At 40.0% G+C, this 57,671-nt stretch carries 50 protein-coding genes (1 of these 50 cut by a window edge); 23 read left to right on the top strand and 27 right to left on the bottom strand.

Going from position 1 to position 57,671, the window contains the following annotated elements:
• Positions 1 to 1,025, bottom strand: the 5' portion of a protein-coding gene (gene coaBC, locus PMAN_RS12515) for a bifunctional phosphopantothenoylcysteine decarboxylase/phosphopantothenate--cysteine ligase CoaBC (RefSeq protein ID WP_010556610.1). Its footprint begins 169 nt before the window's first position; the window shows 1,025 of its 1,194 coding nt (coding positions 1-1,025); the start codon lies at positions 1,023 to 1,025; its stop codon lies beyond the left edge, outside the window.
• Between the two features lie 143 nt (positions 1,026 to 1,168).
• Between coaBC and radC the strand changes: the two genes are divergently transcribed.
• From radC to rpmG, 3 genes are all read left to right on the top strand, one after another.
• Positions 1,169 to 1,843, top strand: coding sequence for a RadC family protein (radC, locus tag PMAN_RS12510; protein WP_006793237.1), 675 nt, complete (start codon positions 1,169 to 1,171; stop codon positions 1,841 to 1,843).
• A 270-nt stretch (positions 1,844 to 2,113) separates the two neighbouring features.
• Complete coding sequence (gene rpmB / locus PMAN_RS12505; protein ID WP_006793236.1) at positions 2,114 to 2,350, top strand: 50S ribosomal protein L28; 237 nt, start codon at positions 2,114 to 2,116, stop codon at positions 2,348 to 2,350.
• An 11-nt stretch (positions 2,351 to 2,361) separates the two neighbouring features.
• Positions 2,362 to 2,517, top strand: a complete 156-nt coding sequence (rpmG, locus tag PMAN_RS12500; protein WP_004587947.1) for a 50S ribosomal protein L33 — start codon at positions 2,362 to 2,364, stop codon at positions 2,515 to 2,517.
• A 322-nt stretch (positions 2,518 to 2,839) separates the two neighbouring features.
• Here rpmG and PMAN_RS12495 read toward each other — a convergent pair whose 3' ends face one another.
• Positions 2,840 to 4,975 carry a S8 family peptidase gene (locus PMAN_RS12495; protein WP_010556609.1) on the bottom strand — a complete coding sequence of 712 codons (2,136 nt, stop codon included), beginning with the start codon at positions 4,973 to 4,975 and terminating at the stop codon, positions 2,840 to 2,842.
• Between the two features lie 330 nt (positions 4,976 to 5,305).
• On the opposite strand from PMAN_RS12495, the gene PMAN_RS12490 reads away from it, so the two are divergent.
• Together PMAN_RS12490 and PMAN_RS12485 are read left to right on the top strand one after the other, a co-directional pair.
• Positions 5,306 to 6,490, top strand: coding sequence for a BaiN/RdsA family NAD(P)/FAD-dependent oxidoreductase (locus PMAN_RS12490; protein ID WP_010556608.1), 1,185 nt, complete (start codon positions 5,306 to 5,308; stop codon positions 6,488 to 6,490).
• Positions 6,491 to 6,563: 73 nt separating this feature from the next.
• Positions 6,564 to 7,469, top strand: a complete 906-nt coding sequence (locus tag PMAN_RS12485; RefSeq protein ID WP_006793233.1) for a tetratricopeptide repeat protein — start codon at positions 6,564 to 6,566, stop codon at positions 7,467 to 7,469.
• 85 nt (positions 7,470 to 7,554) lie between these two features.
• On the opposite strand, the gene PMAN_RS12480 is transcribed toward PMAN_RS12485, so the two are convergent.
• A complete protein-coding gene (locus PMAN_RS12480) occupies positions 7,555 to 8,481 on the bottom strand; it encodes a manganese-dependent inorganic pyrophosphatase (protein WP_010556607.1) in 927 nt (308 codons plus the stop codon).
• A gap of 118 nt (positions 8,482 to 8,599) precedes the next feature.
• Between PMAN_RS12480 and PMAN_RS12475 the strand changes: the two genes are divergently transcribed.
• Entirely contained in the window at positions 8,600 to 9,115 is a 516-nt protein-coding gene (locus PMAN_RS12475) for a hypothetical protein (protein WP_033035096.1), read from the top strand.
• A complete protein-coding gene (mutM, locus tag PMAN_RS12470) occupies positions 9,115 to 9,924 on the top strand; it encodes a bifunctional DNA-formamidopyrimidine glycosylase/DNA-(apurinic or apyrimidinic site) lyase (RefSeq protein ID WP_010556605.1) in 810 nt (269 codons plus the stop codon). The genes PMAN_RS12475 and mutM overlap by 1 nt, the downstream gene beginning before the upstream one ends.
• An 80-nt stretch (positions 9,925 to 10,004) precedes the next feature.
• Here the strand turns inward: mutM and PMAN_RS12465 are convergent, their stop codons facing one another.
• The 7 genes from PMAN_RS12465 to lptD all read right to left on the bottom strand — a co-directional run bounded on the left by PMAN_RS12465 (position 10,005) and on the right by lptD (position 18,741).
• A complete protein-coding gene (locus PMAN_RS12465; RefSeq protein ID WP_010556604.1) occupies positions 10,005 to 12,020 on the bottom strand; it encodes a methyl-accepting chemotaxis protein in 2,016 nt (671 codons plus the stop codon).
• 155 nt (positions 12,021 to 12,175) lie between these two features.
• Positions 12,176 to 12,976: a symmetrical bis(5'-nucleosyl)-tetraphosphatase gene (locus PMAN_RS12460; protein WP_010556603.1), complete on the bottom strand. Its 801-nt coding sequence runs from the start codon at positions 12,974 to 12,976 to the stop codon at positions 12,176 to 12,178.
• Positions 12,977 to 12,988: 12 nt separating this feature from the next.
• The gene (gene apaG, locus PMAN_RS12455) at positions 12,989 to 13,378 is read right to left on the bottom strand and encodes a Co2+/Mg2+ efflux protein ApaG (protein ID WP_006793227.1); all 390 of its coding nucleotides are present in this window, start codon (positions 13,376 to 13,378) and stop codon (positions 12,989 to 12,991) included.
• Positions 13,362 to 14,168: a 16S rRNA (adenine(1518)-N(6)/adenine(1519)-N(6))-dimethyltransferase RsmA gene (gene rsmA / locus PMAN_RS12450; protein ID WP_010556602.1), complete on the bottom strand. Its 807-nt coding sequence runs from the start codon at positions 14,166 to 14,168 to the stop codon at positions 13,362 to 13,364. Before rsmA ends, apaG begins: the two co-directional genes overlap by 17 nt.
• A complete protein-coding gene (gene pdxA / locus PMAN_RS12445) occupies positions 14,165 to 15,157 on the bottom strand; it encodes a 4-hydroxythreonine-4-phosphate dehydrogenase PdxA (protein WP_010556601.1) in 993 nt (330 codons plus the stop codon). Before pdxA ends, rsmA begins: the two co-directional genes overlap by 4 nt.
• A 2-nt stretch (positions 15,158 to 15,159) precedes the next feature.
• Positions 15,160 to 16,455, bottom strand: coding sequence for a peptidylprolyl isomerase SurA (gene surA / locus PMAN_RS12440; RefSeq protein WP_008131826.1), 1,296 nt, complete (start codon positions 16,453 to 16,455; stop codon positions 15,160 to 15,162).
• Between the two features lie 39 nt (positions 16,456 to 16,494).
• Positions 16,495 to 18,741, bottom strand: coding sequence for an LPS assembly protein LptD (gene lptD, locus PMAN_RS12435; RefSeq protein WP_010556600.1), 2,247 nt, complete (start codon positions 18,739 to 18,741; stop codon positions 16,495 to 16,497).
• Between the two features lie 112 nt (positions 18,742 to 18,853).
• Between lptD and PMAN_RS12430 the strand changes: the two genes are divergently transcribed.
• From PMAN_RS12430 to djlA, 3 genes are read left to right on the top strand one after another with little or no spacing between them, the layout of a single operon-like run.
• The gene (locus PMAN_RS12430) at positions 18,854 to 19,855 is read left to right on the top strand and encodes an aminoglycoside phosphotransferase family protein (protein WP_010556599.1); all 1,002 of its coding nucleotides are present in this window, start codon (positions 18,854 to 18,856) and stop codon (positions 19,853 to 19,855) included.
• Positions 19,852 to 20,505 carry an N-acetylmuramate alpha-1-phosphate uridylyltransferase MurU gene (gene murU, locus PMAN_RS12425; RefSeq protein WP_010556598.1) on the top strand — a complete coding sequence of 218 codons (654 nt, stop codon included), beginning with the start codon at positions 19,852 to 19,854 and terminating at the stop codon, positions 20,503 to 20,505. The genes PMAN_RS12430 and murU overlap by 4 nt, the downstream gene beginning before the upstream one ends.
• Positions 20,506 to 20,538: 33 nt before the next feature.
• Positions 20,539 to 21,396, top strand: coding sequence for a co-chaperone DjlA (gene djlA, locus PMAN_RS12420; RefSeq protein WP_010556597.1), 858 nt, complete (start codon positions 20,539 to 20,541; stop codon positions 21,394 to 21,396).
• Here the strand turns inward: djlA and PMAN_RS12415 are convergent.
• The 3 genes from PMAN_RS12415 to rapA all read right to left on the bottom strand — a co-directional run bounded on the left by PMAN_RS12415 (position 21,379) and on the right by rapA (position 26,145).
• Positions 21,379 to 22,284, bottom strand: coding sequence for a DUF3530 family protein (locus tag PMAN_RS12415; protein WP_010556596.1), 906 nt, complete (start codon positions 22,282 to 22,284; stop codon positions 21,379 to 21,381). The genes djlA and PMAN_RS12415 overlap by 18 nt on opposite strands.
• A gap of 119 nt (positions 22,285 to 22,403) precedes the next feature.
• Positions 22,404 to 23,057: a bifunctional tRNA pseudouridine(32) synthase/23S rRNA pseudouridine(746) synthase RluA gene (gene rluA, locus PMAN_RS12410; protein WP_010556595.1), complete on the bottom strand. Its 654-nt coding sequence runs from the start codon at positions 23,055 to 23,057 to the stop codon at positions 22,404 to 22,406.
• Between the two features lie 193 nt (positions 23,058 to 23,250).
• A complete protein-coding gene (gene rapA, locus PMAN_RS12405; protein WP_006793217.1) occupies positions 23,251 to 26,145 on the bottom strand; it encodes an RNA polymerase-associated protein RapA in 2,895 nt (964 codons plus the stop codon).
• 307 nt (positions 26,146 to 26,452) lie between these two features.
• Here rapA and PMAN_RS12400 point away from each other — a divergent pair, with 307 nt between their 5' ends.
• From PMAN_RS12400 to PMAN_RS12390, 3 genes are all read left to right on the top strand, one after another.
• The gene (locus tag PMAN_RS12400; RefSeq protein ID WP_010556594.1) at positions 26,453 to 27,850 is read left to right on the top strand and encodes a PhoH family protein; all 1,398 of its coding nucleotides are present in this window, start codon (positions 26,453 to 26,455) and stop codon (positions 27,848 to 27,850) included.
• A 66-nt stretch (positions 27,851 to 27,916) separates the two neighbouring features.
• Positions 27,917 to 31,708: a PAS domain-containing hybrid sensor histidine kinase/response regulator gene (locus PMAN_RS12395; protein ID WP_010556593.1), complete on the top strand. Its 3,792-nt coding sequence runs from the start codon at positions 27,917 to 27,919 to the stop codon at positions 31,706 to 31,708.
• The gene (locus PMAN_RS12390) at positions 31,692 to 32,591 is read left to right on the top strand and encodes a diguanylate cyclase (protein ID WP_010556592.1); all 900 of its coding nucleotides are present in this window, start codon (positions 31,692 to 31,694) and stop codon (positions 32,589 to 32,591) included. The genes PMAN_RS12395 and PMAN_RS12390 overlap by 17 nt, the downstream gene beginning before the upstream one ends.
• Before the next feature lie 37 nt (positions 32,592 to 32,628).
• Here the strand turns inward: PMAN_RS12390 and PMAN_RS12385 are convergent, their stop codons facing one another.
• Positions 32,629 to 33,009 carry a DUF3192 domain-containing protein gene (locus PMAN_RS12385; protein WP_006793212.1) on the bottom strand — a complete coding sequence of 127 codons (381 nt, stop codon included), beginning with the start codon at positions 33,007 to 33,009 and terminating at the stop codon, positions 32,629 to 32,631.
• 228 nt (positions 33,010 to 33,237) lie between these two features.
• A complete protein-coding gene (locus tag PMAN_RS12380; RefSeq protein WP_010556591.1) occupies positions 33,238 to 34,182 on the bottom strand; it encodes a D-2-hydroxyacid dehydrogenase in 945 nt (314 codons plus the stop codon).
• Positions 34,183 to 34,285: 103 nt separating this feature from the next.
• Between PMAN_RS12380 and zntR the strand changes: the two genes are divergently transcribed.
• From zntR to PMAN_RS12360, 4 genes are all read left to right on the top strand, one after another.
• Positions 34,286 to 34,696, top strand: a complete 411-nt coding sequence (zntR, locus tag PMAN_RS12375; protein ID WP_006793210.1) for a Zn(2+)-responsive transcriptional regulator — start codon at positions 34,286 to 34,288, stop codon at positions 34,694 to 34,696.
• The gene (locus PMAN_RS12370; RefSeq protein WP_010556590.1) at positions 34,683 to 35,774 is read left to right on the top strand and encodes an SO_0444 family Cu/Zn efflux transporter; all 1,092 of its coding nucleotides are present in this window, start codon (positions 34,683 to 34,685) and stop codon (positions 35,772 to 35,774) included. The genes zntR and PMAN_RS12370 overlap by 14 nt, the downstream gene beginning before the upstream one ends.
• A 159-nt stretch (positions 35,775 to 35,933) precedes the next feature.
• Positions 35,934 to 37,070, top strand: a complete 1,137-nt coding sequence (locus PMAN_RS12365; RefSeq protein ID WP_033019396.1) for a 1-acyl-sn-glycerol-3-phosphate acyltransferase — start codon at positions 35,934 to 35,936, stop codon at positions 37,068 to 37,070.
• A gap of 103 nt (positions 37,071 to 37,173) precedes the next feature.
• Complete coding sequence (locus PMAN_RS12360; RefSeq protein WP_010556589.1) at positions 37,174 to 37,419, top strand: DUF1289 domain-containing protein; 246 nt, start codon at positions 37,174 to 37,176, stop codon at positions 37,417 to 37,419.
• On the opposite strand, the gene PMAN_RS12355 is transcribed toward PMAN_RS12360, so the two are convergent.
• Positions 37,416 to 38,114 carry a transporter substrate-binding domain-containing protein gene (locus tag PMAN_RS12355; RefSeq protein ID WP_010556588.1) on the bottom strand — a complete coding sequence of 233 codons (699 nt, stop codon included), beginning with the start codon at positions 38,112 to 38,114 and terminating at the stop codon, positions 37,416 to 37,418. The two genes, PMAN_RS12360 and PMAN_RS12355, sit on opposite strands and share 4 nt — an antisense overlap.
• Positions 38,115 to 38,238: 124 nt before the next feature.
• Here PMAN_RS12355 and PMAN_RS12350 point away from each other — a divergent pair, with 124 nt between their 5' ends.
• From PMAN_RS12350 to PMAN_RS12340, 3 genes are read left to right on the top strand one after another with little or no spacing between them, the layout of a single operon-like run.
• Positions 38,239 to 38,442, top strand: a complete 204-nt coding sequence (locus tag PMAN_RS12350; protein WP_010556587.1) for a DUF3283 family protein — start codon at positions 38,239 to 38,241, stop codon at positions 38,440 to 38,442.
• A 2-nt stretch (positions 38,443 to 38,444) separates the two neighbouring features.
• Positions 38,445 to 38,846, top strand: coding sequence for a GNAT family N-acetyltransferase (locus PMAN_RS12345; protein WP_008132419.1), 402 nt, complete (start codon positions 38,445 to 38,447; stop codon positions 38,844 to 38,846).
• Positions 38,847 to 38,871: 25 nt separating this feature from the next.
• A complete protein-coding gene (locus PMAN_RS12340) occupies positions 38,872 to 43,398 on the top strand; it encodes an EAL domain-containing protein (protein ID WP_010556586.1) in 4,527 nt (1,508 codons plus the stop codon).
• A gap of 130 nt (positions 43,399 to 43,528) precedes the next feature.
• On the opposite strand, the gene PMAN_RS12335 is transcribed toward PMAN_RS12340, so the two are convergent.
• Entirely contained in the window at positions 43,529 to 46,198 is a 2,670-nt protein-coding gene (locus PMAN_RS12335; protein WP_010556585.1) for a bifunctional acetate--CoA ligase family protein/GNAT family N-acetyltransferase, read from the bottom strand.
• Positions 46,199 to 46,311: 113 nt separating this feature from the next.
• On the opposite strand from PMAN_RS12335, the gene PMAN_RS12330 reads away from it, so the two are divergent.
• Positions 46,312 to 47,028, top strand: coding sequence for an SIMPL domain-containing protein (locus tag PMAN_RS12330; RefSeq protein WP_010556584.1), 717 nt, complete (start codon positions 46,312 to 46,314; stop codon positions 47,026 to 47,028).
• A gap of 135 nt (positions 47,029 to 47,163) precedes the next feature.
• Here the strand turns inward: PMAN_RS12330 and PMAN_RS12325 are convergent, their stop codons facing one another.
• The 8 genes from PMAN_RS12325 to PMAN_RS12290 form a co-directional block, all read right to left on the bottom strand.
• Positions 47,164 to 47,832 carry a hypothetical protein gene (locus PMAN_RS12325; RefSeq protein ID WP_010556583.1) on the bottom strand — a complete coding sequence of 223 codons (669 nt, stop codon included), beginning with the start codon at positions 47,830 to 47,832 and terminating at the stop codon, positions 47,164 to 47,166.
• A 114-nt stretch (positions 47,833 to 47,946) separates the two neighbouring features.
• The gene (locus tag PMAN_RS12320; RefSeq protein ID WP_006793198.1) at positions 47,947 to 49,779 is read right to left on the bottom strand and encodes a DUF885 domain-containing protein; all 1,833 of its coding nucleotides are present in this window, start codon (positions 49,777 to 49,779) and stop codon (positions 47,947 to 47,949) included.
• Between the two features lie 85 nt (positions 49,780 to 49,864).
• Positions 49,865 to 51,001 (bottom strand): radical SAM family heme chaperone HemW, encoded by a 1,137-nt coding sequence (gene hemW / locus PMAN_RS12315; RefSeq protein WP_010556582.1) that lies wholly within the window; start codon positions 50,999 to 51,001, stop codon positions 49,865 to 49,867.
• Positions 50,998 to 51,597 (bottom strand): XTP/dITP diphosphatase, encoded by a 600-nt coding sequence (locus PMAN_RS12310; RefSeq protein ID WP_010556581.1) that lies wholly within the window; start codon positions 51,595 to 51,597, stop codon positions 50,998 to 51,000. Before PMAN_RS12310 ends, hemW begins: the two co-directional genes overlap by 4 nt.
• A gap of 4 nt (positions 51,598 to 51,601) precedes the next feature.
• On the bottom strand, positions 51,602 to 52,048 hold the full coding sequence (locus PMAN_RS12305; RefSeq protein ID WP_010556580.1) for a DUF4426 domain-containing protein: 447 nt from the start codon (positions 52,046 to 52,048) through the stop codon (positions 51,602 to 51,604).
• 60 nt (positions 52,049 to 52,108) lie between these two features.
• On the bottom strand, positions 52,109 to 52,642 hold the full coding sequence (locus tag PMAN_RS12300) for a YggT family protein (protein ID WP_006793194.1): 534 nt from the start codon (positions 52,640 to 52,642) through the stop codon (positions 52,109 to 52,111).
• Positions 52,643 to 52,669: 27 nt separating this feature from the next.
• Positions 52,670 to 53,491, bottom strand: coding sequence for a pyrroline-5-carboxylate reductase (proC, locus tag PMAN_RS12295; protein ID WP_006793193.1), 822 nt, complete (start codon positions 53,489 to 53,491; stop codon positions 52,670 to 52,672).
• 17 nt (positions 53,492 to 53,508) lie between these two features.
• Entirely contained in the window at positions 53,509 to 54,222 is a 714-nt protein-coding gene (locus PMAN_RS12290) for a YggS family pyridoxal phosphate-dependent enzyme (protein WP_010556579.1), read from the bottom strand.
• A gap of 2 nt (positions 54,223 to 54,224) precedes the next feature.
• On the opposite strand from PMAN_RS12290, the gene PMAN_RS12285 reads away from it, so the two are divergent.
• Both PMAN_RS12285 and PMAN_RS12280 read left to right on the top strand, forming a co-directional pair.
• Complete coding sequence (locus tag PMAN_RS12285; protein ID WP_006793191.1) at positions 54,225 to 55,265, top strand: type IV pilus twitching motility protein PilT; 1,041 nt, start codon at positions 54,225 to 54,227, stop codon at positions 55,263 to 55,265.
• A gap of 9 nt (positions 55,266 to 55,274) precedes the next feature.
• Entirely contained in the window at positions 55,275 to 56,405 is a 1,131-nt protein-coding gene (locus PMAN_RS12280) for a PilT/PilU family type 4a pilus ATPase (protein WP_010556578.1), read from the top strand.
• A gap of 73 nt (positions 56,406 to 56,478) precedes the next feature.
• Here the strand turns inward: PMAN_RS12280 and ruvX are convergent, their stop codons facing one another.
• Together ruvX and PMAN_RS12270 are read right to left on the bottom strand one after the other, a co-directional pair.
• The gene (gene ruvX, locus PMAN_RS12275; protein ID WP_010556577.1) at positions 56,479 to 56,928 is read right to left on the bottom strand and encodes a Holliday junction resolvase RuvX; all 450 of its coding nucleotides are present in this window, start codon (positions 56,926 to 56,928) and stop codon (positions 56,479 to 56,481) included.
• 127 nt (positions 56,929 to 57,055) lie between these two features.
• Positions 57,056 to 57,613, bottom strand: coding sequence for a YqgE/AlgH family protein (locus PMAN_RS12270; RefSeq protein ID WP_008132397.1), 558 nt, complete (start codon positions 57,611 to 57,613; stop codon positions 57,056 to 57,058).
• Between the last annotated feature and the right edge of the window lie 58 nt (positions 57,614 to 57,671).

Genomic DNA, 57,671 nt, shown 5'->3' with positions numbered 1-57,671 from the left:
TTATTAACTAATTTACCTTTAGCATAACTCTCAACGTTTTGCGTTTCAGCGGCAAAACCCACAGTGTAAGGGCGGTTTTTTTCTATATTAGCAACCGCTGCAATTACATCTGGGTTTTTAACTAACGTTAGTGTTAGCTCGTCGCCTTGCTTTTTCATTTTTTGAGTTGCTACTTCGCCAGCTCTGTAATCGGCAACAGCTGCGCAGCCAATAAACGCATCCGACTGCGGTGCATATACTAGTGCTTCATTTAATAGTTGCTCTGCGCTTTCTATATTTATTAGGTTTGCACCAATAGGTGCTTTAATAGTTACAGGGCCAGAAATTAAATTAACGTTAGCACCGAGTAACAACGCGGCTTCTGCAAGTGCGTAACCCATTTTTCCAGAGCTATGGTTTGATATAAACCTAACAGGGTCAAGCGGCTCACGGGTTGGGCCTGCGGTGATCGTAATTGTTTTACCAGCTAAAATTTGAGGAGGTTGGTTTTCAACACATAACGCTACAAGCTCATGTGGTTCAAGCATACGTCCTGAGCCGACATCTCCACACGCTTGCTCTCCTTTACCCGGGCCCCAAATAAGTACGTTACGCGCTTTCAAGGTGGCTAGGTTTGCTTGCGTTGCAGCATGTGCATACATTTGCTGGTTCATAGCTGGGGCTACTGCAACTTTTGCTGGGGTCGCAAGTAGTAAAGTCGTCAGTAAGTCGTCTGCAATGCCGGTCGCCATTTTTGCAATGATATTACATGTTGCAGGAGCGACTAAAATAAGATCAGCCCACTTGGCAAACTCAATGTGTCCCATCGCCGCTTCGGCGGCAGGGTCGAGCAATGAATCCGATACTATCTCGCCGCTAACGGCTTGCATTGTGAGTGGCGTAATAAAATGCTTAGCTGACTCAGTCATGACAACTTTTACTTCACAACCATGCTCTTTTAATCGTCTTACGAGCTCAGCGCATTTATAGGCTGCAATTCCACCGCTAATACCCAGTACAATTTTTTTGTTTGTTAACGTCATCATGGTTGTCTGTCAATCTTATTAAATATGGCGCCTAAAATAACAAATCTTTACTCGTTCAGCTAAGTTTTTAATTTAAAATTACAAGCTAAATTTTTATTTTGCATTACATTTATAAGACACATGAGTTATTCAAGGATGAAAAAATGCAACTAACCTCACTGCCCAATGCTCAACGCCCACGAGAAAAGCTTATCGAAAAAGGCGCTAAAGCGCTAAGTGATGCAGAGCTCCTCGCCATATTTTTACGTACCGGGTTGCCGGGGATGAACGTAATAGAGTTGGCTCAGCACTTACTGAACGAAAATAAAACATTACATAACTTGTTTAATGCCAGCATGGACGAATTTTGTTCGCAAAAAGGGTTGGGAACGGCGAAGTATGTTCAATTACAAGCGGTACTTGAATTAAGTCAGCGTTATATGCAGGAGCGCTGCCAACGAGATGCCGTGTTTAACTCCCCTAGTTCAGTGTACGATTACCTAACCATTCAAATGCGGGGTCTACAGCAAGAGGTATTTATGGTGCTTTATCTTGATAGTCAAAACCGCTTAGTAAAAGATGAGATTCTTTTTTACGGCACAATAAATGCCGCAAGTGTATATCCGCGGGAGGTTGTTAAAGCGGCACTTAAAAATAATGCAGCGGCTGTTATCTTTGCCCATAACCATCCAAGTGGGATTGCTGAACCAAGCCAAGCAGATAAGCTTATTACCAATAAATTGCAGCAAGCACTGCAATTAGTAGACATAAATGTGCTTGACCATATCATTGTGGGAGGTGAAACGTGTGTTTCGTTTGCCGAGCGTGGCCTTATTTAACTCTCTTTGATATAGAAATGTGCTAAAAATGAGCGGTTTAATACATTTTAGCAAATTAGTTTAATTTAAATGCAGTTTTTACTTTCCCTAAGGGCATTCGATCTTTATAATTGGCCGCTATCAAATTTACATATGAGCTGGTTGGATAGATCAGTATTTGATCTTTGCCTGTAAAAGCTGTATAAAGAGCGCCCTTCGATTTATCTAGGGCAGAAATACACGGCCTTAGATTAAATTAAGCTCGAGCGAAGTTATTGGAGATATATAGACATGTCTAAAGTATGTCAAGTTACAGGTAAGCGTCCAGCGGTTGGTAACCACCGTTCACACGCGAGAAACGCGACTAGACGTCGTTTCCTACCTAACCTACAAACACACCGTTTTTGGGTTGAAAGTGAAAAACGTTTTGTAACATTACGCACTACTACTAAAGGTATGCGTATTATCGATAAAAAAGGCATCGACGCGGTTCTTACAGAAATCCGTGCTCGCGGCGAAAAAGTTTAAGGAACTGAATCATGCGCGATAAAATCCGTTTAGTTTCAACTGCCGGTACTGGTTTTTTCTACACTACTGACAAAAACAAACGTAACATGCCTGAAAAGATGGAAATCAAAAAGTTCGATCCTAAGGCTCGTAAACACGTGATTTTCAAAGAAGCTAAAATCAAGTAATTTTAGTTTTTTAGAATTTAAAAACCCAGCTTAGGCTGGGTTTTTTGTTTTCTGGTGATAAGTTAGCAATATATTTGAACTAATACGTATGTTCATTAGCAACTATACCTAACTAGTTTTAGGGAATAAAACCGATATTTTTCGTTTAATCTTTATATAAAACAGGTATATAAAAAAGCTTCCTCTAGTAATTGACGAGGCTTAGTTGTCTAAAAATAGCTCGTTAGTATTAAGCCTCATTAAACTAAAAAATTATCTTATTCACAAAAAAGGCCAAACAGTCAGTTTGGCCTTTGCTATCCCAAAGATTATGAAATTACTATTATGGTTGGTATTGTCCGCTAATAGTTAAACCAGAGAAAGTTCTGTAAGCATTTACACTTAAATGCCATGTACCGGCTTGTGGATTATTAAAGGTACATGTTTCAGCATTACCATTTTTATATGGACGACAATCGTAGCTAGACGATGTTGGCTGACTACCAAACTTCACAAATAAATCAGCATCACCTGTACCACCAGAAGTAGTTACAGTAAATGTAGACATACCAGCAGGCACATCTAGTGTGTAGTGTTTCCACTGACCAGCACTGGCACTTACGTCACTAACAGTACCACCACCAGCTTCAGGTGTGCCTGAACCGCCACCAGAAGATGCACCTGTGATATTACCTACCAAACTCACACCAGAGTAAGCAGAGTAACCACGAAGCATTACATGGTATGTACCTGCCGTTGGATTATCGATAGAACATTCTTCGCTGTTGCCGCCTTTGTACGGACGACAGTCGTAGCTTGATGTAGTTGGTTGGCTGCCAGCACGAACGTATAAATCGGCATCACCTGTACCACCGCTCATTGTAAACGTCACATTGGTTGCTCCGCTTGGTACGGTCATGGTGTAAAAGTCTTGTGCGTTAGCACCACCACTTAAGCCTGTTTTAGCTTCGCCATCAACAAGTTCACTATCACCTGTTGTAGGTGGTGTTGTACCGCCACTTGCTGCGGCAACAGCAGCTGCAGCATCAACAATACCTGTACCACAGTTGTTACATGTTGCAGGGAATGAGCGAGTAGACGATTTTAAAATACTCTCAATTTCATCAGGCGTAGCATTTGGTTTTGCTTGCTTGATAAGTGCAGCTACACCCGCTACGTGCGGAGCGGCCATAGATGTACCTTGAGAGAATGAATAGCTATCGGTTGATGGAGAAGACGATCCTGAGTTATACGTAGACAGAACACCTTCAGAATCGTTAGCAAAGCTTTGTGCACCACCGGGTGCAGCAACATCAATGTTACTACCGTAGTTTGAGTAATAAGCACGGCCACCATTTCGACCAACTGATGCTACATTAACAACACCGTTACAGTTACCTGGGTTGTAGTTTGCTGAGTTATCGTTATCGTTACCAGCAGCAATAACAACAACAGCGCCATTGTTGCGAGCTGTATTGATTGCATTTTGTGTTGTAGAACTACAAGAGCCACTTCCGCCTAAGCTCATGTTAATAACATCAGCTGGGTTAGGGTTTCCAGGGATGCCCGATACGTTACCGCCAGATGCCCAAATAATGCCGTCGGCAATATCAGACGTTAAACCACCACATTTACCAAGTACACGCACTGGAACTACTTTTGCGTCATAAGCAACACCGGCAACGCCTTCACCATTATTTGTAACGGCTGCAACAGTACCCGCAACGTGCGTACCATGCCAGCTAGACCCTTGCGCACCATTATTACCACATTCGCCGGCTGCTACTGCATCGCCCGGATCACGTGCATCGCTATCACGGCCGCCGCCATCGTTAGCAACCGATAGGTTAGAAATCATATCGTAACCTGGCAAAATATTAGCGTTTAAGTCGGCATGAGGGCGGTAACCTGTATCAAGAACAGCTACTACTACACCACTACCTGTTGCGGTGTCCCAAGCTGTTGGTAAGTTTAAACCGCCAGCTTGCTCATAGTAGTGCCACTGGTCGCCATAGCGCGGATCGTTAGGTGTCGCAAAAGGTTTTAACATTTGGTCAACTTCAATGTACTCAACGTTGCCTGAATCAACCATTTCTTGCATAAACTCTTGTGCTTCTGCTGCGCTAAGTTTTTTATCTGCTCGCATAACATGGTGGTTATTTAGTGCCATTGCGCGAATGTACTTTGCTTTAACTTTTCCTTTTTTAGAGGCAAAGTTTTTAACAAAGTTTTTTGCACGCGCTTTCATGTTTACAGGGCTTTCATCTGCAGTAGAGTAACTCAGTGCATCAACGTTGTTATTTTTATATTTAATGATGAATTGCGTTTCAAAGCCACTTTGATTTTGAAGTTTAGCTGTTGTATCTGCCACTGAAGGGCCGATTGCTTGTGCTGGGTTAGCCATGCTTGATGCAGTAGCAAAAAGCGTACTAATGGTAAGTGCAATTGCACACTTATTAAATGTTTTACTTGTTGTCATAATTTTCCCTAGATTTTTTATTAGTTATATCGTGATGAATTGTCACAATGCAGGTACAAAGGTAAATTATGTGTTAATAAAGTTAAAATACTAAATCATTATGTCCCTATTTCATTTAGTTATAACGAGTGTTTTAAAGGGGTTTGTCATTGTTTTGTATTTGTCATATAAAATAAAAATGATATAAAGGTATTGCTTTTTAATTTGTATTTTTAATACTTTTAAAAAGTAGAAAATATATTTGTTGTGTTATTTGTAATAATGAATTCTGTACATTGCTGGCGATTAAATTTTGCTATAATCGAGCAAATTGTTAAGTGAGATAAATAGATGACCCAGGTAGATGTAATTGTAATTGGCGCGGGAGCGGCTGGATTAATGTGTGCGGCGCAAGCTGGATACCGAGGCCGACGTGTTACAGTGCTAGACATGGGTAAAAAGCCGGGTCGTAAAATTTTAATTAGTGGTGGCGGGCGCTGTAATTTTACAAACGAAAACGCCGCACCAGAAAACTATTTATGCGGTAATCCACATTTTGTTAAATCATGTTTGAGCCGTTATACGCAACATGACTTTATCGAGCTGGTGGACCGCCACGGTTTGGCATACCATCATAAAACGTTAGGCCAGCTGTTTTGTGATAATAGTGCGCAAGATATTGTGAATATACTTCTTACTGAATGCGAGTGGGCAGGTGTAAATATAGCCTTGCGCAGTGAAGTGATTAATGTACAAAAAACAGAGTCGGGTTATAGCGTTACCACAGAGCAAGAGACTTTGCATTGTGAGTCGTTAGTGGTTGCGTCGGGGGGGCTTACTATGCCCAAGCTTGGTGCTACACCTATTGGTTATAAAATTGCTGAGCAGTTTGGTTTAAACGTACTACCTACTATGGCCGCGCTTGTACCATTTACCCTTCACCAACACGACAAAGAACGCTTTGAAGGATTATCAGGCGTTAGCATACCGTGCGAAGTAACAAGTGAAGACGGTACCACATTTAAAGAAAATATATTATTTACGCACCGTGGTTTATCTGGCCCCGCTATATTACAAATAAGTTCATTTTGGCGTGCAGGGCAGGCTGTTACTATTAACCTACTTCCTGAGCTAGATTTAAAACAGCGGCTTGCAGACTGGCGAGAAACGCAACCTCAAAAATCACTAAAAAATAGCCTAACGACAATATTGCCAAAACGGTTCATTGAAATACTACATGAAAGCAATGCAATACCTGATTGCAATATTAATCAGCTTACCCATAGTCAAATTGAAGACCTTGCTAACTACATTCATGCGTGGCAAATAAAACCCAACGGAACCGAAGGTTATAGAACTGCAGAAGTAACCCTGGGTGGTGTAAATACTGACGAACTAAGCTCTAAAACGTTTGAAGCCAAAAAATCACAAGGCTTGTACTTTATAGGGGAAGTAACGGATGTAACCGGTTGGCTTGGAGGGTATAACTTTCAGTACGCTTGGAGCTGTGGATTTGCAGCCGGGCAATACGCGTAGTTATTTTATCCATTGTTAAATAGAGCACACTCATATTACACTTAAAGCTTATGTGGCTAATATGAGTGTTCTAATGCTGAAGCATGTTTTAATTGTTTTTTTACTTTTATATGTAAGCATGGGTGCAAAAGCCTCTGAAAACTTAAGTGATCATGAAGTGTTTTGTATGAAAACAGACCAAGATTGCTTAACCTATATTCAATCTCGCCTTTTAAATACACAAAAGAACTCCTCTAATTGGTATAAATTGAAAACTTACGAGTTTGACTATTATTTTGATTATCAAAAATTCGATAATCTTCATAGCGCATTAAGCCCCTTTGTTGACCAAGAAGAATTACCAGGGGCATTTAAAATACAAGTTTATTTTTATTATGCTAAATCGCTTAATTACTTGGGTGATAAGCAACAAGCGAAAGCCTATGCGGCAAAAGCATTTGCTCAACTTGATGAAATTTATAATGTATTTGGTGATCCTTTAAGGCTTGTTGAGCTGGCTAATTTACAGCACATATTTGGTGATAAAAAAAAGGCACTAAGGGTATTGCTTGATGCTGAAAAGCGTTATGCAAAAAGTAGTGATGCTATTTTTCACTTTGAGCTGCACATCAATAAAGGGCACATTTATTACAATTGGCAACAGTACCCTCAAGCGATAGAAAGTAATTTAAAAGCCTACAACGCTATAAAAAGAACAAAACATCATGCTAAAACTGTAATTGCGCTAGGTAACTTAGCTTTTTCATATTTTAAGCATAATGATTTTAATAACGCAGTAAAATATTATAAAACTGCGTTCGACTACATCGAACCGGATAGCATTTACCAAGCAACCTATAGTTTACGTTTAGCGCAATCGTATTGGGAGTTGGGTAACAAAACACAAGCGGCTTTGTGGTTAAATAAAATAGATAGAACTAATGTGGAATTCTCAAAAAGCCATGCAAAAGTTTATGATGAAATAAAAAGTAAAATCTAATGCTAGTTTGCTCTTTAAATTTAAAAACAAAAAAGCCGATAATGCATATGCAATATCGGCTTTTTAGTGTTATTTATTAAAGCTATTAGGCTTTAGCAAAGGCATCTTGTAGTGGGGGTACTACTTGCTTTTTACGGCTTAATACACCATCTAACCATACTTTATCATTTTCTGGTTTTACGCCGTAAGCCTGCTCAACTAAGTTTGCATCGTCAGATACGATGAGCATTTGTGAGCCTTCTTTCATAATATCGGTAAGCAGCAAAAATACTGAGTGACGATTACCTTCGGCTTTAAGCTTTGCAATATCAGCTTCAAGGTCAGCTTTAATATCGTCAAACACAGCAAGGTCGATTACTTCTAGTTGGCCAATACCTACTAGGTTACCGTTCATGTTGAAATCTTTAAAGTCACGCATAACTAAGTCACGTGCAGGTGTATCTTCTACTGCAGACTTAACGCGGAACATATCCATGCCTAGTTCTTTAAAGTCTTCAACACCCGCAATTTCAGCAAGTGCTTCAACACATTTAATATCGGCAGTGGTACATGTCGGTGATTTAAATATTACGGTGTCGCTTAAAATTGCACACATCATAATACCTGCGATGTCTTTAGGGATTTCTACGCTGTAAAAATCGTACATCATTTTAATAATGGTATTTGAGCAGCCAACAGGACGGATCCAACATTCAAGCGGAGTAGATGATGTTAAGTCACCTAATTTATGGTGATCTACCACGCCAACAACACGGGCTTGGTCGATATCATCAGGGGCTTGTGTTTTTTCTGTGTGATCGACAATATACACATCTTCACCCGCGTAGCTTAGTTTAAGCTCAGGTGCTTCGAAGCCAAACTTATCAAGGATAAATTGAGTTTCTGGTGAAACTTCACCAAGACGAGTTGGTATTGCAGGCTCATCGATTTGGTTTTTTAAATAAGCCAGTGCAATTGCACCACAAATAGAATCTGAATCTGGGATTTTATGGCCCACTACATACATAGACATTGACGGAACTCCTTTAAATTTGCCGATATTCTAACAAAGTCTGCGCCCTTTAACATATAGACAGTGCAATTAAGTTTTAGTTACACTTTAAAATCTTGAATTTACTAGGTGTATAAATATGCGACTGGGCCGTAAGGGGTGGAATAACGTTATAATCTTCTCGATGCTGATTATGATTTTCTTTTTAAATGGTTGGCATAAGCAGTTTTTAAGTGGTGAACCAGAGCCCACATTGCAAGCGGTGTTACCTGCACAAAGCTTTGTTTTAACCCTTAGTTTTGTTGATCAAAAAATTGAGCGTATTGGTACTAGTTGGCGTACAACTGCAATAAAGAAAGATGTGCCTGTTTTTTGGCAACCGTCAGAGCAACAACTACAAGAACTTGTCAATATTTGGCAAGGAATACAGTTGCCTGTAGTTAATGAGTCTGTGGTTTTTAACCCAAATGCGCCTTTGTTTGTTGCCACATTTGAATTAGCTGGAGAAAGTTTGCCTTGGGTATATTTACTTTACAAAGGAAATAATCAGTATTATTTACTCGAAAAAAGTACTCAGCGCGTGTTTGCACTTGATATAACTATAGCTACACAGTTGTTTCCTAGTTTTGATTTTTCACAAAGTGGGTCTAATTAATGCCTGAATTACCAGAGGTAGAAGTGAGCCGAATGGGCATTACTCCTCATATAAAAAACCAAGTTGTAACCAAGGTTAATATTTATAATGCGAGTATGCGCTGGCCAGTACCTGACGATGTTTACCAGCTAGAGGGGTTAACTGTTACCAATATTGAGCGCCGTGCAAAATATTTATTGCTGCATTGTGAGCTTGGTAGCACTATTTTACATTTAGGTATGTCGGGCAACTTACGAGTTGTAGATAAGAGTGAGCCTTTAAAAAAGCACGACCATGTTGAATTTGTATTTGCTAATGATAAAGCGCTGCGCTTAAACGATCCTCGCCGCTTTGGGTGTTGCTTATGGCAAGAGCCAGGTGAGGTGCATAAGTTACTCTCAAAGCTTGGCCCAGAGCCCTTAACGGATAACTTTTTCGCAAAGCGCGTATACGAGCAGTCACGCAATAAAAAAGTACCTGTAAAACAGTTTATTATGGATAACGCTGTGGTAGTAGGGGTTGGGAATATTTACGCTAACGAGTCATTGTTTAAAGCTGGGATTCATCCAAAGCGCGAAGCGGGGAAGGTGTCACTTAAGCGCTATCAAGCACTTATCCCTATAATAAAAGACACGCTTGCTGCCGCTATAACTCAAGGTGGTACCACGCTTAAAGACTTTGCACAAAGTGATGGTAAGCCGGGTTATTTTGCTCAAGAGCTATTGGTATATGGGCGAAAAGGAAAGCCCTGTTTAACGTGTGATAATGAGCTGGAAGAAATAAGGCTGGGGCAGCGTAGTACCGTTTTTTGTGCACATTGCCAAAAGTAACTACCTTTACTTTCTAATGCTATAAAGAAAACCCCGTTAACACATGGTGCTAACGGGGTTTTTAGTATATACAAAGCGTTTTAAACTTTAAACTCGTCTACCGATAAACGCAGCTCTTCGGCTAGTTTTGCTACTTCAGAGCTTGAGATATTAGTTTGGCTTGCGCCTTCAGCTGTTTGTTCTGCAATAGCAACAATAGACTCTAATCGTTCACTAATTTCTTCAGCCACTTGTTGTTGCTCAAGTGCTGCTGTAGATATTTCTTCACTCACGTCATGGGCCTGTGATACCGCAAAGGTGATTGAGTCAAGCGCTGTACTTGCTAAGTCAGTTTGCTCTACACACGATACAGCACGCTGCTTACCTTTGGTCATTGCTGTTACAGCCGCTTCTGCGCCCGTTTGTAGCGATTCAATCATTGATTGGATCTCTTGTGTCGACTCTTGAGTTTTACTTGCCAGTGAGCGTACTTCGTCTGCTACAACGGCAAAGCCACGGCCGTATTCACCTGCACGGGCGGCTTCGATTGCGGCGTTAAGCGCGAGTAAGTTAGTTTGATCTGCAATGCCACGAATAACATCAAGTATGCTGCCAATCGATGCGCTATCTTGGTGAAGCTTATTAATAACTTGAGAGGCATCATCAACCTCGCGAGCTAATTGCTCAATAGTTGATTTGTTATTGTTGGAAATACCTTTAACACGTTCAGCTTCTTTATCTGCGTTTTTAATTTCGCTTAATGCTTGCTGTGCACTATTGCTTACTGTTTGCGATGTGCTGCTCATTTCAGTCGTTGCTGTTGCTGCCTGCTGTACTTGTGCCTGCTGGTTACTGATAGCTTGGCTTGATTCTGCAGTAATTGCCGAAGTCTCTTCTGATGCAGCTGCTAATTGAGTCGAGCGAGAAATAATACCTTTAATTAAGCTGCGTAAGCTGTCTATTAAAGTATTACAGCTTTTTGATAGCTCGCCAAATTCGTCTTTAGCGCTGTCATCCAAGCGTTGAGTCATATCACCACTGGCTACAATATCTAAAATTCTGTTTACTTCGGCAAGTGGCTTGGTAATACGGCTTACGGTTATATATGCAATAGCGATGGCGAGTAGAGTTGCGATAACCATACCAACCCATGTCCATAAATTTGCTGAGTCTACGTCATTACGAACGCCTTTTTGAAGCTCAAAGGCAACATTACTTGCTTGCGAAACTAACTCGTCAATTTGATTAAGTGCTATTTTTGTTGCGGCTTCTGAGTCGGCTAGCTCTTTTTCAGTGAGCGCAATTGAATCAATTAAACGTTTTTTATTGGCGGCTAAACTGTTATTACCTTTTACGTTACTTTCAAGTGCTTCAACATGCTCTTTGAGGTCATTAAACAAGTCGCTATGGCTTTGCTCAATAGCCGGTTTAATTAGAGCAACAGTGCGTGTTACTTCTTCAAGGTAGTAAGTTTGCTCGCTTTTAACGATATCTAATGTGGTTAATGTTTTTACTGTTAACATGTCGGTACTGTTGGTAACCACCGACATAAAGTTATTTTCCAAGTTATTTGCAGCTTGAAAAGCACGAGGGTGGTCTTGTTCAAAACCATCTATATCAATTATGTCTAAAACTACTGAGTTAGCATCTTCTGCGCTAAGCTCAATGGCTTCAATTTGTGCAGTGAGTGTTTTATTTAATGCCAGTTGTTTATTTTTATCTTCGAGTAAGTTTTCAACAATACTTAAAAAGTTTTCATAGGTTTGCTCAACACTTTGACTACTTTTACTTAGTTCAGGGTCGTTTTTAACAACGCTCTGAAGCTGTGCATGGAGTTCGTTGAATGATTTTTTTTGTTCGAATACTCTTTTTTTAATGGGTTCAAGCTCACTTGCAGATGAAGTATAAAAACTTGCTTGTGCTGCCTTACTCATTAATATGAATTCAGCTTGTAGCTCTGAACTTTTGTTTAATGCCGGTAATGATAGCTGGTTCACCTGTTGAGTAGAACGGTCTATATTCGCTATTTTAATTAACGAATTGCCGCCAATAATTAAAAGTAATAGCGTGATAAATATAAAACCACCCCAAATACGTTGGCTCACTGTTAGATTCATATGGATTTCCACTCAAAGATACTTTAATTAAAACTTATCGGCTTTTATTCGGATAAGTTAAGTAATTAAAATCAATTACTTTAATTAATTTTAACTATTAGTTTATAAATCTAACAGATGTATTGGAATTTTTCAGGTTATTTAGGTAAAAAGAGTCATTTTTCTATAAATAGATTTTTTGTTTTAAGTTCCATTAACGTCATCCCGTTACCCCATACACAGCCTGTGTCTAAAGCATGAACATGGTTAACCCCTGTTTTACCCTCAAGTGATGCCCAGTGACCAAAAACAATCTCATTCTTAAGTATGGAAATGTTAGGGTGCATAAACCAAGGTGTTAACATTTTGCTATCTGCTATTGCGCCTTTTGCATTAAGGTCAAGCATATTATTGCGGGTTAAAAAACGCATTCGGGTAAAGTAATTGACTATGTATCTAAATTTTTCATAGTCATTAAGTGTTGTTGACCACGTTTTAGGGTGAGGAGAGTACATATGCTCAAAAAAGTTTTTTGCATTCTTTGATTGATAGCAATCTTGAGCAAATTGTGCGTGTTGCAATGCCTCTTCAATTGACCAATCAGGGTTTAAGCCTGCATGGGAGATAAAGCAATTATGTGTTTTTAAATATAAAGCGAGTGGTTGGGTTTGTAAAAAAGAGATATAACGCTTAAGTAAGCTGCTTTTAAAAATAGGGGCTAATTTATCTTTTGGGTTAGTCGTCTTATTTAAAAAGTAGCAAGCAATCATGTGTAAGTCATGATTACCCAGTGTGATGGTCATGCTATCTTGATGTTGATAGATGAAATCAAGACAAGCAAGTGAATCTGGACCACGGGCAACAATGTCACCCACTAAATATAGGTGATCTTTACTTGGATTAAAATCAACCCGTTGTAACAAGGTGCTGAATTCTTTGAAGCACCCTTGTAAATCACCTATTGCATAATCGGCCATGTAGCGTTTTTACTAATGCAAAATATTAGGGCAAGCTAAACGAAATACATTAATAGGCGCTTCAAACTCTGCACCAAACTCGTTGCGTAGCGTGTAGTGGCCTTGCATTGTACCTACTGGAGTGTCGAGGATAGCACCACTGGTGTATTTGTAACTTTCACCTGGGCCAATTGTTGGGGTTTCGCCAACAACGCCTTCGCCTTCAACTTCAACTTCTTTGCCGTTTGCGTCTGTAATTAACCAATAACGGTGCAATAGCTTAGCACTGCATAAGCTATGATTTTTTATTGTTACAGAGTAAGCAAATACGTACTTTTCGATTTCAGGCTGCGATTGACCTTCAACATAAAATGTTTCTACAGACACCTTTACAGGCGACCCAATGTTACTGCTCTTTGTCATAAATCCAGTTAGCTATATCGATAAATTGTTGTAGAGACAAGCTTTCAGCGCGTAATGTAGCATCAATACCTATGCTTGCCATTTCATCAGCTGTTAGTAAGTTGCCAAGACTGTTTCGTAATGTTTTACGACGTTGATTAAACGCTTCTAAACAGACGGTGTTGAGTATTTTTACGCTTTTGGCTGTACGTTGCTCTGGCTTTTTTGGTATTAAGCGAATAACTGCAGAGTCAACCTTCGGGGCAGGCTTAAAGCACTCTGGTGGCACTTCAATTACAGGCATTGCATTACAGTAGTACTGAGTCATTACACTTAAACGACCAAATGTTTTACTGCCAGGACCTGCAACCATGCGCTTTACAACTTCTTTTTGAAGCATAAAGTGCATGTGCTCAATGTTATCGGCAAACTCAAAAAGATGAAATAACAATGGCGTGGAGATGTTGTAAGGTAAATTACCAAACACTTTTAACTTTTTGTCGTCTTTAACTAAGCTTGCAAAGTCGTACTTCATTGCATCGCCTTGGTTTACCGTTAATTTTGGCCCTAAAAATGGGTGTTCAATTAAGCGTTTCGCAAGGTCTTTATCTAGCTCTACAACTGTTAGGTGTCCGCTAAGTTCAGCCACAGGTTCGGTGATCGCACCTAGGCCTGGGCCTATTTCTACTAAATTATCTTCTGGTTTAGGATCGATTGCTGAAACTATTTTATCGATGATCATTTCATCAAATAGAAAGTTTTGTCCAAAACGTTTTCGGGCGCGGTGTCCTAAGTGTACTTTATCGGTCATTGATTCTGTGCTTTTTCATGGGCGAGCTTGATTGCTTCGCGGATCGCTAATTCAAAACTTCCAACATCGGCGGTACCTGTACCAGCTAAATCTAGCGCTGTACCGTGGTCAACTGAAGTGCGAATAAAAGGTAAACCCAGCGTGATATTCACCGATTTACCAAATCCTTTGTATTTTAGCACAGGTAAACCCTGATCGTGATACATAGCAAGTACGGCATCGGCTTCTGAAAGGTATTTATCCTGAAATAATGTATCGGCAGGTAGTGGACCAATTAAATTCATCCCTTGGCTTCTTAAAATATCAAGGGTAGGGGTAATTGTGTCTATTTCCTCACGGCCCAAGTGACCATCTTCACCAGCGTGCGGATTTAACCCACAGACTAATATACGTGGCTTTTCAATACCAAACTTAGTTCGTAAGTCGTGATCTAATATAGTGGCAACCTTGGTAAGGCGGTCTTCGGTGATTGCACGCGATACATAAGCCAGCGGGATATGTGTTGTCACAAGTGCAACACGAAGTCCTTCAGTGGCTAATAACATGACAACATCTGCGGTGTTTGATTGTTGTGCAAAATATTCTGTGTGGCCACTGAACGAAATGCCGGCTTTATTTATAATGCCTTTATGAACAGGGCCTGTAACTACAGCGTCAAACGTGCCATCCATGTTTTTTTCGCTTGCGATACGCAAGGTGTCTAACACATATTGGCCATTAGCATCGTTAAGTACGCCTAGCTCTACATCATCACCTAAATTGACTTGATAAATATACACGCTGCCTGCGGGTGTTGCTTTAGCAGGAGCGTTTTCATCAAACTCAATGAGGTTTATAGGTAGACCTAACAGCTTCGCTCGTTCTTTTAATAGTTTGGCATCAGCAAGCACAACAAGTTGTGCGTCCCACGCTTGCTGAGCAAGCGTAATAAGCAAATCTGGACCAATACCGGCAGGTTCACCTGGTGTAATTGCTATTCTTAAGGTCATATTTATTCGTCTGTAGGGAAAATTTCAACATGGGCTTGTTCGCGCATTTCTTGCTGCCAGTTGAAGCTTTCTTCTTTAAATTTACGGTTAAATAGCATGCCATGTGCGCGGTTACGTTTTGCTAACTCAGTTTTATCAGCAACACGTTTGTCGAGTAGCTGTACTATATGCCAACCAAACTGGGTTCTAAAAGGCTCGCTAATCTCGTTTTGTTTGAGCGATAGTAATGTATCTCTAAACGCAGGAACATAGGTAGTTGGATCAGTCCAATCATATTCACCGCCTTTAAGTGCAGAGCCTGGATCTTCAGAGTATTCTTTGGCGAGCTCGCCAAAATCAGCGTTGCCAGCACGTAGGTCTTTAGCAAAACCAGCAAGCATATTACGTGCTTTTTCTTCGCTTAAAATAATTGAAGGTTCAATAAGTATGTGGCGTGAGCGCACTTCTGTTGTTTCAACTACTTGTAGGCCACGCACATCTTGAACTTTAATAATATGAAAGCCAGCACCTGAGCGAAGTGGCCCTACGATAGCATCTTTCTTTTTACTCTTTACAGCTTCAGCGAAAAGAGAAGGCATCTCATTTATACCCATCCAACCTAATTGACCGCCTTCAAGTGCTTTTGAGCCGCTTGATGATGAAATTGCAATGCGTTTAAATTCTTGGCCGTCGTTAAGTAATTCAATAACTTTATCAGCACGTGTTTTAGCCGCTGATATTTCATCTGCTGTTGCTTCGTTAGGAATATCGATCAGGATGTGGCCAATATCATACTCTTCCGCACTTTGACCTTGGCTAGCCATTATTTTTAATAAATTATCGACTTCTTGCTCACTAATATAAATGCGGCGGTCAACGTTTGCACGGGTAACTTGTTGTGTTGTGATCTCTTTACGTATTTCTTCACGGTATGCTTGAAAGCTATCGCCAGATGCTTCAACCGTACGTCGTAAATCGCTAATTGTACCGCCTTGCTCTTTTGCAATGTTAGCAAGCGTTTGATCTAATTGGCTGTCAGAAATTTGTAAACCCATGCGCTCAGCCATTTGCATCATCAGTGCTTGGCTAACTAAACGTTCCATGGCTTGCACACGTAAAGTTTCGTCTTTAGGTAATTGTTGACCTTGTTCTTGGGCTTGCTTTTTTACGCGATCAACAATGGAGTTTACTTCGCTTTGTAAAATAACACCTTGGTTTACAATGCCAACAACTTTGTCAATTTCTACTGGTTCAGCAAATGCATTTTGGCACAGGCTGATACTTAAAACGGTTGATACTAATAATTTTTTTAAAGTCATGTTCTATTTACTACTCTTGCTAATAGTACGTTTGTGATACTAGTTATTAAGAAAATACGGTCTACGATAGCCAAAAATACCTTGTTGTAATAGTTTTTGTGCATCATAGCGGCTTTTACTTCCCAGTCCTTTTAGTACAAAATTAAAACTAATACCTGAATCAAAGGTGGCTTGCTCTGTACCTATTGACTGATTTAAATCAGTTTCGATTTGGCGGTGACCAGTAATTTGAAACGCCCAACAGCACGATTCATACTGCAATCCACTTAATATTTCGACACTTCGGTTGTTTTCAAGGTCGCGATGATAGCTTGCAATAAACTGCCATTCGTCACTTATTGGAATACTTGTAAACACACCTGTTTGCTCGATTGTATTTCCTGAGACATCATTTGCATAGCGATGGTTCAATTGCACTAGCTGATTATTATCACCTTTGTAATCTAAAGTGGCATTTGATTGAATCATTTGTTTGCTATCAGTGTTGTACTGTATACCCGCAGAAAAATACCAACGACGATGCCAATGTACCATGGTTTGCGCTGCAAATAATGCATTGTAATTGGTATCTGAGTTTAAGCTTTGCTCGGTTGGCTTGGCATCATCAGATAAATAAAATATTTGTCCGGCACTAAAGTTAAAAATCTCTTCTTGTTTTTTATCAAATAAGCGCGTTGTTGCACCGAGCGTAAACTGGTTTGCAGCAGCTATTCTATCAACACCAGAAAAGCGTGTGTCTCTGAATAAGCCGTAATAATCGTCTTGTAATTTGGTTGTATCGTATAAACCAATATCAGACTGATCCTTATTAGGCGTATATAAATACTGTATTTGCGGTTCTAGTGTTTGAATACCGTCTTGGACAAGGTAGGAAGTATCGCGCTCAAAATTAAGCTGTGAATATAAACGTACTTTTGGCAAAGTACGCGATACGCTCTGCTTAAACTGTGTGCCAGATAGGTCACCTTGTTGATCGTAATTTGTTTGTAATAAGCTTACTTCAGATAAAAATGACCATGCGTATTGGTCGTAATCAAACCGTGCTTTTGGCTCAATATGAACTCGAGTTGCTTGATCAATAATTGCAGAGCTGTTGGTAAAATGGCTCAACTCACCAGACACGCTAAAATCAAAATGATCAAATTTCCATGGTGCTGTTTGTGTGAAATTAATTTGTGGTATAGCAGTGTACGACTCTAAGTGATCACCCAGTACCTCAAAGTTTTGAACTTTTATATCGGTCCGCCATGTGTCTCCTAAATGAGTCAGTACGCCGGTACGATAAAGTTGGGTGTCGGTTTTACTCGCATAATTAGATTCTAAATCAGTAATGTAGTTATCGTCGCTTACATTGGTAACGTCAACACTTGCTCGCCAATTTTCGTTTAAGTAACTTTTTTGCTGCCAATGAAACATGTAGCGCTCACCAAGCGCTGGCTCTGAGTCGTCTTTGTTTAGGTATTCTATACCCACTAGGCCTTCATGTTGCTTGGTTAAATATCTAAGCTCTGTTTTTAATTGCAAACCCTTGTTAGCCATATAACGCGGCGTGATGGTGGCATCTAAGTTAGGCGCAATATTCCAATAATAAGGAGTAATGGTTTCTAAGCCATACTTGTCTGAACTTGAGATACTAGGCGTGAGTAATCCCGATTTACGGCGCTCGTCTAATGGAAAAGTAAAATAAGGTAAATACAAAACAGGGGTATTTAAAATTCGAAGTATGGCGTTGTGAGTTTCGCCCCAACCTTCTTCGCGAGATAAATTAATCTCGTCGGCTTCAATTTCCCAAGCTGGGGTTTCGCCCGGACAAGCAGTAAAGCTTGCATTCATCAGTACTAAGCCAGAATCATTTATAGTGAGCTTTTCAGCACCGCCTTTACCTTGTTGTTCTGTTAGCTTGTAATCAGCACCTAACAGGCTAATTTCTGAATTATTTAAATCGGCATTTAACCCTGAGCTATTTACGTTACTAACAGTATCGCGATATACAATAGGACCTGTGGCATTAAGTAAACCACGTTGCTTGTCTATCAATGCAGTTTGTGCGGACAAACTCATATTAACGGTGTTAATATCAACATTGCCGGTAAATTCGGCGCTTTGAGTACCAAGGAGTTCTACATCATCAGCTTTAATGTCAACATTACCGAGTTTTACGCCAGGTAGCGGTTGCCAAGCTCTGGTTTGCATTGAAGTGCCACAAAGTTTGTGTGTCAGTTCAGTTTCGGCAAGCGATGGTGCGCTAACTACGCTTAGCATCAAAATGCCCCAGGTTTTGCTCATTTATTGACCCTAATACTGTGTGTATAAATATAATTTATACATAATAAAGGAAAATAATGGCAAATACAGTAATTGACCTAATTAACTTAGTTAAAAATAGATATCTTATAAAATGACACGCTTTGATAATTTACAACACTTCATAACGACCCACTTTGGCAAACAGCCAGATAAACTTGAGGCGATAACCGGAGATGCGAGTTTTAGGCGGTATTTTCGCTTAACAATTAATAATCAGCACTTTATTGTAATGGACTCCGATCCACAAAAGGTCAATAACGCACCGTACTTATCTTTGAATCAAGTTTTTACTGACCAGGGTTTTTTGTTACCGCATATTATTAAAAGTGATGAACAACAAGGCTTTTTTATTTTAACTGATTTAGGCTGCTCACACTTAGCCGACATGCTTAATGATGCAAATAGAACCGACTACTACACACAGTTAATAAGTTTATCAGCCAAGTGGGCACAAACGCCTGAGGCTTCAGATATGCAGGCCTATGGTAAAGACTTTATAGCGCTTGAATTATCGATATTCAGCCAATGGTTAGTAAAAGAGTTTATTGCAGAACGCGTTGATACAAAACAACTTATAATGTGGGAGTCGAGCTGTGATCTACTCACTCAAACCATGCTTGAACAACCCACGGTAACTGTACATCGCGACTACCACAGCCGTAATATTATGCACAGCGACTCTCAGTGGGCAATAATTGATTACCAAGACACCGTACGCGGGCCACTTTGTTACGATTTAGTTTCGTTGTTACGCGATTGCTATTTTAAGCTCCCTAATAATGAACTCGCTCAGTTACTAGTATTTGGATATAACGAGTTTAAACGCGAAGGCTTAGTCACTAACACGTCGTTTGAACAATTTAAAGTTTGGTTTGACTTAACGGGTTTACAGCGTCATTTAAAAGCCGCCGGTATATTTTGTCGCCTGTATTTGCGTGACGGTAAGACAGGTTATTTAGCTAATATTTTGCCTACCCTTGAATATATTGTAGATGTTGCTGAACGCTATCCTGAACTTAATGCACTCAGTGAATGGGTTAAAAATACGATAGTGCCAAAAGTGACTAAAAGATTAGAGCAGGTAAATTTATGAAAGCCATGATTTTAGCCGCAGGGCGTGGGCAGCGCATGATGCCGCTCACTCAAGCTATGCCTAAACCTATGCTTAAAGTGCAAAATAAACCACTCATAGAGCACCATGTTAATAACTTAAAGGCTGCTGGCATTACCGACATAGTGATAAACCTTGCATGGCAGGGTGATAAAATTAAAGCGTACTTTAAAGATGGCAGTCAATTTGGTGTAAATATTGTTTATAGCCAAGAAGTTGAAGGCGGCCTTGAAACCGCGGGTGGTATTATTCAGGCACTTCCTTTATTGGGAGAGTCGTTTATTGTGATAAATGGCGACGTATTTACCGATTACGATGTAAGCTCGCTTATGCAATTACATTTGCAACCAGGTGAGGCACATTTGGTGCTTATTGAAAATCCCCCACATAATCTTGATGGGGATTTTACATTGAGCCACTTATCGCCAGATAGTCAAAAATATACGTTTTCGGGTATTGGCCGTTATCAGGCTGACTTTTTTAATGGTTTAGAGCCGGGCATTCGTCCGCTTGGGCCGTTATTACGAGAAAAATTAAGTAAGCATTTAGTGTCTACCGAGCTTTATATTGGTAATTGGGATGACATAGGCACACCAGCGCGTTTAACGGCATTAAATGAGCGCTTGGCGTAAGCCGACACATAATTAATAGGAGTAGTCGTTTACATGTGGGGAAAAATACTCGGATTTTGTTTTGGTTTTATGTTTGGCAAAATTTTTGGTGCTATTTTAGGGTTATACCTTGGTCATTTATTTGATAAAAGCTTAAAAAATAATTTTGATAAGGCGGGTGGTTTTTCAAGTTTATTTAATGGTGATGATGTCCACGAGCGCCAAGCGCTATTCTTTTCAAACTGTTTTGCAGTGATGGGGCATATTGCAAAGTCTAATGGCCGAGTAAGCGAGGTACACATTAAAGCCGCTAGCTTATTTATGGACGAAATGGGGTTGAAAGGCGAAGAACGCCGTGAAGCACAGCATGCTTTTCAAGCGGGTAAACAAAGCGACTTTTCATTAAAAGAAACCGTCTATGATTTTAAAGAACGCTTTGCTAAGCGTCATGACTTACTGCAATTATTTTTAGAAATACAAATTCAAATGGCGTTTTCTGATGGCATTTTAGCTGAGCGAGAAAAGCAGTTATTAAGTGAAGTAAGCAAGCAGTTAGGTATTTCTAAAACTCATTTTGCGTTTGTACTTAAACGCTATCAAGCTGAATTTAACTTTAGAAAACAGCAACAGCGTTACCAACAGCAGCAAGGGCAAAGTAGCAGTTATAAAGAAGGCTCAGGGCACCATGTACCCCCCAACAATAATATGAATCGTGCGCAAGCGCTTGGGCTTTTAGGACTTAACGATGGGGCAACCGAGCGGGAAGTAAAAGTAGCGTACCGAAAGTTAATGGCGCAACATCACCCTGATAAATTAGTATCGCAAGGTTTACCAAAACATATGATGGAATTGGCGGTTAAAAAAAGCCAAGACATTCAAGCAGCCTATGAGTATTTAAAAAAGGCGGCGTAAAAAGCCGTCTATTTCTTTTGTTAGCCGAGCATGTTGTTGAGGTTGATCACGAAGCCCAAATAACTGGCGCTGGCGGTAGTCAAACTTAGCGTTTCGGTTAACCCAGCGCTGGCGATTTTTTAAGTTAATTAAAATATCACGGTTGTCGCTGGCGTAATAAATATCTAAAAATGCAGGCGTAACAAGAGACGTTGTTTGGCTTAAGCTTTTATTGCGCTTTGCATTGGGCAGATAGCTACTTACACTAATAAACGCATCAATACGCTCCTGTGGAAAGTCTGCATAGTACTCAGTTAAAACCCCTGCGCTGGTGCCTTGCGCAATTACAACGATATTAGTGGGTTCTTGCATCGCGGTTTGGTAAAGCGCTTTGTAGCGAGCAAGTAAATTTAGTTTGTAGTTATCGAGTATTTCGTCGCTGATGGTTTCAATGGCATCCACATGATGAGGCGCTTCATTTTTACTTGAAGCATCAGGCTGCTCTGATTCACTGTTGGCTTGACTCTCTGTTTCAGTGGCGGCACTTGGTGCTGTTTCTGCAGCAGGCTCAGCTATTTTACTCGCTTGCCAATCAATATCAGGGGTGGTCATCGCATAGGTGGTGTAGCCTAAATTGTTAAGCTCTTTGCGTAAGTAACTCATTCCAGCATTGTTGGTAGGGGTTGATTGCCAATCGGGAATAAGTAATACAATCCCTCTAAAATCAGCGCTCATGTATTCACTACGTAAACTTAAAAATTCAGTTTCACCTGCTAGCATTGTTTTTACTTCGTCGGTAGGTAAAAGGCGTTTAATATCGCTATTTTCAATACTTGATAAAGAAGGCGGGGCAATATGTTCTGCAGCCGTTGTACAGAGTGCTAAAAGGGCTACACAGCTAAATGCCATGTAACACAGAACCTTTTTAAATAATTGCAAAAACACCATAACACGCTCAACCAGTCGTCATTAGTTAGGTATCGGCATGCTTGTTTAAAAGTTTAATTTTTCCTAAGTAATTGAGCCCATTAAAACTCGGGCTCTGCTTCAAAGGTCATTACTTGTTCGGTTACCGGGTGTTTTAGTTGCAACATTTGTGCATGGAGTTGTAAACGCGGTGCGGCTGCAAGCGCCTCTTTATGAGCATAGAGTCGGTCACCTAAAATAGGGTGGCCAAGGCTTAGCATGTGTACGCGCAATTGATGTGAACGCCCCGTAATTGGAGTGAGCTCTACGCGTGTGGCGTTTTCTTCTCGTTCAAGTACTTTGAAATGAGTGAGTGATGGCTTGCCATTTTCATGATCTACCATTTGCTTTGGGCGATTAGGCCAGTCGCAAATAAGAGGTAAATCAACCGAGCCATTGTTTTGTTCAAGCTTACCAAAAACGCGAGCTATATAACGCTTAGCGGTTTCGCGATCTTGAAATTGCATGCTTAAATGTCGGTGTGCAGCTTTATTCATAGCAAGGCAGAGTATGCCAGACGTTGCCATATCAAGACGATGAACAATTCGTGCGGTTGGAAACACGCGATTAACGCGGTTAATTAAGCTGTCGGCATGCTTAGGATCTTTACCCGGTACGGTCAATAATTCGCTGGGTTTATTAACAATGAGCAAGTCGTCGTCTTGAAAAAGTATGGTTAAATACGGGTTCATTGGGGGATTGTAATTAACTAACACGGCCGACCTTAATGATTTTGAAGGACGCTATTTTAGGGTAGCAAGGGCAAAGGCTCAAGGAAAACATTGATAGCCTGTACGAAGGCTTCTAATTTATATACTTTTTTGAATATAAAAAAGCGCGGTATAAATACCACGCTTTACTTAGCTGCTGTTGTTTGCAATTTTTACTAACAACTAAAAGCTCAAAACCTTAGTGAGAAACCACGATTAAGCGAATTGCATCTAGTTGTAACTGCGCCTTTTCAATGTGTGCAGTTAGCTCGGTGCGTTGCTTATCGTAAAAGGTAATTTCTTCTTGGCGAATATTAGGGTTAATTTGCTTAAGCGCGCTTAATCGCTCTTGCTCTTCGCTAAGAGACGTTTGCATTTTAGCTAGCGACTGTGAACGAATAACCTCGAGTTTTTCTTGTGCCATGTCTTTTGCAGTTGTGATCATAGGGTGAATTGCGCTTTGTAGCGCACCCGCGAGTTTACTTGCTGTTTGACGACCAACGGCTGAAAGCTGTTGGTTAAACCCGTCAAATGCGACGTTTTCGCCTAAGTTATTACTGGCTTTATCAAGCAATATACGAATAGGCGTTGGCGGTAAAAAGCGACCCACTTGTAATGCTTTAGGCGCCATTGCTTCGGCTACAAAAATTAGCTCAACAAAAAAGGTGCCCGCAGGGAGTTTTTTGTTTTTGAGTAAAGCAACCGATGCGCTACCAAAGTCATCATCACAAATCATATCCATCGTGCCTTGCACCATTGGATGATCCCAACTGATAAAATGTACATCTTCTTGTGAAAGTGCAGTATCACGGTCAAAGGTCACTGTCATGCCGTCATCTTTAAGCGATGGAAATGACGCACTTAACATATGCTCTGTAGGCTTTAATATAATTGTATTTTCGCCTTTGTCTTCTTGGCTTACACCAAAGGTGTCGAACACGTTAATCATGTAGCTGGGCAGCTCAAACTGGTTGTCGAGCTTTTCAATATCAGCAACTAATGAGTCGGCGGCGCCTTGTCCCGATGAGTGCAGTTCTAATAAACGATCTCGTCCACTTTCCATTTTTTTACGTAGCACAGTATTTTGCTGAGCTACTTGCTCAAGGAGTGGGTCAAGTTCGTCTTCATCACAGTTATGGGCTGAAATAAACTCGAGTAAGTCATCACGAAATTCTTTATACAATAGCTGGCCAGTCGTTGATGTGGTTTCAAACGCATCAAGGCCTTCGTTGTACCAACGTAGTAACACTTCTTGTGCCGTGTTTTCAAAGTATGGCACGTGAATGTTTACATCTTGTGTTTGCCCTATACGGTCTAATCGGCCGATACGTTGCTCTAGTAAATCTGGGTTTAATGGTAAATCAAATAACACTAAGTGATGTGAGAACTGAAAGTTACGACCTTCGGAGCCAATTTCTGAACACAATAATATTTGCGCGTTATCGTATTCGTCTGCAAAAAAGGCGGCCGCGCGGTCACGCTCTATAATCGACATACCTTCGTGAAAAACCGAAGCTTTAATCGCTTCACGTTCACGCAGTATTTGTTCAAGGCTAATAGCCGTTTCGGCCTTGGCACAAATAAGGAGTACTTTTTCGTGTTTAAGCGTTTTAAGTGTTTCAATTAACCAATCTACGCGAGGGTCAAAGGCGCCCCAGCTTGCGCTTTCACCTTCAAACTCTTGGAATATTTTTTCAGGAAAAAGAGCACGATGCGCGCTCAGCTCAGCGTTTTGAATACCACTCATGTTACCTAATACCGACATGGCCGTTTTGTATTGCTTTGGTAATGCCATTGGATAGGCATGCAATTTACGACTTGGGTAGCCATCAATGCCACTGCGGCTATTTCTGAACAATATACGCCCTGTACCGTGTCTGTCGAGTAGCATGTTAAGTATTTCTTTACGCGCAGGTAAATCACCTTGCTGTGCTTTTTCAAGAATGACGGTAATGTCGGTTTCTTTTAATAGCTCAATTAGCGTTGTTTTTGCATTGTCGTCAAGAGCTTGCTCTTGCAATAACTGATTTGCCGCTTGCGCTACATCTTTGTAATTGGCTTCTTCTTCTTTGAATACGTCGTAGTCGTAAAAACGGTCTGGGTCGAGCAATTGTAAGCGAGCAAAGTGACTGCTATGGCCTAGTTGATCAGGCGTTGCTGTAAGTAAAATAAGGCCCGGAATATCTTGGCTTAGCTCAGCCATACGTTGATATTCAGTACTTGGTTTACCGTTATTAATGCTTAAGTGGTGCGCTTCATCAACAACTAATAGATCCCAATCAGCCAATGTTGCTTGTTCAAACCAGCGCTTTTTCTTGGTTAAAAACTCAAGGCTAGTAAGGACTAGCTGCTCTGTATCAAATACATTTGGCGAGTCGGCAAAGGCTTCGTCGCAACGCTCTTCATCAAAAATAGAAAAACGTAAGTTAAAGCGGCGTAGCATTTCGACTAACCACTGGTGCTGAAGGTTTTCAGGTACAACAATAAGTACACGGCTGGCGCGACCACTAATAATTTGCTGATGCAGTATCATGCCTGCTTCAATGGTTTTACCTAAGCCTACTTCGTCAGATAATAATACGCGTGGTGCAAAACGTTTACCCACTTCTTGGGCAATGTAAAGCTGATGCGGAATAAGGTTAGCGCGTTGACCAATCAATCCTTTTATAGGTGATTGCTCGCGTTCAAATTTATGTTGCCATGTTTGGTAACGAAGCGTGTAACGATCAAAACGGTCTACTTGGCCGGCAAATAAACGGTCTTGTGGCTTATTAAATTTTATAAAATGATCTAAAAAGGTTTCTTTTAACTTTGCTTCTTCGCCGTTATCAACACGGGTGCCCACATAGCAAAGTAACTCGCCTTGTACTTCAATAGATTCGACTTCTAATTCCCATTCTTCAACGCTTTTGATCACATCGCCTGGATTAAATGCCACACGGGTAACGGGTGCTTCTGCTGTAGAGTAAACACGGTTTTCACCACTGGCTGGAAATAATATGCTGACCTGGCGGCCTTCAATGGCAACAACGGTGCCTAATCCTAAATCTGACTCTGTATCACTGATCCAACGCTGACCTAAGGAAAAATTCATGTATGTCTCGTCTATGATGAAAAGGGCGGCTATGTTACCTGTAAGCTAACACCACTGCAAGGCGCTATTTAGCTCACTTTTAATTAATTTTATAAGTGTTAATTATAAAGAATAAAACCGCCATTTTTTAACCTATTAAAAAGGTAAATAAAAACTAAATTCAGGTTGTAATAAAACGGACTTTTATGACAAATAGACTAAACTTTCAATATGCCTTGGCAATTAAGTATTGCTGGTTTTGATTTTTGCCCGTTTTACTTAGTTATTTTGGTATAGCATAAAAATCATAAAACGTAAGGAAAGTGCTATGGAAAAAGCTTCGAACCTTGAAAGTAAAATGTATGTGCTAGACACCAACGTACTCCTCCACGAGCCCCTCGCTTATTTGTCTTTTCAAGAACATAACGTGGTTATTCCGATGACCGTACTTGAAGAGCTTGATCATATTAAAGATAGAAAACACGATGTAAGCCGCGATGCCCGCGTTGCAATTCGTGGTTTAGATGAGGTACTCAAAAACGCAACCCCTGAACAAATGCTACAAGGTGTAGCCTTACCCAGTAATAAAAAAGCGAAGTCGAGCTCTGCCGGTACGCTCATTATTGTTAACGACCATTTATTCGCAGACTCAATTTCGGGTTTGCCAGGCAATGAAAACGATCATCGAATTATTAACTGTGCTGTATATTTACAAAAGCAGCATAGCGATTCAAAAGTAATATTGGTTACCAAAGATATAAACATGCGCTTAAAAGCTAAAGGCGCAGGGCTTAAATATGTAGAGGATTACCGAACAGATCAGCTTATTGATGATATTAATTTGCTCACTAGCGGTTATAAAAAAGTAGAGGGTGATTTTTGGGGACATGTAGGGCAATGCAATACAGAGCAGCACGGGCGAGATACATTTCATCATGTGCCTAAAAATTTAATACCCGATGTATTTTGTAATGAGTATTTACTTGACGAGAGTAATCACTTTGCGGCCAGGGTAAAGTCGTTTGATGATAAGCACATTACCATAAAAGATATTAGTGTTGAGCGGTTAATGCATCATCATGCATGGGGCGTTAAGCCCAAAAACATTTATCAGGGGATGGCGCTTGATGCATTACTTGATACTAGCATTGAACTGGTGATTTTAACGGGCCCCGCTGGATGTGGGAAAACGTTATTAGCGCTTGCCTGTGCACTTGAGTTGGTTATAGAAAAAGGTATTTACGATAAAGTGCTTGTGACCCGAAATACCCCTGAAATTGCAGAGTCTATTGGTTTTTTACCCGGTACGGAAGAGGAAAAAATGGCGCCGTGGCTCGCTGCTATTACCGATACGCTAGAAGTACTCCATAAAGGTGACGAGAACCCAATATCGAGCCGAAATTACATCATGGAAAAGGCCAATGTACAGTTTAAGTCGGTTAATTTTATGCGTGGGCGCAGTATTCAAAATGCGGTGGTAATTTTAGATGAAAGCCAAAATTTAACAGCGTCTCAACTTAAAACAATTATTACTCGATGCGGAGAAGGCACCAAGCTCATTTGCACCGGTAATTTAGCGCAAATAGACAGTAATTATTTAACGCCAGTCACATCAGGTTTAACCTACATAGTGGAGCGTTTTAAAAACTTTGAAGGCAGTGCAACTATAAATCTTAATGGTGTTGTAAGGAGTCGGTTGGCTTCATTTGCAGAAGAAAATTTATAACTTGCGCTTAACTATTTGGCTCGATAGTCTAATGATTGATTTTCGGGCCAAATGGCAGACTGCACGTTGAATTTTTTACCTCTCAAACATTATTATCGCTCTTTAATTGTTGCCCTGTTGGTGCCTTTAATCGTTGCTTTTTTACTGTGTTTACATCTTTACAATATCAAGCTTGAGCGCACAGTAGAAAAACGTGACGCTGATTTTCTTAATATATCCGCCCAAATAAATCATGGCATGCAATCAATCAGTGATTTAATGGCTAATATGCTTAACTTATACGAGCAGCCTGCACTGAGTCTTGCTAATCGTAATTTATTTGAAGGTATTAATCAGTATGAAGGTTATTACTATCGTCATTTTACTCAACAAGGCACCGAGATTGTAGGTAAAGGGGATTTTAATCTTTCACCAAATGAACTTTCAAAGTGGCAACAGTTAGTTAAATTAGGTCCTTCGTTTAATACAACTCTGGCACTTATGCAGTCGCTTAGCGCCGTTGCGTATGTTGATGAAAATGGCGCTGCATTTGTAGCGAGGCGTAATAAGAGCAAGAGTTTATTACTAACAGAGATTCTTGAAGGGCGATTTAAACCAGACTTTTCAGGCAGCCTTTTATCTTCAAGCCCGATTGTAAATATAGACGGGAAGGCTTACTACTCAATCGGACGCCAGCGAGAACTTGGCTCGCGTGATTATATTATTGTTATTTACGATGTGGAGGTTATTTCTGCCTGGCTAAAAAAAGTTACGCCAAATCAGGGAGAATATATATTTGTTAATCGGTTTGATCAGGTTGTTGCAAGCACAAAAAATGCAATAGCTGAGGGGATCACACTTAAAGAATACTGGCCTGAAATGGCGGCATCACAACAAAAATTAACGGTGTTAACCAGTGGCACAAACTTTTTTATGCAGCCAAAAAGCAACCTCCCAATACATGCTGCATTTTATGAGTCTAAATCCGGTTTTGTAAATCTTATTCGGTATGAAATTTTACTCGAGTTTACATTTTTAACGCTGTTTCTAAGTTTAATGTTTTGTGTGTTCTTTTGGTTAAGTCAGCGCATATTTTTAAAACCTATGACACATCTCATGCATTACTTAGAGCAAAGTAATAGCGATAACAGCAAAGAGTCTAATTATCAAATCCCTATTAATTGGCAGCCATGGTTCACTAAAATAAAACTAGTATTTGCTAAAAACAGACAACTAGTCGATTCGCTGCAAGATGTAAACCGAGAGCTTGACGAAAAGCTGCAATTGCAATCAGAAAAACTAACACGCAGTTATCAAGCTAAAGAGCGACATTTAGCTTTACTAAACACAATGTTAAACAGTGTTCCTGATTTTATATATTTTAAGAATATTGATGGGTCTTTTTTAGGGTGTAACAAGGCGTTCGAAGCGTACATTGGGTGCGATCAAAGCGCGCTAGTGGGTAGGCGTATACAAGATATAACTGACGAATACGAACAAATAAGTATTCTTGAAAAACAGGTTTTACAAAACCGCAGTAATGTTCAGCAACGCGTTGATACAGATGATAAGTCTTACCAACTGACGATTGCCCCTTTTTACAATGAGCAGCAGCACTTGTTAGGCACAATGGGGATCGGTAGAGACATAACAGAACAGCAGCAAACTTTACATGCACTAAAAGCGTCTGAGTCTAAATTTAGAAGTGCTATTGAATTTGCTGCAAACGGTGTTGTGCTTCTTTCGCTTGATCAGACTATATTGCAAGTAAACAAAGCAGCAAGAAAACTATTTACTGAGCAAGATGTGTTGGTAGGTGAGCAACTTAAACTGCTATTTGATGATAGTCAGTGGCAAGAAATTAAAACAAGACTAGCTCAGCTGCTTGATGATAAGAAAGAGGTTTATCATTTAACATTAGCACGAGGAAATTTGACTAGCTGGCTTCAACTCAGTGTATCGCTCGTGTGGGATGAAAAGCGAGATCCTTCGTATTATGTTATCCACTTACAAGATGTGAGTGCATTAACTAAAGCTAAGCATAATGCTGAGCGCGCAACCCTTGCTAAAAGTCGCTTTATTGCTAACTTAAGTCATGAAATACGTACCCCTTTGAATGCGGTGTTAGGTTTGCTTGACATGCTTATAGAGCAAGGGCTTACGCAAAGACAAATTCAGCAAACAGATCAAGCTAAGCAAGCTGCGCAAAGTTTACTCTTAATGCTCAACCGCATGCTCGATTTTGCCAGAGTTGAAAGCGCACAGGCTGAGTTAAAACTAGCCCCATTTACGGTTGTGGAACTTGTTGATATTTGCGATAGCTTAACAGGGCCCTTGTGTGAGCAAAAAGGGGTTGAATTTATTATTGATGTTGACCCTTTAATCGCACCTAGTTTGATTTGCGATAGCATAAGACTACAGCAGGTGTTGGGTAATTTATTAACTAATGCTGTTAAGTTTACTCACAATGGCAGTATTACCTTAAAAATGGAGCTAATTGAGGGAGATAGTACCGAGCAAGCGATCTGTTTTAGTGTAAAAGATACTGGCAGCGGGATTAATGAGGCTGACCAATTACGTTTATTCGATGCCTTTACACAAGGCGATGAATCATCAACACGCGCCCATCAAGGTGTAGGGTTAGGGTTGGCTATTGTAAAACATGCTGTATCGCTCATGGGCGGCGAGATAGCCGTAAACAGTGAGAAAGGCCATGGTTGTGAGTTTTATTTCAGCATTAGTTTACAGGTAGACGATACAAAAAATCAGCTGTTGCCTGTTGATGCTCTGGCTATTATATCCCAGCGAAGCCGAGCTTTAAAACGCGCTGTAGCAGCCTATTCAGAGTTGACCAGTATTGATTTAGATGAAGCATTGAATTACCCAATCAAACTTTCGGGATATAATCAGCTTATTGTTGATGAAGCTGATTTACCTGAGCTATTAAGTGTAAAAGCAATATATGACTCGCTTACTTCACACACTGTATCGGCCATTATCGTTAATCATCAGCTAACCTTTAGTTCATCTATGAGTAAAGGCTTATTAGCGCAGCATGTTAAAGCATCTGCACTTGGGCAGCGATTATTTGATTTAAGTAGTGGTTTTGCATTAAAGCAAATTGCAAGTGACGCTAATATACAGGCACAGCAACCGAGTAGAGAGGTGTCAGGTTTACTGATCTTGGCAATTGATGATAATAAACTAAACTTAGAAATTATAAGTAGTGTTTTAGAAAAAGCTAATGTAAATGTTGTAACCTCAACCAATGCATCTGATGGTATGGAGCTGCTACAAGTTTTAAAACCAGATCTGATTTTAATGGATGTGCAAATGCCGCATATAGATGGTTGCCAAGCTACTACGTTGATTCGTCAACAGTTTGACGATAAGCAATTGCCTATATTTGCATTGACAGCGCATTGTGAACCTGCGGATATAGAGCGTTCGTTAAAATGCGGTATGAATAAACATTTAACAAAGCCCGTTGTAGCAAAAGTACTACTTGATGCTATTGCAGATATGCAGATCACTAAAACGGTATTTTTTGATAGGGCATTTGCCTTAGCTCAATTTAGTGCTGATGAGGCGTTACTTAATACTATGATTGATAAATTTTCTAGCCTATGTGAGACCCAATTACAACAAATTGACGAATGTACCGTTAAAGGTGAATTGGTACGTTTAGTGCATAGTATCAAAGGAGTATCGGGTAACTTGGGTTTTAAGCGGTTATCGTCTTGTGCGCTTCAGTGCGAACAAAGTCTTAAAGCAACCAATGACCCTGAAGATCAAATCATAAAAGAGCTTATTATGCAGTTGAAGCAGGTTATTGTATTTATTAGAGGTTTGGAGGCGGTGGATGTCAAAAAAAGCTAAAGTGCTTGTAGTTGACGACGATCCACTTAACAGGTTAGTGCTTGAAAAAACGTTGTGTGAAGAGCATGACGTGTTTTTAGCTAAAAGTGCAGAAGAGGCACTTGCTTTTGTAAGAACTACACAGTTTGATTTGATTCTGCTTGATATTGTAATGCCCGTTATGAACGGCTTTGAGCTTATTGTTAAGTTAAAAGAAAATCCTATTACCCAGGCTATTCCAGTTATTTTTATTTCTGCTAATCAAGAGCATGCTGATGAATCAAAAGGATTAGAGCTAGGCGCGATGGACTATATTACTAAGCCATTCAGCGCTTCTATTGTTAGAGTGCGAGTACGAAATCAATTACTGATAAAACAAAAAAACGATTTACTTGAAATGTTAGCGTCCATAGATGGATTAACCGAAATACCCAACAGACGCTACCTTGATGAAAATTTGTCTCGAGAGTGGCGAAGAAGTAAACGAGGGGGCTCAGTGCTATCTGTACTGCTAATGGATATAGATTACTTCAAACGATACAACGACACATATGGTCACAGAGCCGGTGATGAATGTTTAAAAAAAGTAGCACAATCTTTATTGGCACAATGTAAACGTGGAAGTGACTTTATTGCCCGCTACGGTGGGGAAGAGTTTGCGGCTATTTTACCTGATGTATCTAAAGAGGAAGCAATTGCGTTTGCAAATAAGCTTAGAAGCGCTGTAAACAAATTAAATATAGAGCACAAAACATCGTTAAATGCACAATGCATAACTATCAGTATTGGCGTTGCAACCATGGAAAATGGCCGCTCAACCTCAGAGCATTCATTATTAGAAGAAGCTGACTTAGGGTTGTATGAAGCAAAAGAGGCTGGCCGTAATAGAGTGGTCGCTCACTAATAAAATAGGCCAGTAACGTTACTGGCCTTTTTGTATTTTAGTGGCTAACCATATTTAATGCGCTGTCACCAATACCGACAAGTTTATCGTTTTTGAATACAAGTGGCGTACACTCATCTTTAGTCATTTTACCATCAGAATGAATGCTATGAGTTGCATAAAATAAAACTTGATACACATCATCCCCTTTTTTTAGTAACTCGGTAAAATTAGGGGTTTTAAGTGTTGTTAATACCGACTGGTAGCTGCTATCCATTTTTAATTCAGAAATCGCTTCGCGATTATTTTTGTGCTTAGTTTGCCAGCTAGTTGAGTCATTACCTGCCCAGTGCGTTTCTGCTTCACCATCAGATACGGCGATAACACAACCCGTTAAAAATGGAGTAATAAGTGCCGCTGCTAGTAGAGATTTATTCATTTTTGTATGTACCTTAATCATTTTTACTTAATTATTAATGATAGTAACGCAAAGTATACGCCAAGTTTAAATTTTATTTATAATCAATTGCTTACGTTGTGTGGGGTATTTCGTTAATTTTAAAAAATAAAAAAATTAGTAAAAACAGCCACTTTTTAGTTTATTTAACCCAAGCAATGATTAAGGTATTTACTATTCAGAGCTCAGGTTACTTCGCTAATGCGAGTATTAAACTAAGCGGCTACGAGACTCCCCTTGTTTGAATGCTTTAATATTTAAACTTACCTCTTTAACTAATCGCACAATTGATTCGGTGCTTGCCCACGCAATATGCGGCGTTAGCAATAGGTTACTCCTTTTATAATTTGCCAGTGGATTTGAAAGCTCAGCAGGCTCTTTTGTTAATACATCAACGCCTGCGCCAGCAATTATATTTTGCTCTAGTGCACTGGTTAAATCCGCCTCATTAATAATACCGCCTCGAGCTGTGTTTATTATGATGCAGCTTGGTTTCATGACTTTAAATTCGTTTATGGTAATTAAATTGCGCGTTTCTTCTGTTAACGGACAGTGCACACTAATTATGTCTGCGGTTTTTATGGCTTCGTCAAAAGGCGTTCTGCCATCGCGGCATGGTGCGCCTTTGCGCTCAGACATAACTACATTTGCACCAAAAGCCTCGGCTACATTTGCAACAGCGTGTCCTAGTGTACCACCGCCTATGATTGTTAGTGTTTTGCCTTGTAAATCATTAAAACTGTAGTCAAGACGGCAAAACATTTCACTTTTCTGCCAAGCACCTTGCTGACAATCAGCTTGATATCGGTGTGTATTACCTAGCAGGTTTGTGATTAAAGAGAAGGTATGTTGAACAACCGAAGGTGTTGAATAACCTGCAACGTTTGTAACTGCAATGCCGTGATCTTTTGCAGCCTCTAGATCAACATTATTAGTTCCCGTAGCACTCACGCATATTAGTTTTAGATTTTTTAGTTGGCTAATTGTTTCGCGGTTTAACACGACCTTATTGGTAATTAAAATATCAGCCCCTTGGCTATGCTCAACAACTTGCTCTGGGCTAGTAAGTTCGTAGGTTTTAAGGCTCCCTAGTTGCTCTAAACAGGCAAGTGATGTATTTGCTAATGTGGCGTTATCGAGAACAGTAATTTTCATGATGTGTCCTAATTAAATAAAATAAATTTTAATACTTGACCTTGGTGTGTGCTCTAAGGTTTATAGTTGGCATCAGTTGAGAATATACTCATTGGAGAAACAAATGAAAATAGGTGAGTTTGCAAATCAGTTAGGTGTCTCAACAGATACCCTAAGATACTATGAAAAACACAATTTGTTAACGCCATCAAGTCGAACCGAGGCAGGTTATCGCGATTATGATAAGGCAGCTCTCAAACAAATGAAGTTTATTTTGCGTGCTAAAAATGTTGGTTTTAGCCTGTTAGAGATCAGAGAGTTACTGCAAATTAAATTTAAAAAACACCAGCATTCGTGCCGTGAAGTGAAAGATTTAACGATACAAAAACGCGATCTAGTTGCAGAGCGTATTGCTGAGCTAACACGTTTTCATCAATCGCTATCGATACTGGCAGATAAGTGCTGTGGTGGACAAGAACCCGCTTATAACTGTTCAATATTAACAACCTTGGAGGACATCGATGGACTTACTTAATAATTTTTGGCAGTTATTTTTATTATCTGCCCCTTGGTTAATGCTTGGTTTGCTGATTGCTGGGTTATTAAATGTATATTTACCGGCAAATTTTTTAAATAAACATTTAGGTAAAGAAGGCTTTTTGACCACAGTGAAAGCGGCTTTAATTGGTGCGCCAATGCCTTTGTGTTCATGTGGTGTTATTCCTGCTGCAATAGGATTGAGACGCGCCGGTGCTTCAAAAGGTGCCACTACTGCGTTTTTAGTGTCGACGCCTGAAACAGGGGTTGATTCTGTTTCAGTATCGTATGTGTTATTAGGTCCGTTTATGTCTATTATTCGTCCCATAGCTGCTATCTGCAGTGCTATTGTTGCAGGTGTGTTAGTTGGGCGAGATACCGATAGGCTGCAGACTAAGCCAGTCGCAGATGCTCAAACAAAAACCAGTTGTTGTGCGTCTAAAACGGCGGAGCCTAAAGTTCAAACCAGTTGTGGTGATAAACCAAACAAGGCATTACAAAGTCAATGGCAGAAAGTACAACAAGCGATAAGTTTTAGCTGCAATAAACTTCTGTCGGATACCATGGTCTGGTTAATGATTGGTTTATTCTTTGCCGCGTTGGTACAGACCTATGTTCCAGAGTCATTTTTAACACAGTGGGGCAGTGGCATTGTTGCCATGCTTGTGGTGATTTTGATCAGTATACCCATGTATATTTGTGCCACTGCTTCTACGCCTATTGCTGCAGGCTTGTTATTGAGTGGAGTATCGCCTGGAGCGGTGTTAGTGTTTATGCTCGCAGGGCCGGCAACAAATATTGCTACGTTAGGTGTTGTAGCTAATGAGCTTGGCAAGCGTGCTGTATTCGCTTATTTGACAGGGGTTATTGGGGTTGCATTGATTTTTGGGTTTTTAACGGATTATTTAGTAACTGAGTTTGGCTTTGTTGTTTCCCCGCAACTTGGTGAAGAGCATCAGGTGCTGCCATATTGGCTAAGCTTTATTTGTGGTGTAATTTTAATCGCACTTATTCTGCGTTTAGTTGTCATAGCATTACAAGCAAAGCGAAAGGTAACTGGTAAGAGCATTACTTAATTGTTTGTTATATATATACTTTTAAGAGTGCTTATTAGTTTTTATAAAAATGCAATAGCCTGACTTAGTTCGCATTTCAGTTTGCCTGAGTTATACTCAAACCAATAAAACAAACGGTACGTATTTTACGTGCCGTTTTTTAACTTTATAGATGCAGTAATGAGTGAATTAGAAGACAAGTACGCAGACATAAGACCTTACAACGACAATGAGGTTAACGCATCATTAGCGCGTTTAATGAGTGATGATGCATTTATAGATGTCATTGCTAAGTATAATCTACCGCGCTTTCTATCAGCAGTGCCATTTATTGCCCGCCCATTGGTAAGAAGCCAACTACGCAAAAAGTGGGGAAAAGTAACGAGCGTTGAAGATGTTCAAAATGAAGTTGCTACGTATTTAGATAAACTTATAAAACGCACCACGTCAAAAGTCACCTTTTCAGGTTTAGATAAATTAGATCCTAATCAAGCTTATTTATTTGTTTCTAACCACCGCGATATAGTGCTTGATCCTGCGCTTGTTAACTGGGGGTTATACCAACATAAAATGAAAACGGTACGAATAGCTATTGGCGATAATTTACTGCAAATACCCTACATAACAGAGCTGATGCGTTTAAATAAAAGCTTTATTGTTAAGCGCTCAGCTAAAGCTCCTAAAGAAATGCTAAAAGCCCTTACGCAATTGTCATCGTATATTTATGACTCACTAATGGGCGGGCACTCAATTTGGATTGCACAAAAAGAAGGGCGCGCTAAAGATGGCTTTGATCAAACCGATCCTGCATTACTAAAAATGTTACAACTTAATGGCCGTAAGCAAAAGAAAGAGTTTGGTGAATACATTAAAGAGTTAAAAGTTGTGCCTGTGTCTATTTCTTATCAATATGAGCCATGTGCTATAGCAAAAGCTAAAGAGCTTTATCATAAGCAACAACATGGTGAATATGTTAAGTCGGTGGGTGAAGATATTTTAAGCATTGTTGAGGGCTTTAGTACGGCAAAGGGCCATGTTCATTTAGCTTTTGGGCAGCCTATTGAGTCACAATGCGATAGCGCCGAGGAACTTGCTAACACTATTGACCAGCAAATAATAGATTCATTTTACTTACACCCAGGCAATTATATTGCTGGTGGTTGTAAAGAGTCGGTAATTAACTCTCCAGATACGGCAACATTTGAACAACGTATTGCGCAGGTACCTGAAGAGCTTAAGCCACTTGTATTGGCTATGTATGCAAAACCATTTCATCGTAAAGCACAAATAAATGTTAAAAGCCCTGAATCGCTTTAGCATTAAGTATATAAAGTAAAAAGTAGCAATAGTATTGCTACTTTTTTTTTGTTTAAAAATAACGCTATACTGCAAGTATGACCTTAACTAAGCGGTGTATGCTATGCAACAAATTGAAATATTTGATATTCCAAGTCCTTGTAAAAGTATTTGCTTAGTTAACAATAGAGGGTATTGCAAAGGGTGTTACCGTAGTCGTGACGAGCGATTTTTATGGAACTCTTTAACCAATGCACAAAAGAAAAAAGTGCTGAGCCTATGTCAGCAACGCTACAAGCGATATCTTCTCAAAAAACAGCAAGCTGAAAGTGCAACTAACACGGCAAAGCAGCACGGATTCGATTTTTAATCATACATATTGTATTTAGCTTTAAGCGCATAAGCCGTGCCATTGTTATGAAGTTTATTGAGTGCCGCTTCTAAGCCTTCAATTAGGTGCGCATTTTGTTTGTTTAAGTAATGATAAACAGGTGTTACACGTAGTGTCTCTTTTTGGTAGCAAACATCAGGATGCTGGATTGGTAGACTGTCAGATGCAAAATCGAGTAGCAATATACCTTTTACTTTTTCTTGAGTAAGCAGGTTTAGTTGCGTACTTATATTTTTTACTTCAATTACATTACCATCAAATTGCGTATTTTTTATGTACTGTGCTTGTATGGGGCAATCAGCTAAAATAGCGACGTTATCGAGCCGGTTTAATATGCTTTGCTGGCAGTTTTTATACAGTATTAATTTAAACTTGAACAATGGGTAGTTAACAGGCAGCAAATTAGGAAAATCTACCTCTATACTGTTGTCTCGACCCAACTGTCCGTCTAGTGTGCCATTATTAGCAGCGCGAAGAGCATTTTGGGGATTAAAATCGATAAGGTGTATTTCGTAGCCTATGTCCTTGTAGGCGAGTGTAAGAAGCTCAAGAACATAATTTGCTTGCGGTACGTTATCAGGACGGTTAAATGTGAGCGTGTTTTGATTGCTAAAACATGCCGTGCTCAACATAAAACACGTTAATAGAAACAATACACTAAAGCGGCTTTGCATTATCATTTCCAATTACTGCTGAGATAAATTAATAAGAGGCGTATAATAGCAAGGTGCTTGCTTTTTGCCCAGCACTGCAAGCTATGTATTACACCCTAAGTCATATAAAGAATGAGGAAATCCTGTGAGTTTTAACCTATGTTTATTACCACGTGAAGATAAGTACCAGATCCAGCTCGACTATGAAGCCTCATTTTGGGCATACCAAATTAAGCGTAATAAAAAAACACGCGAGCAAGTTTATAATACAATCCATAGCCGTCCAGTAGCAGAGCAAACGATATTAAAACAAAAATTTGAGCAATATTTGGCACTAATGCTTAGTTAAAAATGTATACCACCCAATTATTAGATAAAGTAAAAACACCCTTAGTAAATAAATTTTACAAACTACATGGGGCTAGCGGGCGCGCTAATAAGCAAGATCAAGTATGGGTTATATACTTAGATGAGCAAATAGTGGCTGCATGTAGGGTGCAACATAAATCCAATTTTTTGTTTTTATCCACGGTTTATGTTGCTAAAGAACACCGCTCAAAAGGGCTAGCAAAGCAATTAATAACTGATCTTTTGAAGCATCAACACATGCATGTTTATACCTTTGCATTTAAAAACATAGTCGATTTATACCTCAGTATTGGTTTTAACCAAGTGTTAACATATACTGCTGATCTACACGTACTTTTTGATATGTATAAGCACCGTAATATTGTCGCACTAGAGTACCCATAAAAATAAAAAACCATATGGAATGACCATGAGTAAGGGCGTTAATTGGATTTTAAGTTGCTGCTTAGTTTTAATAACTATAGTGAGTTGCCAGGCTGGTGCACAAGTTAAGCGTTTATCACCTAGCGAAGGCCTATCACAAAGCTACGTTAATACCATACTCATCGATAACAACGGGTATTTGTGGCTTTCTACCGAAGGGGGATTAAACCGTTACGATGGGTATCAAGTAACCCCGATTAATGGCCCAAATGGAGAACTAGAAGAAGCAATTATTGACAGAATATACCAAGACGTAGACGGTTATATTTGGATTGCCTCATTACTCGAGGGCCTTTTTAGATATGATCCAGCCACAGATACTTACAAGCAATTTTTAAGTCCTCCAAGCAACGAAGAGCAAATTTTTAACCAATCAGTATTTACCATGCTAGCGGCTGATTCAAAAACACTGTGGATTGGACGAGGTCGAGATTTTGCGAAGCTCGATATTCAAAGCGGTGTGATTGAATCTGTTTTTGAGCTGCCTAAAGAATACAAAAATACATTAGTAAGAAGCTTGTTTCATTATAACGGTTACATTTTTATAGCGACCTCTCACGGTGCTTACGTTCATGATATTGCTAATGATCTAACTCGTCCATTACAGCATTTAAAAGGTGAGGCGGCGCATGTTTACCAAAATAATGTTAAGTCGTTTGAGCTGGGTGAAAATAACCAGTTATTAGTCGGTGCGGTTAAAGGTATGTATCAGGTTGATATTAGTGATTTACCAAGCATGTTTGAACGTCCCGATATTGCATTCAAAAATAAAGTATTACTTGCCGACCTAAATGTGTGGAAAATAGAGTACAACCAAGGTGAAATCGATCTTGCGACAGACAAAGGGTTATTCAAATTTGATTTAAATAGTGGTGAGTTAATAAAAAATACACGAATCACTCAAAGTAAATATACCTTAGCCGACACCAGCATTATTGATATGGCCAAAGATAAGTCTGGTGGCGTATGGGTGGCCACAAAAAGTGATGGTGCCTTTTATCTATCAAAAGATACGTATCATTTTAACAATGTTGATGGCAGTGTGCTGGGTGGCGCAGGTTTATCTCACCATTCAATATGGGGAATAACCGAATTTAACGAAAAGCTCTGGCTTGCAACCAATAATGGCTTAACTGAGGTTGATTTAAAAACCAATACCAGCAATGTATATTTAAAAGATTATAAAGCTGACGCTTACACACGTGAGTTTAGCGTTTGGCAAATTATGCCCTATAAAAATATGCTTTGGCTTAATACAAATCGAGGCTTGTATATTTTTGATCCAAATACGTATCAAGTCACTGAACCTAAAACAAAAAATGTGGCAAACCAAGATCATATCTCAGGGTGGGTACACGGTGTTGCTTTAATGCCAAATGGCGATTTATATTTTATGCACCGTGACCATGGCGCGTTTGTTTATAACATAGACACTAAAATTGTGACACGATTGGGCGGTGAATTGGCACAATTTAACCCTTTTTTAGCGCATGGTTTTTTACCCGCTTTACCAAATAAACCTGATTGGCCACTCTTTTTTAATGCCGGTATTTTATATCAATTAAACCCTAACAACCTTGCGTTAGAAATGATTTATAAAGTACCCAAACAACATGAAAACGTTGCAATTAGTGTGCTTTCATACGTAATTGATAATAACAACGTGTTGTGGATCTCTCTTTCTAACTTTGGCTTAATTGGTATTGATTCATCAACGTATGAACACCTTCATACTATTGATCTTGATAAGAATAAACTAGGTACATTACTTTATAGTATGGTGCTTGACGACGACGGTATGATTTGGATGAGTAGCCATAAAGGAATTTGGCGTTTAAATCCAGAAACGCTCCACTTTCAGCAGTTTAGTACAGCCGAGGGGCTTTTATCGGCTGAATTTAATAGCTCAGCAATGGCGCAGCTTAACGATGGCCGCATTGTATATGGGGGGTTAAAAGGAATAACGTATTTTCATCCAATGGAAAACCAAAGTTATAAGCCGCTTATAGAGCATGTAAATATAACGCGGGTAAATTTAATGTCCCGAGAGTTATCTCGCGATTTAAGGCAACCTCTGAGTGAAGTCGTTTTAAACCACGATGATATTGGTCTTGAAGTGGCTTTTTCTGCAATGGCTTTTAGTAATCAAGAACGTATTATTTATGAGTACCAGCTTGATAACGGGCAAAAAACCTACGCAAGAAATAACAACCGAGTACTATTTCCTAAGTTAAACCCTGGTAGTTATACATTAAAAGTTTGGGCTAAAGACCCCTTAACGGGAATTTTTACCAAGCCAGCTACATTAAAAATAAAGGTTAAATACCCACTTTGGCGTGCGCCTTATTTTATGGTGTTATACGGCGCTTTATTTTTATTTTTTATTGCCATGTGGGTCAGGCGACGAAATAAAATTCAACGTATCTTATTGGCTGCGCATAAAGAAAGTAAAGACAGTGAGTCCCGTTTAAAGCTTGCCCTTGAAGGCAGTGAGTCTGGCGTATGGGATTGGCAGTCAAGTAATCCAAGTATTTATCAGCCTCGTTTAAGCAATGAGCTGGGTTATAAACACGATACTGTAAGCCTTGATGAATACTTGGCTAAAATACATCCGCAAGAGAAACAACTATTTCGTTTAGAGTGGTTAGAGTTTTTGTCGACCGATAAAGGCTACTTTAACTGCACATACCGTGTACGTCATGCCAAAGGTTATTGGCGTTGGTATAAAGACTTTGGCAAAGTGGTTGAGTGGGATGAAAAAACGCCTCAAAAAGTAGCGGGTACATACACTAACATGACCCGTGAAATGGTATTTGAAGAGCACGCACGGTTATTTACTGCTGCATTTGAACAAACTCGTGATTGGGTTTTTATTCTCGATAAAAACTTTAATGTTCGTGCCTCTAATAAATCACTGCAAACCGCTTTTAACTTTGCTGCAGAGCCCATTTCAAGCAGGGCGTTAAACTTAGGTATGTCGCCTAAAAGCCGTGTTGATTACTTACGTATCATGAAAAAGCTCTCAGAAGGGGAGCATTTTTCTTGTGAAGATATGGTACGCCTTCACAATGGAGAGTCGCGCCATGTGCTAGTTAAAATAAGTGCGGTTGCTGATACAGAACAACGCTTAAGCAGCTATGTTATTATTTTAACGGATATACATGCACAAAAACTGGCAGAGAGTGAACTGCACCAACTCGCTAACTTTGATGTGTTAACCGGCTTACCAAATCGTACGTTGTTTAATGATAGGGTTGAGCATGCCCTTGAGCAAGCCCAAAAGCACTTATGCAAAGCTGCGCTTTTACATATTAATATTAAGCGCTTTAAATATTTTAATGATTCATTAGGCCACGAAGTCGCCGATGAACTTATTAAAAAAGTTGCAGAGCGATTAAAATGCTCACTACGTTCATCAGACAGTATTGCACGATTTGGTGGTGATGAATTCGTGGTCCTGGTTGAAGATATTCACCAAATAGAAGAGGTATTACTTATTTGTACCAAACTTATGGATTGCGTGAATCAAAATATAAGTATTAACGACCAAGTAGTGAATATTAATTTAAGCATTGGTGTTGCTATTTCTCCTGATGATGCAACACAAAGTGCTGCCTTACTGAAGGCGGCAAACATTGCGCTCTATCATGCCAAAGGTGCGCTTGAAAGTAATTATCAATTTTACAAACAAGAAATGAATCAGCATGTTCAAAAAGCCCTTCATTTAGAATCACAGTTAACAAAAGCCTATCAAGAGCATGAGTTTTGTAATTATTACCAACCTATTATAAATGCTCACACACATCAAACTGAAGGCTTTGAAGTATTACTTCGCTGGCCTGAAAATAAACGAATCCAAACACAGGAGTTTTCGTTGGCGGCTGAAGGTGTTGGTTTAATAACTAAAATAATGCTACAAACCTTTGGCAGGGCATTAAATGAGCTTAACGAATGGCGAAAAGCATCTCCTGATTTGTATTTATCGATTAACTTATCGGCATTAGATTTTGAATTTATAGAGCTTGTGCCAGAGATTAAAAAAGCGCTTATTAATGCTAACGTGCCATCAGAGGCTATTGTATTTGAAATAACAGAATCTATTTTAATGCGTGACTCAAACCTTGCACTGCAAAGTATGAAAAAGTTAAAAGAGTTAGGCTGTAAACTCTATATGGACGACTTTGGTACCGGCTATGCATCGCTTACTTACCTAAAGCGTTTTCCTATAGATGTGCTTAAGATTGATCGAAGTTTTGTTCAAGACATCGGCATTGATTCTGATGATGAGGCAATTATTGAATCAACACTCACATTGGCACACAGTTTAGGCAAAGAGTGTGTGGCTGAGGGCGTTGAAAGCCAGCAGCAGCTTCTGTTTTTAACCGCGTTAGGGTGCAAGCATTTTCAGGGTTATTTATTTAGTAAGCCTGTTCCAAAAGAAGATGTACCAGCGCTTATAGTACGTGACTGGCAAGATATTTTTGGTAGTAACCTACAAGCAGATCATAGATAAGCGGTCATAAATATCAAAAATGGTGTTATTAGCCCTTTTGAGCACAGTGCACGTTAAGTTGTTAAAGCAATATTATAGCGCCTTACTGATTTTAGGCGCTCTGAACATAACTTAAGTTATTGGGCTGAGTTTATTTTGTGTTGAGCACCATGTTAATGCTGCCTTCTTCAAAATCGCGGCTTACTTTAAAGCCCAACTTGCGGGCAAGTTCAATCATACCTGTGTTTTCTGGTAGTGTTATACCTTCAATCCACTCAACGCCCTGGCGTTTACAATGGTTAATTGCAGCATTCATTAAAATTCGACCTAGCCCTAAGCCTTGGCAGTCAGAGCGAACAACAATAGCAAACTCGGCATGCACGTTGTCGGGATCCATAATCACACGCGACACCCCTAAGGTGCGTGTTTTTCCTTCTAAGCGTTGGCAAACAATAAACGCCATTTCTCGGTCGTAATCAATTTGAGTCATTTTAGCGAGTTGATCGTGGTTAAATTGAGGTAACTCGCCAAAAAAGCGTTTGTAACGATCTTCTTTATTGAGTGATTGATCAAATGCCTTATGGGCTTGTTCATCTTCAGGTTTTATTGGCCTAAGCGTTGCTTGAGTATTATTTTTTAGCGTTACTATTTCTACAAGATCTATAGGGTAGGGGCGAATACATAACCGTTTGCGGTTACTTTTTGACTGGTATCGATTTAGCGTTATGGTGGCATCAAGTACTAAAAATTGCCCGTTACTTGCAAGTATTGGGTTAAGTTCCATTGCGCTAATGTCGGGTTGATCCACAACGAGCTGTGAAATACGCGTGAGCAACGCACATAAACGATATTTGTCGACCTTTTCAGGTAAAATGCGATCTTTTAATACGCCTTTATCATGTGCGGCAGCAATTAAATATTTAGCCAAGTTCATATTAAGGGGAGGGAGAGCTACTGCCGCTTGAGCGTACTCAAGTCCTGTACCTGCCTCACCAAGTAAAATAACGGGGCCAAAATTAGGCTCTGTTTTAATTGCAATCCGCAGCTCGTTTGCACCTGCACGCGGTGCCATTTTTTGGAGTGAAAACCCATCAATAGTGGCATCCGGATAAGTGTTTTTAATACGAATAAGCATCGCAAATGCGGTTTGCTCAACTTCATTGGCATCGTTTAGATTTAAAACCACGCCGCCGACTTCAGACTTAGAAGCAATACTTGGGCTTATAAGCTTAAGCGCAACGGGAAAACCAAGCTCTATTGCTTGCTCTTTTGCCTCAGTGGGTGTGTACGCCACTTTAGTTTCAATACATTCAACACCATAGTGGCTTAGTACTTGGCTTGCATTGTGAGTGGGTAGATAGGTTTGTTCCTCATCTAAAAATTCAGTTATTAACGATGTGGCAGCTGCTTTGTTTATTTTTGCATCGTCAGTGTTCGACTCTGGCGTTTGCGTTAAATGTTTTTGGTTTCGACGATACGATACTAAGTGCATAAACGCACCGACAGCGCCTTCAGGTGTTCGATAAGTAGGAATTGCATTATTAGCGCATATTTTTCTGGCTGCGAATGAAGCATCTTCACCCATAAAGTTAGTAAAGACATAAGGGCGAGCCATTTTGGGCAACGTTTGCAGCGCTTGAACAATTACATTGGCGTAGTCTTCACTTGGAGCCAGTGCCGATGGGGTGTGTATTATCAATAAGTTTTTTACTTCTTTTGCATGCAATAATATTTCTAATGCTTGTTTGTAACGCGCTGGTGCCGAGTCACCAAAAATATCAATCGGGTTGGAGGTTGCTTCCGAGCGGGGAATAACGTGATTAAGCGCACTGCGTGTTTCACTACTAAGCGCCGCTAATTTCCCAGAACGTTGAATTAGCTCATCAACCGCCATAACACCCGGGCCTCCACCATTTGTTAAAATAGTGAGCTGTTCAACTTGCAATAATTTTGGGTGCATGGCGAGCGTTTGTGTTGCAGCAAATAGCTCTCGTAGGTCGTTAACGCGCAGCATACCCGCACGTTGAAATAACGCATCGTATACGGCATCAGAGCTTTGTTTTCCACCGGAATGGATCTCTGCAGCAAGAGCGCCAGCATTTGTCTTTCCAGTTTTTATGGCAATAACAGGTTTACTAAATGCAGCCGCTCTTGCGGCCGAAATAAAGCCACGGATGTCTTCAATGTTATCAATATAAAGTAAAATAGCTTTAGTTTTTGAATCACGACCTAAAAAGTCGAGCAGCTCATCAAAATCAATATCTAAACACCCTCCCACAGAAACAAAGTACGAAAAGCCAATATCTTTATTTTTAGCCCAATCTAAAATAGTGGAACAAACTGCTGCAGATTGCGACACAAAGGCAATTTTACCTGGGCTTGCCACTGTATGAGAAAAGCTGGCATTTAAACCAATGTGAGGAATTAATAGCCCTAAGCTATTAGGGCCTAATAAAGTAACGTTGTGTTTATGGGCGCATGCTTTTAGATCACTTTTTTGATCGTTCGTTAAGCCATCGGCAATAATAATAGCGCTTTTACAGCCCAGCTCTCCTAGTTGGCTAATAATGTCGAACAGGGTATTTTTATTGGTACAAATAACTGCAAGATCAGGCACTTTAGGTAGATCATTAATACACGGGTATGCAAGTACGCCATGAACAGCGCTATAGCTTGGCGTTACAGGCATGATTGGTCCTTTAAAGCCGCCTTGTAACAAATTACGCATAACGACAAAACCGGCACGAGAGGCATTATTTGACGCGCCTATCACGGCCACTGAGCTTGGGTTAAAAAACTGACTAATTCGCTTTAGGCTCATTGCGTTTCCTTAGCTTTTAAATTTTGCGTTATACATTGTCTCAATGTACCCTGTTTAACAGGTTATTTCGAGTTTATAGATACGTATTATTGATATCAATCAAGGAGTTTACTGTGATTAAAACACCTGGTTTTCACACTGTGCTGGCGGCTATTTTTTTAAGCCTAGGCTTAATTAGCTTAGGGTTTATTTTAAAAAGTGCAGCACTAAATGTAAAAGAAATGGAGCGTACAGTACAAGTTAAAGGATTAGCAGAGCAAGAGGTGATTGCCGATACTGTTATATGGCCTTTGCAATTTAGCGATGCAGATAACGACCTTGAAAAGTTGGTAAATAGGGTTGAGAAAAAAAACGCTGCCGTGATCGCATTTTTAAAACTGCATGGTTTTGATGACGCCGAAATATCACTTGGTAGCCAATCTATTGTTGATAAACAGGCGCGCGAGTACGGCAATGAAAACCAGCAATTTAGGTACATTGTTCGTTCAAATATGACCGTTTATTCTAGCGCTGTAGACAAGGTGCAAAATGCGCTGAGCAAAGTAAGCCAATTAGCTAAACAAAATATTGCCATAGTACAAGATAGTTACGAAACACGTGTTGAGTATATTTTTACAGGGCTAAACGATGTGAAACCGGCCATGGTTCAACAAGCAACTGAAAAAGCCCGCGAAGTGGCTAACAAGTTTGCTAGGGATTCCAATTCAAAACTAGGAAAAATAAAAACAGCTCGCCAAGGGCAGTTTAGTATTACTAACCGCGATTCAAATACACCACAAATAAAAAACGTAAGAGTAGTAACCACTGTTGAATACTACTTAAACGACTAGGATCTATTTATTATTCTAGGTTAAATTTATAGCGGTGTGTTTAGTATTTATGTAACTCATTAGGTTACAAATCTCGTACCTTGGTAAAATAGTTACTCGATTAGCCAACGCTTAATCTATCAAGGTTCTCATGACCTAAACCGCTTTAACTAAATGTGCAACTTGCGCGGTTGAACGTTGCAGGTAAGCAGCACTAAGTAAAATACTGGTTTCGTTAAGATCTGTTCCTTTTAATATATTTGCCAAGTGCTGTTTAGCTGTTGGGTTTTGTTTTTGTTCTATTTCCATCAAGGCTAACAGTGCTGAAAATTCATGCTTAGCCGGCGTGCTTGGTTTATTTGCGTACGCAATGTAACACGCAACAGGTGTTAGGCCACGAGCATTGGGTTGAGCAAGCGCTTTTACTAAGTCATCGTTAGATTCAAATAACATTAATGAGCGTATATAGTTAAATGCCAGCTTTTGGGCATTAGCGTGTTTAAATACAGTGTGCAACACATTATTGCCTTGGGTATCTTGTGCCAAGAAGCCCTTATTTTCTCTAAGCGCCGGAGTAAAAAACGTCAAGGCATCTGTGGTTGTTAACTGATTGATAAAAGGTGCAGGTGGGGTATTGGTTGTTAAAATACGTGTTGCTACATTTTGCATAAAATCGTACTTAATACTCATGCGCAAAGCGCTTTCGTATAGATGATTAAGCTGTAATGTTTGTTGTGCTTGGTTTAACTGCTTAAAGTCATTATCAAGTTCATTTAATTGATGCTTTGAAATACGTGCGTTAAGTAACTGTATGCATAACTCCATAATTTTTGCGCCTCTTAAATACCTTTTTGTTTAGCTTAACCTATTATTGCCAATTGGTACAAAATACAAAAAAGGCCGCATAAGCGACCTTTTAGTTAGCTTTATAAATTGGGATTAAGCTTTTTTGCTTGCTACCCATTCATTTACAAAGTTTTCTAGTACGTTTAGTGGCACAGGGCCATTTTTTAGCACTACGTCGTGGAACTGACGAATATCAAACTTGTCGCCAAGTTGCTTTTTAGCGTCTTCACGTAGTTCTAAAATTTTCAACATACCTACTTTGTAAGCCGTTGCTTGCGAAGGCATTACAATGTGACGTTCAACCATTTTAACGCCGTCAGAAGTGGCATTAGGGGTGTTATTCACATAGTAATCAATCCCTTCTTGGCGAGTCCACTTCATTGCGTGAATACCAGTATCAACCACTAAACGGCACGCGCGCCATAATTCCATAGAAAGACGACCAAAGTCTGAGTATGGGTCTGAGTACATACCCATTTCTTTAGGTACAAGCTCAGAGTATAAACCCCAACCTTCAATGTAGGCTGTGTAGCCGCCAAATTTACGGAACTTAGGCACACCTTCTAGTTCTTGCGAAATAGCTATTTGCATGTGGTGACCCGGAATACCTTCATGGTAAGCCAGTGCTTCCATTTGGTACGTTGGCATCGCTTCCATGTCATAAAGGTTTGCGTAGTAAATACCCGGGCGTGAACCATCTGGCGCAGGCTGTTGGTAAAATGCTTTACCCGCCGCTTTTTCACGGAAAGCTTCAACTGCTTTTACTTTAAGGTCAGCTTTTGGCTTAACAATAAAGAGCTCATCAAGACGCACTTTCATTGTGTCGATCATAGCTGTTGCTTCGTCAAGGTAGCGTTGTTTACCCTCTGCTGTATTTGGGTAGTAAAATTGCTTATCAGTTTTCATAAACTGCATAAACGCTTTTAAGTCGCCTTTAAAGCCTACTTTATCTTTAATTTCACGCATTTCGTCATGTATACGGCTTACTTCTGATAGGCCAATTGCATGAATTTCTTTTGCAGTTAAATCAGTGGTAGTTGTGCGTTTAAGTGCATTATTGTAAAAGGTATTACCTTCAGGTAATTTCCAAGCACCATCACGGTCGTCAGCACGTTTTTCAAGTTGTGCTAGGTAGTTAATAAGCTTTGAGTAAGCTGGCTTAACTGCTGATTTTAACGCGTCAGTTGCTTCGTTAATAAGTGCATCTTTCTCGTCTTGACTGATTTCAAGTGCCGTTACTTTGCGTTTAAAGTCTGCTAAAAGTGTTGAATCGTCACCTTTTTCAAATGGTGCACCCTGAATAATGTTTTTGCTTGAATCAATAACATGTGGAAACACAAACTTAGGTGCAATAATGCCTTTATCTGCTCGTGTTTCTAAGTCAGTTACTAATTGGTCAAATACCGTAGGCACCCCATTTAAACGCGAAATGTAGTCTTTTGCTTCTTTAACATTACTAATTGAATGTTGGTTTATTAAAAAAGCAGGCACCATAGAGTGTGTACCAAACATTTGGTTTACAGGGTAGTTGTGGTAACGCCATTTAAAGTCAGCAATTGAGCTTTCTAAGTCTTGTTTTTTTAAGTCGTAGCTTACTTTAGTTGCATCGTCTAGCAGGTCGCGGTTAATCGCGTTTAGGGCAACTAAGTCGGCTTTAGTTTCAGCGAGGTCTTTGAGTTTTTGCTCTTCGCTGCCGTCATCCCACTTATCGTAATCTTTTTTAATACCCATGTAAGTTTGGTAAACCGGGCTGCTCATCACATCACGGTTAAAGGTATCTTCAAAAAACGCATTGGCTTTGTCAATTTCGCTTTGTACAGGTTGCGCTTGAACAATTGGAGTGGTTACAGATTGTTGTGGTGCTTGTTGGCAACCAGCAAGGAGTGCAACACTCACAGCTGCTGCAATAAAGGTAAGTTTACGCATTGTTTTCCCTTTTGTTGTTAGAAACCCATTAGGGTATTTTAATTTTTCATGTATTCGCTTTACATGACGTATAACGCCCAATGCATTATACGAACAATTCTAGCAGGTCATTTAAAAAGCGATGCCCTTTAAGGCTCACTTGCCAGTGACCGTCTTTTTCTATTAATAAACCGGTGTTTATGGCTTTATTTAAAGCTGCTTGTTGGCTTTGCAATGGCTGACTAGTCAGCGCACTGTAGTCTTCAATCGGGCATGGTTCGACAAGGCGAAAGCGATTCATAAAAAACTCGAAAGCTAAATCGTCTTGCTCAACGTGCCAGCTTTTATACAAATAAGGCTTTACCATATCCATGTAGCCACGGGGATGTTTGACCTTTTCAGTTCGGGTAATTATGCCGGTTTTTGCATTGGTAACCTTACCATGAGCACCACAGCCAATCCCCAGATAATCGCCAAACCGCCAATAATTTAAGTTATGTTGGCATTGATAGCCCGGTTTTGCATACCCTGAAATTTCGTATTGTATATAACCTGCTTCTGCAAGTAGTGCTTGGCCTTGTTCTTGAATATCCCACAGAGTTTCATCTTGAGGTAGTGTTGGCGGTTTAGATGCAAACTGAGTATTAGGCTCTATGGTAAGTTGGTACCACGAAATATGTGGGGGATCGAGCGCAATAATTTGCTTTAAATCACTTAATGCATCGTCTAAGGTTTGCCCTGGTAAGCCGTGCATTAAATCAAGATTAAAACTATTTAAACCAGCTTCTTTGGCTTGCTCTGCTGCATAGGTTGCTTCGTTAGCACCATGAATGCGGCCAAGCGCTTTTAACTTGTCGCTTTGCAGGCTTTGTATGCCAATTGAAATACGGTTTATACCTGCTTTTACATACTCTTTAAATCGGCCCGTTTCTACTGTGCCTGGGTTTGCTTCGAGGGTTATTTCACAATTATCGGCAAGGCCTATAAGGTTATCGACTTCGCTTAGTAGGCGTGTGTAAGCATCACCGGTCAATAAACTTGGCGTACCGCCACCAATAAATATACTGTGAATTTTGCGCCCTTGAACTAAGTGTAAGTCGGCTTTTAAATCGTCTATTAAATGCTGAACATATTCGGCTTCTGGTATGTCGCCTTTTTGCCCGTGGCTATTAAAGTCGCAATAAGGGCATTTTTGAACGCACCAAGGTACGTGCACATATAAACTTAGAGGAGGAAGAGTCACAGGCCGCCTTTTAGTTGTAGCTCATTTAGCAAAGACTGTAGTGCTTGACCGCGATGGCTCACAGCATTTTTTTGCTCTTTGGTTAACTCGGCGCTGGTACAGTTTTGCTCTTCAACAAAAAATACCGGGTCGTAACCAAACCCGCCTTCGCCATGTTGGGTTTGTGTAATTTCGCCTTCCCAGCTTGCGCTGCAAATAAGCGGGGTAGGGTCATCGGCGTGGCGCATTAATACTAATACACACCAAAAACGCGCTTTACGATTTGGGTTATTACCTAAATCATTAAGTAGTTTATCTATGTTGTCTTGATCGCTTGCGCTCTCACCAGCAAAGCGAGCAGAGTAAACCCCCGGTGCGCCGTTTAAACCATCAACCTCTAAGCCGGAATCATCAGCTATGGCAGGCATACCCGTAATTTTAGCTGCATGACGGGCTTTAATAATAGCATTTTCAACAAAGGTAGTACCTGTTTCGGCTACTTCACTAACGTTAAAATCACTTTGTGGAACTACATTAATATTAAGTGGGCTTAACATGTTGGCCAGCTCACTTACTTTGCCAGGGTTACCCGTGGCAAGGACTAAAGTTTTGTTCATAATATTATTTATCTACGTAAAATTTTTGCTGAAATTGCAGTGTTTGAAATTGATTGCTTTGCTGTATTTCAATTTCAAAGCGCAGTATTTCTTCGTTTGTAAAATCGACTTGGGCAAGGTAATAAATCGACTCGCCTTCAATTACTTCTTTAAAGTTAAGCGTTTGTTTGTTGCCAAGTAGGTTTCTGGCTGTGCCAGATAACTTGGCCTTTTGAGCTGTATTGCCTGTATTGTTTTTTAACACAGAAATATTAACAATCCCTTTATAGCCACTGCGCTCAAGCCCATAAGCTTTGGCGATTTGTGGCTGAATAAAGGTTGATGGAAAAGCAATGTAATGTACTTGCCACGGGCCAAGTTCTTTATATTGCCCGCCCAATGTTTGTTCGCTGTGTGCGTTAAACGCGAGTGTTAAACAAGCAATAAAACAAAATTTAATTAACCGATTCATTGTTCACTCCAAAAAATGTAAAAAAGAGGCCATAAGGCCTCTTTTGCTTAAAACAAAAACTTAGGCTAAAAAGTCCATTAACAGCATTTGTAAAAACTGAATACCAATAATTAATACAAGTACTGATAAATCTAAGCCGCCCATTGGTGGAATAATTTTACGAAGTGGCTTAAGCATTGGCTCAGTAAGCTGGTGGAAAACCGCTTCAATAGGGTTGTAGCCTTGGCTTACCCAGCTGAGAATTGCGCGGATAATTAATACCCAAAATACTAAGTTTAAGCCTTCTTTTATTACGGTAATTAGGGCTTGAATAAACACGGGTTGCGCAGCCCATGCGCCGTAAATTACCAACATTAAAGTACTAATTTTGGCAATAGCTACAATAAATGCCAGCAATAGTGAGGCTAAATCAAGCCCACCTAACCCGGGTATAATTTTACGTAAAGGGTTGACTGCAAACGACGTTGCTTTAACCACAAACTGGCTCATTGGGTTGTAAAAATCGGCTTTTGCCCACTGTAGCCAAAAACGCAGTAGTACCACCATTAAAAACAAATCAAACAGAGTACTGATCAAAAATTGCATGGCATTCATAGTGTAACCTTTAATAGTAAAGTAGTTTTAAAGTTCTTTTTCCATTTGCATCGCGCGAGCAATACACGCATCCATCGCATCGCCAACGGTTTTAGTTAAGCCTTCGTCTTTTAAATGCTCAACTGCGGCATGTGTAGTACCGCCTTTAGATGTTACGTTTGCGCGTAGCTGAGAAATGCTAATTTCTGGTTGGCTTAACGCCATTTCGGCAGCGCCAAGTGCTGTTTGTTGTACTAAACGACGAGCATCTTCATCATTAAAACCAAGCGCTTTTGCTTTTTCTTCAATGGCTTCCATAAATAAGAAAAAGTAAGCTGGTGATGAACCTGTGACTGCAATGATATCGTTAATTTGCGCTTCTTGTTCGACCCACACCACAATACCTGTGCACTCAAATACTTGTTGAACAAATTCATGTTCTTGTTGCGTTTCGCCAGCGCCAAATAAGCCAGAGACGCCACGCCCTAATAAAGACGGCGTATTAGGCATGCAACGTACAATTTTTACATCTTGCCCTAACATTTCGCGCAAGCGGCTTACTGTTAAACCAGCAGCTACTGAGATAAATAGTTTATTACTGAAATCGATGCCAGACTCTTGAAACGATTTACATAAATCGCCCATCATTTGCGGCTTTACAGACAAAACAATTACATCAGCATCGCGTAGGGCTTCGTTATTGTCACTGGTGGTTTGCACCTTGAAATCGGCTGCTACCTTTGCAAGCTTTTCTTGGTTGCGGTTAGTCGCAATGATGTTGTTTGCGTCAAAGCCGTTTTTTACCATGCCACCAATAATAGCGTAGCTCATGTTACCTGTGCCTATAAATGCGATTTTTTTATCTGACATAAATCTGTTTTTACCTTTTAAGTTCGTGTTCCAAAAATGTCTGTTCCGATCCTCACCATAGTTGAGCCTGCACTAATTGCGGCTTCAACGTCATTACTCATACCCATAGATAGAGTGTCTAACTGTGGATATTGGGCCTTTAGTTTATCAAAGCAAGTTTGTAATTGCTCAAAATATTGAGTTTGTGTCGTTGGATCGTCACTTTTTGCAGGAATAGCCATCAAACCACGTAATCTTAACTGATCACATTGGCTAATAAACTCAGCAAGATTTGCGATGTCATCGGGATGACAGCCCGACTTTGCCTCCTCGGCGCTAATATTTACCTGAATAAGTACATTAAGTAGTGGTTTACTAGTTGGGCGCTGAGCGTTGAGGCGCTTGGCTATTTTGATTCGATCAACGCTTTGTACCCAATCAAAATTTTCTGCCACTAAAGCACTTTTATTTGACTGGATAGGGCCAATGAAATGCCAAATGATATCGCTATATGTGTGCAGTTGAGCTATTTTATCTACAGCTTCTTGAACATAAGACTCACCAAACTGGCGTTGGCCATAATTGTAGGCAGCAACGATATCGTCGCTAGGTTTGGTTTTAGACACCGCCAGCAAGGTTATTTCATCTTTGCTTCTGTGCGTGTTTTTTGCCGCGTTTGAAATTCTTGCGTAGGCGCAAGTGAGTCGTTCTGCTATTGTAACCATATAATTATCAGCCAGTTGTGGAGTCATAAATGGATATTACCGAATTATTAGCGTTTAGTGTGCAACACAATGCATCCGATTTACATTTATCGTCGGGTGTTTCACCTATGATACGCGTAGATGGTGATGTTCGCCGCATTAATATACCAGCCCTTGCAGATAAAGACGTAAACAGTTTAGTTTACGATATTATGAACGATACTCAGCGCAAAGATTACGAACAAAACCTTGAGGTGGATTTTTCGTTTGAGGTTCCTAATCTTGCTCGCTTTCGTGTTAATGCCTTTAATTCAAACCGCGGTCCTGCGGCAGTATTTCGTACAATACCGAGTGAAGTATTAACACTTGATGATTTAGGCGCGCCAGATATTTTTAAAACAATATCAGACAACCCGCGTGGTTTAGTGCTTGTTACCGGGCCAACAGGGTCGGGTAAATCAACAACACTTGCGGCCATGGTTGATTACATAAATCAAAATAAGCATCACCATATTTTAACGATTGAAGATCCAATCGAATTTGTTCACGATAACAAGTTAAGCTTAGTTAACCAACGTGAAGTTCATCGTGATACACACAGTTTTTCAAACGCACTACGTAGTGCGCTGCGTGAAGACCCCGATGTAATATTAGTGGGTGAGTTGCGTGATTTAGAAACGATTCGCTTAGCGATGACCGCTGCTGAAACCGGTCATTTAGTGTTTGGTACGTTGCATACAACCTCCGCGCCCAAAACCATTGACCGTATTATTGATGTATTCCCTGGTGAAGAAAAAGCAATGGTACGCTCTATGTTGTCTGAGTCATTGCGTGCGGTTATTTCGCAAACGCTCCTTAAAAAAATTGGCGGTGGGCGAGTGGCTGCTCATGAAATTATGATTGGTGTACCCGCCATACGTAACTTAATTCGAGAAGACAAAATTGCACAAATGTACTCGTCTATTCAAACGGGGGCATCAATTGGTATGCAAACAATGGATCAATGTTTAACAAACTTAGTTAACCGAGGCATTGTGACCAACACCGCAGCGCAAGCTAAAGCGCAAGACAAAACACAATTTGGTGGTTAAGGAATTATCATGACTTTATCTTTAAACCGTTACTTAATCACTATGATTGAGAAAAAAGGCTCTGATTTATTTGTATCTAGCCGTTTACCTGTTAGTGCAAAAATAAACGGTGAATTAATTCCTTTGGGCGACGACAAACTCACTGACGAAGAGTCTTTACAGTTGGTTGAGTCTGCGATGAGCGAAAAGCAAAAAGCGGAGTTTCATGCTACTAAAGAATGTAACTTTGCTATTGCAACCGACGAAGGGCGTTTTCGTATTTCTGCGTTTTGGCAGCGCGATAGAGCAGGTATGGTTATTCGCCGAATTGTGACACAGATCCCCGATGTCAGTGATTTGGGCCTACCTTCTACACTTACCGACGTCATTATGGCTAAGCGTGGTTTAGTTCTGTTTGTTGGTGGAACAGGAACCGGTAAGTCGACCTCATTAGCAGCCCTGATTGGCTACAGAAACCGAAACCAACGAGGTCATATTTTAACAATAGAAGATCCAATTGAGTTTGTTCATGAGCACCGCAAAAGTATTATCACCCAACGCGAAGTAGGGCTCGATACAGATAGTTTTGAGTCGGCGCTCAAAAGCTCATTACGTCAAGCTCCAGATGTTATTTTAATTGGTGAAATACGTTCGCAAGAAACTATGGAATACGCATTAAGCTTTGCTGAAACAGGGCATTTATGTGTGGCTACACTGCATGCCAACAATGCTAACCAAGCCATTGACCGTATTATGCATTTGGTACCAAAAGAGAAGCATGACAAGCTTAAATACGATTTAGCACTTAACTTACGTGCCATTGTAGCTCAACAATTAATACCTACCTCAGATGGTGACGGCCGCGTTGCCGCAATAGAGATATTGCTTAATTCACCTATGGTGGCAGAGCTGATTAAAAACGGCGATATTGGCGGCATTAAAGAGGCCATGGCTAAATCTAACGATATGGGCATGCAAACCTTTGACCAAGCCCTTTTTGAGTTATACAGGCAGCAACGTATTAATTATGCAGATGCACTGCATCATGCTGACTCACCAAATGACTTACGCTTGATGATTAAACTGCGCAATAACGAACAACAAGGTGCGGGCTTTTTACAAGGTGTCACTATTGATGGAATGGGGGATGACGATAACTAATTAGTTATTGTTATTAAAAAAGCGCGACTTTCCAGCCGCGCTTTTTTTGTATTTAACACACCTAATTACAGCGTTACTCACCGTAAAATGATTCAAAAAAACTTTCTAAAATAATTACCGCAGACATATTATCTACATTTCCTTTACCTAAATTTTTATAACCGCCTTGCTCAAATAAACGGGCTTTTGCGTCAGCAGTTGTTAGGCGCTCATCTTGTGTTTGCACAGGAATGCCATAGTGATTATGTAACCTGTTAGCAAACTTTTTAGCTTTGAATGTCACCTCTTGTGAAGTGCCATCCATATTAAGCGGTAAACCGACCACCATTAAATCTGGCTGCCATTCGTTTACTTGTACTGCGATATGATCCCAGTTTGGAATACCATCTTGCGCTTTTACGGCTTTAAGGCTTGATGCGCTGCCAGTGAGTTCTTGCCCTACGGCAATACCAATACTTTTAGTGCCAAAATCAAACCCCATTACGGTGCGCTCGCCTTGTGGCTTAAGTGTTGTTTTTTTCATTGATAATGTTTTACTTAGGCTGCTTTTCAAGCCGTTATGTTAAAGGTTTACATAAAAAATTCACTTGTAATAGCGTATCTATTTCCAAGTGAATTTATATTATGAACTTAATTTAGAGAGGGGATATTTAAGCATGCCCGGCTTCAGGGCTTAGTTGGCCTATATCAAAGCCAAGCATTGAAACGGCTTTTTCCCATCGTTTTTCAGCGGGCGTGTTAAAAATAATGGCCGGATCCGCCTCTATAATTAGCCAGCTGTTATCAAGCAGTTCTTGTTCTAGTTGGCCTTGTTCCCAACCTGCATACCCTAAGGTGATAATAAACTGCTCAGGGGCATGTGCTGTAGTTAAACTTGCTAGCACGTCTTTAGAGGTGGTGATCATAATATCACTACTGAGCTTTTGGCTTGAGGTATATCCGAGCTTAGGGGAGTGAAGCACAAAACCTCTATCTGTTTTAACTGGACCACCTGCAAACACAGCTACTTTAGCTGCTTGCTGGGTTTTGTCGTTATCGATTTCTATTTTATCAAGTAGCTCACCAACGGTTACGTTGATGGGTTGGTTTATCACCAATCCCATTGCCCCATCTTCATTGTGCTCGCAAATATACGTAACAGCACGTTTAAAAAAAGGGTCTTGCATTGACGGCATGGCGATTAAAAAATGATTTTCTAATGACTGCATAGATTTCACCCTTTCAGTTAATGAATTTTGAGTATGGCACAACCCTGTATTTTATAAC

Source organism: Pseudoalteromonas marina, from assembly GCF_000238335.3.
GTDB lineage: Bacteria > Pseudomonadota > Gammaproteobacteria > Enterobacterales > Alteromonadaceae > Pseudoalteromonas > Pseudoalteromonas marina.
The sequence above is the reverse complement of the archived record's forward strand: the minus strand, read 5'-3'. Positions and strand labels throughout refer to the sequence as shown.

Coding starts and splice junctions, on each gene's coding strand:
- radC (WP_006793237.1), top strand. CDS start 1,169: ATGCAACTAACCTCACTGCCCAATGCTCAACGCCCACGAGAAAAGCTT.
- rpmB (WP_006793236.1), top strand. CDS start 2,114: ATGTCTAAAGTATGTCAAGTTACAGGTAAGCGTCCAGCGGTTGGTAAC.
- rpmG (WP_004587947.1), top strand. CDS start 2,362: ATGCGCGATAAAATCCGTTTAGTTTCAACTGCCGGTACTGGTTTTTTC.
- PMAN_RS12495 (WP_010556609.1), bottom strand. CDS start 4,975: ATGACAACAAGTAAAACATTTAATAAGTGTGCAATTGCACTTACCATT.
- PMAN_RS12490 (WP_010556608.1), top strand. CDS start 5,306: ATGACCCAGGTAGATGTAATTGTAATTGGCGCGGGAGCGGCTGGATTA.
- PMAN_RS12485 (WP_006793233.1), top strand. CDS start 6,564: ATGCTGAAGCATGTTTTAATTGTTTTTTTACTTTTATATGTAAGCATG.
- PMAN_RS12480 (WP_010556607.1), bottom strand. CDS start 8,481: ATGTCTATGTATGTAGTGGGCCATAAAATCCCAGATTCAGATTCTATT.
- PMAN_RS12475 (WP_033035096.1), top strand. CDS start 8,600: ATGCGACTGGGCCGTAAGGGGTGGAATAACGTTATAATCTTCTCGATG.
- mutM (WP_010556605.1), top strand. CDS start 9,115: ATGCCTGAATTACCAGAGGTAGAAGTGAGCCGAATGGGCATTACTCCT.
- PMAN_RS12465 (WP_010556604.1), bottom strand. CDS start 12,020: ATGAATCTAACAGTGAGCCAACGTATTTGGGGTGGTTTTATATTTATC.
- PMAN_RS12460 (WP_010556603.1), bottom strand. CDS start 12,976: ATGGCCGATTATGCAATAGGTGATTTACAAGGGTGCTTCAAAGAATTC.
- apaG (WP_006793227.1), bottom strand. CDS start 13,378: ATGACAAAGAGCAGTAACATTGGGTCGCCTGTAAAGGTGTCTGTAGAA.
- rsmA (WP_010556602.1), bottom strand. CDS start 14,168: ATGACCGATAAAGTACACTTAGGACACCGCGCCCGAAAACGTTTTGGA.
- pdxA (WP_010556601.1), bottom strand. CDS start 15,157: ATGACCTTAAGAATAGCAATTACACCAGGTGAACCTGCCGGTATTGGT.
- surA (WP_008131826.1), bottom strand. CDS start 16,455: ATGACTTTAAAAAAATTATTAGTATCAACCGTTTTAAGTATCAGCCTG.
- lptD (WP_010556600.1), bottom strand. CDS start 18,741: ATGAGCAAAACCTGGGGCATTTTGATGCTAAGCGTAGTTAGCGCACCA.
- PMAN_RS12430 (WP_010556599.1), top strand. CDS start 18,854: ATGACACGCTTTGATAATTTACAACACTTCATAACGACCCACTTTGGC.
- murU (WP_010556598.1), top strand. CDS start 19,852: ATGAAAGCCATGATTTTAGCCGCAGGGCGTGGGCAGCGCATGATGCCG.
- djlA (WP_010556597.1), top strand. CDS start 20,539: ATGTGGGGAAAAATACTCGGATTTTGTTTTGGTTTTATGTTTGGCAAA.
- PMAN_RS12415 (WP_010556596.1), bottom strand. CDS start 22,284: ATGGCATTTAGCTGTGTAGCCCTTTTAGCACTCTGTACAACGGCTGCA.
- rapA (WP_006793217.1), bottom strand. CDS start 26,145: ATGAATTTTTCCTTAGGTCAGCGTTGGATCAGTGATACAGAGTCAGAT.
- PMAN_RS12400 (WP_010556594.1), top strand. CDS start 26,453: ATGGAAAAAGCTTCGAACCTTGAAAGTAAAATGTATGTGCTAGACACC.
- PMAN_RS12390 (WP_010556592.1), top strand. CDS start 31,692: ATGTCAAAAAAAGCTAAAGTGCTTGTAGTTGACGACGATCCACTTAAC.
- PMAN_RS12385 (WP_006793212.1), bottom strand. CDS start 33,009: ATGAATAAATCTCTACTAGCAGCGGCACTTATTACTCCATTTTTAACG.
- PMAN_RS12380 (WP_010556591.1), bottom strand. CDS start 34,182: ATGAAAATTACTGTTCTCGATAACGCCACATTAGCAAATACATCACTT.
- zntR (WP_006793210.1), top strand. CDS start 34,286: ATGAAAATAGGTGAGTTTGCAAATCAGTTAGGTGTCTCAACAGATACC.
- PMAN_RS12370 (WP_010556590.1), top strand. CDS start 34,683: ATGGACTTACTTAATAATTTTTGGCAGTTATTTTTATTATCTGCCCCT.
- PMAN_RS12365 (WP_033019396.1), top strand. CDS start 35,934: ATGAGTGAATTAGAAGACAAGTACGCAGACATAAGACCTTACAACGAC.
- PMAN_RS12360 (WP_010556589.1), top strand. CDS start 37,174: ATGCAACAAATTGAAATATTTGATATTCCAAGTCCTTGTAAAAGTATT.
- PMAN_RS12355 (WP_010556588.1), bottom strand. CDS start 38,114: ATGCAAAGCCGCTTTAGTGTATTGTTTCTATTAACGTGTTTTATGTTG.
- PMAN_RS12345 (WP_008132419.1), top strand. CDS start 38,445: ATGTATACCACCCAATTATTAGATAAAGTAAAAACACCCTTAGTAAAT.
- PMAN_RS12340 (WP_010556586.1), top strand. CDS start 38,872: ATGAGTAAGGGCGTTAATTGGATTTTAAGTTGCTGCTTAGTTTTAATA.
- PMAN_RS12335 (WP_010556585.1), bottom strand. CDS start 46,198: ATGAGCCTAAAGCGAATTAGTCAGTTTTTTAACCCAAGCTCAGTGGCC.
- PMAN_RS12325 (WP_010556583.1), bottom strand. CDS start 47,832: ATGGAGTTATGCATACAGTTACTTAACGCACGTATTTCAAAGCATCAA.
- PMAN_RS12320 (WP_006793198.1), bottom strand. CDS start 49,779: ATGCGTAAACTTACCTTTATTGCAGCAGCTGTGAGTGTTGCACTCCTT.
- PMAN_RS12310 (WP_010556581.1), bottom strand. CDS start 51,597: ATGAACAAAACTTTAGTCCTTGCCACGGGTAACCCTGGCAAAGTAAGT.
- PMAN_RS12305 (WP_010556580.1), bottom strand. CDS start 52,048: ATGAATCGGTTAATTAAATTTTGTTTTATTGCTTGTTTAACACTCGCG.
- PMAN_RS12300 (WP_006793194.1), bottom strand. CDS start 52,642: ATGAATGCCATGCAATTTTTGATCAGTACTCTGTTTGATTTGTTTTTA.
- proC (WP_006793193.1), bottom strand. CDS start 53,491: ATGTCAGATAAAAAAATCGCATTTATAGGCACAGGTAACATGAGCTAC.
- PMAN_RS12290 (WP_010556579.1), bottom strand. CDS start 54,222: ATGACTCCACAACTGGCTGATAATTATATGGTTACAATAGCAGAACGA.
- PMAN_RS12285 (WP_006793191.1), top strand. CDS start 54,225: ATGGATATTACCGAATTATTAGCGTTTAGTGTGCAACACAATGCATCC.
- PMAN_RS12280 (WP_010556578.1), top strand. CDS start 55,275: ATGACTTTATCTTTAAACCGTTACTTAATCACTATGATTGAGAAAAAA.
- ruvX (WP_010556577.1), bottom strand. CDS start 56,928: ATGAAAAAAACAACACTTAAGCCACAAGGCGAGCGCACCGTAATGGGG.
- PMAN_RS12270 (WP_008132397.1), bottom strand. CDS start 57,613: ATGCAGTCATTAGAAAATCATTTTTTAATCGCCATGCCGTCAATGCAA.